51 protein-coding genes and 1 tRNA gene (1 of these 52 cut by a window edge) are annotated in these 57,355 nt (G+C 62.8%); 29 read left to right on the top strand and 23 right to left on the bottom strand.

Annotated features, from left to right (window positions below; translation table 11 throughout):
• Positions 1-361: 361 nt before the first annotated feature.
• From HU770_RS07725 to HU770_RS07715, 3 genes are all read left to right on the top strand, one after another.
• On the top strand, positions 362-3,499 hold the full coding sequence (locus HU770_RS07725) for a transglycosylase domain-containing protein (protein WP_186663433.1): 3,138 nt from the start codon (positions 362-364) through the stop codon (positions 3,497-3,499).
• Between the two features lie 87 nt (positions 3,500-3,586).
• Positions 3,587-4,129: a PadR family transcriptional regulator gene (locus tag HU770_RS07720; RefSeq protein WP_095064248.1), complete on the top strand. Its 543-nt coding sequence runs from the start codon at positions 3,587-3,589 to the stop codon at positions 4,127-4,129.
• The gene (locus tag HU770_RS07715) at positions 4,126-4,887 is read left to right on the top strand and encodes a siderophore-interacting protein (RefSeq protein ID WP_186656676.1); all 762 of its coding nucleotides are present in this window, start codon (positions 4,126-4,128) and stop codon (positions 4,885-4,887) included. Before HU770_RS07720 ends, HU770_RS07715 begins: the two co-directional genes overlap by 4 nt.
• A 46-nt stretch (positions 4,888-4,933) precedes the next feature.
• Here the strand turns inward: HU770_RS07715 and HU770_RS07710 are convergent, their stop codons facing one another.
• Complete coding sequence (locus HU770_RS07710; RefSeq protein ID WP_186656675.1) at positions 4,934-5,584, bottom strand: Pr6Pr family membrane protein; 651 nt, start codon at positions 5,582-5,584, stop codon at positions 4,934-4,936.
• Between the two features lies 1 nt (position 5,585).
• A complete protein-coding gene (locus tag HU770_RS07705) occupies positions 5,586-5,807 on the bottom strand; it encodes a VF530 family protein (protein ID WP_095064225.1) in 222 nt (73 codons plus the stop codon).
• A gap of 165 nt (positions 5,808-5,972) precedes the next feature.
• On the opposite strand from HU770_RS07705, the gene HU770_RS07700 reads away from it, so the two are divergent.
• From HU770_RS07700 to HU770_RS07680, 5 genes are all read left to right on the top strand, one after another.
• A complete protein-coding gene (locus HU770_RS07700) occupies positions 5,973-8,024 on the top strand; it encodes a TonB-dependent receptor (RefSeq protein ID WP_186663432.1) in 2,052 nt (683 codons plus the stop codon).
• 265 nt (positions 8,025-8,289) lie between these two features.
• Positions 8,290-9,624 carry a carbohydrate porin gene (locus HU770_RS07695; protein WP_047583634.1) on the top strand — a complete coding sequence of 445 codons (1,335 nt, stop codon included), beginning with the start codon at positions 8,290-8,292 and terminating at the stop codon, positions 9,622-9,624.
• 31 nt (positions 9,625-9,655) lie between these two features.
• The gene (locus HU770_RS07690; RefSeq protein WP_186656673.1) at positions 9,656-12,067 is read left to right on the top strand and encodes a glucose/quinate/shikimate family membrane-bound PQQ-dependent dehydrogenase; all 2,412 of its coding nucleotides are present in this window, start codon (positions 9,656-9,658) and stop codon (positions 12,065-12,067) included.
• 146 nt (positions 12,068-12,213) lie between these two features.
• Positions 12,214-14,634: an endopeptidase La gene (lon, locus tag HU770_RS07685; protein ID WP_186663431.1), complete on the top strand. Its 2,421-nt coding sequence runs from the start codon at positions 12,214-12,216 to the stop codon at positions 14,632-14,634.
• A 113-nt stretch (positions 14,635-14,747) separates the two neighbouring features.
• Entirely contained in the window at positions 14,748-15,140 is a 393-nt protein-coding gene (locus HU770_RS07680; RefSeq protein WP_186656670.1) for a protease inhibitor I42 family protein, read from the top strand.
• A 7-nt stretch (positions 15,141-15,147) separates the two neighbouring features.
• On the opposite strand, the gene HU770_RS07675 is transcribed toward HU770_RS07680, so the two are convergent.
• Both HU770_RS07675 and HU770_RS07670 read right to left on the bottom strand, forming a co-directional pair.
• Complete coding sequence (locus tag HU770_RS07675; RefSeq protein WP_186663430.1) at positions 15,148-16,059, bottom strand: alpha-xenorhabdolysin family binary toxin subunit B; 912 nt, start codon at positions 16,057-16,059, stop codon at positions 15,148-15,150.
• Positions 16,060-16,085: 26 nt separating this feature from the next.
• Entirely contained in the window at positions 16,086-17,273 is a 1,188-nt protein-coding gene (locus HU770_RS07670; RefSeq protein ID WP_186663429.1) for an alpha-xenorhabdolysin family binary toxin subunit A, read from the bottom strand.
• A gap of 252 nt (positions 17,274-17,525) precedes the next feature.
• Here HU770_RS07670 and cmoA point away from each other — a divergent pair, with 252 nt between their 5' ends.
• Both cmoA and cmoB read left to right on the top strand, forming a co-directional pair.
• Positions 17,526-18,269 carry a carboxy-S-adenosyl-L-methionine synthase CmoA gene (gene cmoA, locus HU770_RS07665; protein WP_047583628.1) on the top strand — a complete coding sequence of 248 codons (744 nt, stop codon included), beginning with the start codon at positions 17,526-17,528 and terminating at the stop codon, positions 18,267-18,269.
• Positions 18,266-19,222 carry a tRNA 5-methoxyuridine(34)/uridine 5-oxyacetic acid(34) synthase CmoB gene (cmoB, locus tag HU770_RS07660; protein ID WP_033702704.1) on the top strand — a complete coding sequence of 319 codons (957 nt, stop codon included), beginning with the start codon at positions 18,266-18,268 and terminating at the stop codon, positions 19,220-19,222. Before cmoA ends, cmoB begins: the two co-directional genes overlap by 4 nt.
• Before the next feature lie 67 nt (positions 19,223-19,289).
• On the opposite strand, the gene HU770_RS07655 is transcribed toward cmoB, so the two are convergent.
• A complete protein-coding gene (locus HU770_RS07655) occupies positions 19,290-19,493 on the bottom strand; it encodes a hypothetical protein (RefSeq protein ID WP_186663428.1) in 204 nt (67 codons plus the stop codon).
• Between the two features lie 249 nt (positions 19,494-19,742).
• Between HU770_RS07655 and HU770_RS07650 the strand changes: the two genes are divergently transcribed.
• Both HU770_RS07650 and HU770_RS07645 read left to right on the top strand, forming a co-directional pair.
• Positions 19,743-20,417, top strand: a complete 675-nt coding sequence (locus HU770_RS07650) for a heavy metal response regulator transcription factor (RefSeq protein WP_033702706.1) — start codon at positions 19,743-19,745, stop codon at positions 20,415-20,417.
• On the top strand, positions 20,414-21,793 hold the full coding sequence (locus HU770_RS07645) for a heavy metal sensor histidine kinase (protein WP_186663427.1): 1,380 nt from the start codon (positions 20,414-20,416) through the stop codon (positions 21,791-21,793). The genes HU770_RS07650 and HU770_RS07645 overlap by 4 nt, the downstream gene beginning before the upstream one ends.
• Positions 21,794-21,878: 85 nt before the next feature.
• On the opposite strand, the gene pdxJ is transcribed toward HU770_RS07645, so the two are convergent.
• The 10 genes from pdxJ to rpoE all read right to left on the bottom strand — a co-directional run bounded on the left by pdxJ (position 21,879) and on the right by rpoE (position 31,871).
• A complete protein-coding gene (gene pdxJ, locus HU770_RS07640) occupies positions 21,879-22,619 on the bottom strand; it encodes a pyridoxine 5'-phosphate synthase (protein WP_033702708.1) in 741 nt (246 codons plus the stop codon).
• A 43-nt stretch (positions 22,620-22,662) separates the two neighbouring features.
• Complete coding sequence (recO, locus tag HU770_RS07635; RefSeq protein ID WP_186663426.1) at positions 22,663-23,346, bottom strand: DNA repair protein RecO; 684 nt, start codon at positions 23,344-23,346, stop codon at positions 22,663-22,665.
• Positions 23,347-23,399: 53 nt separating this feature from the next.
• A complete protein-coding gene (gene era / locus HU770_RS07630; RefSeq protein WP_027594149.1) occupies positions 23,400-24,302 on the bottom strand; it encodes a GTPase Era in 903 nt (300 codons plus the stop codon).
• A complete protein-coding gene (rnc, locus tag HU770_RS07625) occupies positions 24,295-24,984 on the bottom strand; it encodes a ribonuclease III (RefSeq protein WP_033702710.1) in 690 nt (229 codons plus the stop codon). Before rnc ends, era begins: the two co-directional genes overlap by 8 nt.
• 161 nt (positions 24,985-25,145) lie before the next feature.
• Positions 25,146-26,000 carry a signal peptidase I gene (gene lepB, locus HU770_RS07620; protein ID WP_033702711.1) on the bottom strand — a complete coding sequence of 285 codons (855 nt, stop codon included), beginning with the start codon at positions 25,998-26,000 and terminating at the stop codon, positions 25,146-25,148.
• A 5-nt stretch (positions 26,001-26,005) separates the two neighbouring features.
• Positions 26,006-27,805, bottom strand: a complete 1,800-nt coding sequence (gene lepA, locus HU770_RS07615; protein ID WP_033702712.1) for a translation elongation factor 4 — start codon at positions 27,803-27,805, stop codon at positions 26,006-26,008.
• 273 nt (positions 27,806-28,078) lie between these two features.
• Positions 28,079-29,512: a DegQ family serine endoprotease gene (locus tag HU770_RS07610; protein WP_186656617.1), complete on the bottom strand. Its 1,434-nt coding sequence runs from the start codon at positions 29,510-29,512 to the stop codon at positions 28,079-28,081.
• Between the two features lie 175 nt (positions 29,513-29,687).
• Positions 29,688-30,653 (bottom strand): MucB/RseB C-terminal domain-containing protein, encoded by a 966-nt coding sequence (locus tag HU770_RS07605; protein ID WP_186663425.1) that lies wholly within the window; start codon positions 30,651-30,653, stop codon positions 29,688-29,690.
• Positions 30,654-30,661: 8 nt separating this feature from the next.
• A complete protein-coding gene (locus HU770_RS07600; RefSeq protein WP_033702715.1) occupies positions 30,662-31,258 on the bottom strand; it encodes an RseA family anti-sigma factor in 597 nt (198 codons plus the stop codon).
• 31 nt (positions 31,259-31,289) lie between these two features.
• Positions 31,290-31,871: an RNA polymerase sigma factor RpoE gene (rpoE, locus tag HU770_RS07595; RefSeq protein ID WP_003252049.1), complete on the bottom strand. Its 582-nt coding sequence runs from the start codon at positions 31,869-31,871 to the stop codon at positions 31,290-31,292.
• Between the two features lie 435 nt (positions 31,872-32,306).
• On the opposite strand from rpoE, the gene nadB reads away from it, so the two are divergent.
• The gene (nadB, locus tag HU770_RS07590) at positions 32,307-33,911 is read left to right on the top strand and encodes an L-aspartate oxidase (protein ID WP_033702716.1); all 1,605 of its coding nucleotides are present in this window, start codon (positions 32,307-32,309) and stop codon (positions 33,909-33,911) included.
• A gap of 56 nt (positions 33,912-33,967) precedes the next feature.
• Here the strand turns inward: nadB and HU770_RS07585 are convergent, their stop codons facing one another.
• Positions 33,968-34,426 (bottom strand): protein YgfX, encoded by a 459-nt coding sequence (locus HU770_RS07585; RefSeq protein WP_186663424.1) that lies wholly within the window; start codon positions 34,424-34,426, stop codon positions 33,968-33,970.
• Positions 34,410-34,664 (bottom strand): succinate dehydrogenase assembly factor 2, encoded by a 255-nt coding sequence (locus tag HU770_RS07580; protein WP_027594141.1) that lies wholly within the window; start codon positions 34,662-34,664, stop codon positions 34,410-34,412. Before HU770_RS07580 ends, HU770_RS07585 begins: the two co-directional genes overlap by 17 nt.
• Positions 34,665-34,798: 134 nt before the next feature.
• Here HU770_RS07580 and HU770_RS07575 point away from each other — a divergent pair, with 134 nt between their 5' ends.
• Both HU770_RS07575 and HU770_RS07570 read left to right on the top strand, forming a co-directional pair.
• Entirely contained in the window at positions 34,799-35,740 is a 942-nt protein-coding gene (locus HU770_RS07575; RefSeq protein ID WP_186663423.1) for a folate-binding protein YgfZ, read from the top strand.
• Between the two features lie 55 nt (positions 35,741-35,795).
• Complete coding sequence (locus tag HU770_RS07570) at positions 35,796-36,602, top strand: HDOD domain-containing protein (RefSeq protein WP_186656611.1); 807 nt, start codon at positions 35,796-35,798, stop codon at positions 36,600-36,602.
• A gap of 38 nt (positions 36,603-36,640) precedes the next feature.
• On the opposite strand, the gene HU770_RS07565 is transcribed toward HU770_RS07570, so the two are convergent.
• Together HU770_RS07565 and HU770_RS07560 are read right to left on the bottom strand one after the other, a co-directional pair.
• Complete coding sequence (locus HU770_RS07565) at positions 36,641-38,020, bottom strand: sensor histidine kinase (RefSeq protein ID WP_033702720.1); 1,380 nt, start codon at positions 38,018-38,020, stop codon at positions 36,641-36,643.
• On the bottom strand, positions 38,013-38,684 hold the full coding sequence (locus HU770_RS07560) for a response regulator (RefSeq protein ID WP_027594137.1): 672 nt from the start codon (positions 38,682-38,684) through the stop codon (positions 38,013-38,015). The genes HU770_RS07565 and HU770_RS07560 overlap by 8 nt, the downstream gene beginning before the upstream one ends.
• 199 nt (positions 38,685-38,883) lie before the next feature.
• Here HU770_RS07560 and HU770_RS07555 point away from each other — a divergent pair, with 199 nt between their 5' ends.
• From HU770_RS07555 to HU770_RS07535, 5 genes are all read left to right on the top strand, one after another.
• On the top strand, positions 38,884-40,173 hold the full coding sequence (locus HU770_RS07555; RefSeq protein ID WP_047583619.1) for an OprD family porin: 1,290 nt from the start codon (positions 38,884-38,886) through the stop codon (positions 40,171-40,173).
• Between the two features lie 32 nt (positions 40,174-40,205).
• Positions 40,206-41,186, top strand: coding sequence for a tripartite tricarboxylate transporter substrate binding protein (locus HU770_RS07550; RefSeq protein ID WP_033702722.1), 981 nt, complete (start codon positions 40,206-40,208; stop codon positions 41,184-41,186).
• Between the two features lie 149 nt (positions 41,187-41,335).
• A complete protein-coding gene (locus HU770_RS07545) occupies positions 41,336-41,794 on the top strand; it encodes a tripartite tricarboxylate transporter TctB family protein (protein ID WP_186656609.1) in 459 nt (152 codons plus the stop codon).
• Between the two features lie 3 nt (positions 41,795-41,797).
• On the top strand, positions 41,798-43,312 hold the full coding sequence (locus HU770_RS07540) for a tripartite tricarboxylate transporter permease (RefSeq protein WP_186663422.1): 1,515 nt from the start codon (positions 41,798-41,800) through the stop codon (positions 43,310-43,312).
• Complete coding sequence (locus tag HU770_RS07535) at positions 43,305-44,336, top strand: AbrB family transcriptional regulator (RefSeq protein ID WP_186656602.1); 1,032 nt, start codon at positions 43,305-43,307, stop codon at positions 44,334-44,336. Before HU770_RS07540 ends, HU770_RS07535 begins: the two co-directional genes overlap by 8 nt.
• A 37-nt stretch (positions 44,337-44,373) precedes the next feature.
• Here the strand turns inward: HU770_RS07535 and ung are convergent, their stop codons facing one another.
• On the bottom strand, positions 44,374-45,066 hold the full coding sequence (ung, locus tag HU770_RS07530) for a uracil-DNA glycosylase (RefSeq protein ID WP_186663421.1): 693 nt from the start codon (positions 45,064-45,066) through the stop codon (positions 44,374-44,376).
• A gap of 126 nt (positions 45,067-45,192) precedes the next feature.
• Here ung and HU770_RS07525 point away from each other — a divergent pair, with 126 nt between their 5' ends.
• Entirely contained in the window at positions 45,193-46,308 is a 1,116-nt protein-coding gene (locus HU770_RS07525; RefSeq protein WP_156310221.1) for an enoyl-CoA hydratase/isomerase family protein, read from the top strand.
• A 38-nt stretch (positions 46,309-46,346) separates the two neighbouring features.
• Here HU770_RS07525 and HU770_RS07520 read toward each other — a convergent pair whose 3' ends face one another.
• Complete coding sequence (locus HU770_RS07520) at positions 46,347-46,787, bottom strand: hypothetical protein (protein WP_186656595.1); 441 nt, start codon at positions 46,785-46,787, stop codon at positions 46,347-46,349.
• Between the two features lie 212 nt (positions 46,788-46,999).
• On the opposite strand from HU770_RS07520, the gene HU770_RS07515 reads away from it, so the two are divergent.
• From HU770_RS07515 to HU770_RS07485, 7 genes are all read left to right on the top strand, one after another.
• Positions 47,000-48,490 (top strand): sensor domain-containing diguanylate cyclase, encoded by a 1,491-nt coding sequence (locus tag HU770_RS07515; RefSeq protein WP_186663420.1) that lies wholly within the window; start codon positions 47,000-47,002, stop codon positions 48,488-48,490.
• Positions 48,483-48,704, top strand: coding sequence for a cysteine-rich CWC family protein (locus HU770_RS07510; RefSeq protein WP_033702730.1), 222 nt, complete (start codon positions 48,483-48,485; stop codon positions 48,702-48,704). The genes HU770_RS07515 and HU770_RS07510 overlap by 8 nt, the downstream gene beginning before the upstream one ends.
• A 32-nt stretch (positions 48,705-48,736) precedes the next feature.
• Positions 48,737-49,429, top strand: coding sequence for a 16S rRNA pseudouridine(516) synthase (locus HU770_RS07505; protein ID WP_186656583.1), 693 nt, complete (start codon positions 48,737-48,739; stop codon positions 49,427-49,429).
• A 335-nt stretch (positions 49,430-49,764) separates the two neighbouring features.
• On the top strand, positions 49,765-50,649 hold the full coding sequence (locus HU770_RS07500) for an alpha/beta hydrolase (RefSeq protein ID WP_186656580.1): 885 nt from the start codon (positions 49,765-49,767) through the stop codon (positions 50,647-50,649).
• 111 nt (positions 50,650-50,760) lie between these two features.
• Positions 50,761-50,834: transfer RNA gene (locus tag HU770_RS07495), tRNA-Gly, on the top strand.
• Between the two features lie 233 nt (positions 50,835-51,067).
• The gene (locus HU770_RS07490; protein WP_186656577.1) at positions 51,068-52,765 is read left to right on the top strand and encodes a SulP family inorganic anion transporter; all 1,698 of its coding nucleotides are present in this window, start codon (positions 51,068-51,070) and stop codon (positions 52,763-52,765) included.
• Between the two features lie 148 nt (positions 52,766-52,913).
• Positions 52,914-53,924, top strand: coding sequence for a DUF4917 family protein (locus HU770_RS07485; RefSeq protein WP_186663419.1), 1,011 nt, complete (start codon positions 52,914-52,916; stop codon positions 53,922-53,924).
• Between the two features lie 353 nt (positions 53,925-54,277).
• Here HU770_RS07485 and HU770_RS07480 read toward each other — a convergent pair whose 3' ends face one another.
• Positions 54,278-55,498: an SAM-dependent methyltransferase gene (locus tag HU770_RS07480; protein ID WP_186663418.1), complete on the bottom strand. Its 1,221-nt coding sequence runs from the start codon at positions 55,496-55,498 to the stop codon at positions 54,278-54,280.
• Positions 55,499-55,597: 99 nt separating this feature from the next.
• Positions 55,598-56,215, bottom strand: a complete 618-nt coding sequence (locus HU770_RS07475) for a TPM domain-containing protein (protein WP_186663417.1) — start codon at positions 56,213-56,215, stop codon at positions 55,598-55,600.
• Between the two features lie 186 nt (positions 56,216-56,401).
• On the opposite strand from HU770_RS07475, the gene bglX reads away from it, so the two are divergent.
• A protein-coding gene (gene bglX, locus HU770_RS07470) for a beta-glucosidase BglX (RefSeq protein WP_186663416.1) crosses the window boundary here: on the top strand, positions 56,402-57,355 show its start. Its footprint extends 1,338 nt past the window's final position; 954 of the gene's 2,292 nt are visible here — the first part of the coding sequence; the start codon lies at positions 56,402-56,404; the stop codon falls past the right edge of the window.

Here is a 57,355-nt window from a genome sequence, read left to right as displayed (position 1 = left end):
CGGGACGTAGACTTGCCGGGCTGGCCTCGTGGGCCGGCCCGTGTGCCGGCGTAGAGCGTCCGGCAGGGCGAAGGGGGCGAGCAGTATAGGAAGCTCCCTGTAGGGATTTTCACTGTATAAACGGGGAAATTCGGCGAGAAATCTCGCCCCTGCGGGCGCGGCCTTGAGTCGCGACAAGGGCTGCGAAGCCGCCGTAAAAATCCTGTAGCCACCTTAACAACATCGCCTCCCCCCGAAACCCACACCAAAGCCGCATATCCCTACGCCACTTTTCTCGCCCTCTTACAAATTTTTCACCTAACCCGGTCAACGTCTAAGCTTCAGACAAGCAAGACGAAAATACCTGGCCGGATTGAAGACTATGGGCGCACTGTGGCAATCGGAACCAACCAGAACGGAAGCACCCGCAACCCCTCCGGCCGAGACGCCACCTGTAAAGTCCCCACGTCAGCGTCGGCTCTGGTGGCGGCTGATCATCCTCATCCTGCTGGTGGCCATCATCGCCCTCGGCTTTGCCGCCTATGACGAATTCCGCACCTCCAACCTGCAATCGCGGGAATTCAGCAAACTGGCCACCACCCTGACCTATTCGCTGCAGCCAGGGCCCAGCGATGCCATCGTCTACCCCGGTGAAGGCCCCTTCGACAAACGCCTGGGCTACAGCGCGCTAGGCGAATTCCTGCCGCGGTTGCTCAAGCGCGACTACCTGATCAGCGAACAGGTGAAGTTCTCCCCCGCGTTGATGAACTACGTCGATCACGGCCTGTTCGCCCCCTATATCGAGAAGATCCAGGCCGGCCTGTCGATCACCGACTGCCGTGGCGACACGCTCTACCAATACAACTACCCGCAACACCTGTACCCGAACTTTGCGGCGATCCCGCCGGTGATCGTCAACAGCCTATTGTTCATAGAAAACCGCGACCTGCTCGACAGCAAGGACCCGCGCAACAACCCCGCGGTCGACTGGCCGCGCTTCGCCAAGGCGGCCTACAGCCAAGTGGCCAAGTACTTTGCCCTGCCCGGCCAGTCGGCTGGCGGCAGTACTTTGGCAACGCAGCTTGAGAAGTACCGCCACTCACCGGATGGCCTGACCGTTTCTGGCGCCGAGAAGATTCGCCAGATGATTTCTGCCAGCGTGCGCGCCTATCAAGGCGGCCCGGACACCACCGAGGCGCGCCAGCGCATCGTGCGCGACTACCTCAACAGCGTGCCGCTTTCGGCTGTGCCGGGCCACGGCGAAGTGCATGGCATGGCTGAGGGCCTGCGGGTGTGGTACGGCGCCGATTTCGACCAGGTCAACCAGGCCCTGACCTCGACCGCCCAAGACCCTGAAAGCCTGGCCGCGCGTGGCCTGGCCCTGCGCCAGGTGCTGTCGTTGATGATCGCCCAGCGCCGCCCCTCGCATTACCTGTCCAAAGGCCGGGTCGAACTGGCCGAACTCACCGACTCGCATGTTCGCGTACTCGTCGCCAACCAAGTCATCGACCAGCCGCTGGCCGACGCGGCGCTGGCCAGCAAGGCGGTGTATCGCGACTGGGTGGCGCAACCGACCATCGTTCCGATCATCACCAACAAAGGCATCAGCCTGGCCCGTAATCGCCTGGCGGCCATGCTCAACCGCCCGCTGTACGACCTCGACCGCCTCGACCTGTCGGCCACCAGCACCTTGCAGGCCGACCTGCAGATGCAAGTAAGCCAGTACCTGAAAAACCTCTCCGACCCCGAGTTTGCGGCACAGATCGGGCTGATCGGCGAGCGCCTGCTGACCGCCAAGACCACCGACCAGGTGCGCTACAGCTTCACGCTGTTCGAGCGCACCGAAGACGGCTCGCGGGTGCGGGTGCAGACGGACAGCACCGACCAGCCCTTCGACATCAACGAAGGCAGCAAGCTGGAGTTGGGTTCTACCGCCAAACTGCGGGTGCTCACCACCTACCTTGAGATCATTGCGGAGTTGCACGACAAGTACGCCGGCAAACCTGCTGCCGAGCTGAAAAAGGTCGAGGTGGCCGAACTGGACCGCCTCACCCAGTGGTCGCTGGAATGGCTGATGCAAAACAGCAAAAACCAGAACCTCGATGCGATGCTCGACGCCGCCCTGGAACGCAAGTATTCGGCCAATACCGGCGAAGCCTTCTTCACCGGGGGGGGCATGCACGTGTTCAACAACTTCCGCAAGGAAGACAACGGCCGCAACCCGACCCTGAAGATTGCCCTGCGCGAGTCGATCAACCTGCCGTTCATCCGGCTGATGCGCGACGTGGTGCGTTATGTGACCTACCAGCAGCCGTTCAACCGGGTACCGCTGCTCAAGGACGACGCCGACCCACGCCGCCAGGAATACCTGGCCCGCTTTGCCGACAAGGAAGGCACCAACTACCTGATGCGGTTCTGGAAGAAGTACCAGCGCAAGACCTCGCAGCAGCGCCTGGACACCTTCCTCGACAGCATGCGCGTGACCCCACAGCGCCTGGCGGCAGTGCACCGTTACCTGTTCCCCGAAGCCGGCCAGGAAACCTTCAATGGGTTTGTGCGCGCCCACAGCAAGGACGACAAGATCGCCCTGGGCAAGCTCACCGACGGTCGCCTGTCGGAAATGTACGACGCCTACGGCCCAGGCAAGTACGACTTGCCCGACCAGGGTTACATCGCCAAGGTCCACCCCCTCGACCTGTGGCTGCTCGGCTACCTGCTCAAACACCCAAGCTCGACGCTGACCGAAATGGTCAATGCCAGCCGCTTCGAACGCCAGGAGGTGTACGGCTGGTTGTTCAAGAGCCGTCACCAGGGCGCCCGCGACAGCCGCATCCGCACCATGGTCGAGATCGAAGCGTTCCTCGACATCCACCAACGCTGGAAGCGCGTGGGCTATCCGTTCGACCATCTGGTGCCGTCACTGGCCACCGCCATCGGCAGCTCGGGCGACCGCCCGGCCGCCCTCTCCGAGCTGGTCGGCATCATCCAGAACGACGGCGTGCGCCTGCCCACGTTGCGCATCGATACCCTGCACTTCGCCGATAACACGCCCTACGAGACCAAGCTGGTGAGTGACCCGGACCGCGGCCAACGGATCTTGCCGGTGGAGGTTGCTCGTGCGCTCAAAGGGGCCATGTCGCAAGTGGTAGACGCGGGTACCGCGCGGCGTATTTCCGGCAGTTTCAAGCTGCAAGACGGCACGCCACTGGTGATGGGCGGCAAGACCGGGACCGGCGACAACCGCATCGAAAGCTTCGGCGCTGGCGGCCGCTTGATCGGCTCGCGTTCGCTGAACCGTACCGCCACGTTCGTGTTCTTCCTGGGCGATAACCACTTCGGCACATTGACCGCATTCGTACCGGGGCGCACGGCGGAAGCCTTCAAATTCACCTCGGCATTGCCGGTGCAGGTGCTCAAGGGCATGGCACCGATCCTCATGCCATACCTGCAACCGGGCAACCCGAATGAGTGCAAAGCGCCCCAGGTAGCCATGCATGGGAATAACCCATCAACTATTTAGTTGATAATCATCTGCATCTAGGGCTTGTCTTTAGATATATCTTGAGTAATATCTTAAGATATATCGCACAAGACGGAGCCCATGATCATGCGCGAACATTCACCCCACGACCCTTTCGAGCGACGCCCCGGCCGCGGTGAACGCGGCCCACGCGTATTCGCCCCCGGCGACCTCAAGCTGCTGATGCTGGCCTTGCTGGCTGAGCAACCTGGCCACGGTTACGACCTGATCCGCCAGATCGAGAACCAGTTCGACGGCAGCTACAGCCCAAGCCCCGGCGTCATCTACCCGACCCTCAACTTCCTTGAGGAAGCCGAGCTGATCAGCGGCCAGCCCCAGGGCAGCAAACGCCTCTATGTCATCACCGATGCCGGCCGCAACGCCCTGGCCGAACAGGCTGTGGCCCTTGACGGCGTGCGCATGCGCATCGAAGTCAGCAAGCGCGCCCTGCGCGGCCACGACCGCCCACCCGAGATCCACGAGGCGGTCGGCAACCTGCGCCATGCCCTGCACATGCACAGCGGGCGCTGGACACCCGAAGAAATCGAGCGCGTCCGCGACCTGCTCAACACCACTGCCAAGGCCATCGCCTCCGGGCCGGCCAACCCTGTTTCGGAGAACACCCCATGAGTGACACCATTCACCGCGTCAACCATGAGATACGCCAACGCCGCCTCGAGGTGCTGCGCGTCACCGACCTGACCCCGCGCATGCGCCGTATCACCCTGGGGGGCGCGGAACTGGCGGGCTTTACCAGCGTCGGCACTGATGACCACGTGAAGCTGTTGTTTGCCGAAACGCCGGAGCAACAGCAAGCGATCGAAGCACGCAATCTGGGCCGCGACGGTGGCGCACGCCCCACCATGCGCGAATACACCCCACGGCGCATCGACCTGGTCGGCCATGAGCTGGACCTCGACTTCGTCCTGCACGGTGATGGCCCTGCCTCCACCTGGGCCGCCCAGGCTAAACCGGGCCAGTACCTGAACATCGCCGGCCCACGGGCCTCGATGGTGGTACCGGACATCTTCGACAGCTACTTGCTGATCGGTGACGAAACCGCGATTCCTGCAATCGGGCGGCGCCTGGAAGAACTGCCTGCGGGGCGCCAGGTGCTGGCGGTGATCCAGATCGAAGACGAACAGGAGCGCCAGCCGCTGCCGAGCAAGGCACAAGTGGACGTGATCTGGGTACGGCGCCAGGAAGAAGACCTGCTGGCGCTGTTGAAGAACCTGACCTTGCCGCAAGGCAGGCTGTACGGTTGGGTAGCCCTGGAAAAAGCCCTGACCCGCCAGGCCAAGGCCTTGTTGCTGGAGAAAGGCGTGCAGGAAGATGCGCTGAAAGCGGCTGCCTACTGGCGCGCCGACGGTACTGCGGACGACGCGTGATGGGCCCGGGTACAAACAACCTGACAGTCACCAGAACCCCGCTAAATCAATGATTTAGCGGTTGTTCCATGACAGAGCGGCCGCGCCACCGGTCCAGGCCAAGCAGCACCAGGCCAATCGCCCAGAACCCTGCCAACACCCCCAGCGCATTGAGCATCACCTGCCCATACCCGAGGCTCGCCACGTCGATGAACGGGTAGGCATAGACGCCAATCTCACTCCCCCGCCACAGTGCATAGGCAAAATACAGCGCCGGGTACAGCGCCCAGGCCGCCAGGTGCCACAGCCGCAACCTGCCCTTGGGCACGGCAAACCACCAGTACACCACGAACAGCGCGGGCATCACATCGTGCAGCAACTCGTCCGCCAGCCACTGCCAGCCCTCGGGCTGCCACAGGTGGCGCAACAGCACGCTGTAGGCCAGCGCCACCAGCACGATACTGGCCGCTACAGCAGAACTCACCGACGGCAGTAGAAAGAAGCGCCTGGCGCGACCCTCCCGGCCGAATGCCGCATAACTCAGCACCGTCGCCACCAGGGTGTTGGTCAACACGGTGAAGTAGCCGAACACGTTGACCAGGCCGCCAATCAGGCTGGCCTGCTCCTGCCAGCGCGCCAGCAATACCAGGTAGACCTGCACGGCCAGGCCGAACCAGCCGAGCACGGCGGCCAGGCACAGCCACGGGTGGCGCCGCATCTCAGGCGTTGCGCTGCAGCTTCACGTACAGCTGCTCGACCTTCTCCCGCGCCCAAGGGGTCTTGCGCAGAAAAGTCAGGCTCGACTTGATGGTCGGGTTGCTCTTGAAGCAGCGCACGTCGACGCGCTCGGCAAGGCCCTGCCATTGGTAGTGAGCCACCAGCTCGGTGAGGATCTGCTCCAGGGTCTTGCCGTGCAGCGCGTTGTGTTGGGCCGTGCTCATGCCAGTGCTCCAGCGTGGGAAAGGTGCGCACCTTACACGAGTGTAGTGGCCGGGGAACCTCAAGCCGCTTGAAAAACCGCTGGCCAGAGGCAAAACCCTTGTGATGAAATAGCAATGTTATACAGTTACATTACAACCGCCTCTGCTAAGGAACGCCCCATCCCCATGCTGTACATCCCGCTCCGCCTCTCCCCCCTCGCCGTCGCGCTCTGGCTGGCCTCATCCCCCAGCCAGGCCGTTGAACTCGAACCCCAGGTGATCACCGCCAACCCGCTGGGCAACCGTCAGCTGGCCGCCCCAAATACAGTGCTCGAAGGCGACGACCTGCTGCAGCAGCAACAAGGCAGCCTCGGTGAAACCCTGAACAAACAGCCCGGTGTCGCCTCTACCTGGTTCGGCCCAGGCGCCAGCCGCCCGGTGATCCGCGGCCTGGACGGCGACCGCATTCGCATTCTGCGCAACGGCGTCGGCGCCCTGGATGCGTCGTCGCTGTCCTACGACCACGCCGTGCCGCTCGACCCGGTGACCGTGGAGCGCGTCGAAATCGTCCGCGGCCCCGCCGCCCTGCTGTATGGCGGCAATGCGATAGGCGGGGTGGTCAATACGTTCGACAACCGCATCCCCGATGCCCCCATCGAAGGCATCCACGGCGCTGGCGAGCTGCGTTATGGCGGTGCCGACACCACCCGCAGCAGCGCCGGCAAACTGGAGGCCGGCAACGGCGCCTTCGCCCTGCACCTGGACGCCAACAGCCGCCAGTTCAACGACCTGCGCATCCCCGGCTACGCCCGCAGCTCTAAAGTACGTGATGCCGACGAGCCGGGCAGCAAGCACCGCCTGGAGAACAGCGACGGGCGCCAGGATGGCGGAGCGATCGGCGGCGCCTACCACTGGGATCACGGTTATGCCGGCTTGTCCTACAGCCGCTATGACAGCAACTACGGCTCGGTGGCCGAGCCTGGCGTACGCCTGGACATGCAACAGGATCACTACGGGTTCGCCTCCGAACTGCGTGACCTGGACGGCCCGTTCAGCTCGGTCAAGGTCGATGCCGGTTATACCGACTACGAACACCGCGAGATCGAACAAGGCGAGGTGCACACCACCTTCAAGAACAAGGGTTACGAGGCGCGCATCGAGGCACGCCATCAGCCACTCGGGCCCGTTGAAGGGGTGATCGGCGCCCAGGTCAGCCGCAACGAGTTCTCGGCACTCGGCGAGGAGGCTTTTGTGCCGCAGACCGATACCGACAGCCTGGCGCTGTTCATGCTCGAACAATGGCAGGCCACCGAGCGCCTGAACCTGAGCCTGGGCGCGCGTCTGGAACACACCCGGGTCGACCCAGATGCCAAGGGCAACGAAACCTTTTCCGCCGCTGACAGCGCCAGCAGTTTCAATGCTTTCAGCCTGTCATCGGGGGCGGTGTATCAACTCGACCCCATATGGTCGTTGGCCGCCAACCTGGCCTACACCGAGCGCGCCCCCACCTTCTATGAGTTGTATGCCAACGGTGCGCATGTGGCCACGGGGGCCTTTGAGGTGGGCGATGCCAGCCTGAACAAGGAAAAGGCCATTTCCGCCGACCTGGCCCTGCGCTTCGACAATGGCACCCACAAGGGCAGTGTCGGCGTGTTCTACAGCCACTTTCGCAACTACATTGGCCTGATCGGCACGGGCAACCTGCGTGAAGGCCATGACCACGACCATGGCGAAGATGACCATGACCACGATCATGACCACGACCACGGCGGCTTCCCGGAATACCAGTATCAGGGCGTGCGGGCGCGCTTCTATGGCATCGAAGCGCAAGACCGCTGGCAACTACTGCAGAACCGTTACGGCAGCTTCGCGCTGGAACTGTCCGGCGACTACACCCGGGCCAAGAACCTCGACAGTGGCGAGCCACTGCCGCGTATCGCACCGCTGCGGTTGAACAGCGGCCTGGTCTGGGAGCTGGATCGTTGGCAGGCGCGGGTCGATGTGCAGCACGCCTCGTCGCAACATCGCAAGCCGGGCAATGAGACCAGCACCGATGGCTACACCACGCTGGGCGCCAGCGTGGGCTACCGCTTCGACATCGGGCAAAGCCAGTGGTTGGCGTTTGTACGGGGTGAAAACCTGACGGACCAGACGGTACGTTATGCCAGTTCGATTCTGCGGGACATCGCGCCAGCGCCTGGGCGCAGTGTGCAAGTCGGGTTGCGTACGTCGTTTTGAAGTCCCCGGGGGGGCGCTTTGCGCCCCCTTCGCGGGTCAACCGGTCCCACAGGGTGGGCAAAAGTCAGTACCGCATGGAGCACTGTTACAGGTTCAACAACAATCAACTGCGACAATTTGTCTTTTTTTCTTACAACTTCCCCTATATCCTCCCCGCCGCAAGCTGAATCGCTTCATCGAATCTACCTTGTTGCCATTTCCATTGACGGGCTCGCCCTTCGATGCACTTGCCGTTTGTTCAATAATCAAAAGATAGCGCTATCTCATGTTTCTGTTGCCCAAAAACTGTTTCATCGGCCTCGCCTTGACCACACTTGCCGCCCCCACCAGCGCCAGCGAGATGTTCGCCAGCGATTCCCCCTGGATGCTGGGCGACTGGGGCGGTACCCGCAGTGAACTGCAGGCAAAAGGTTACGACTTCACCCTCGGCTACACCGGCGAGATGGGCAGCAACCTGCACGGTGGTTACGACCACGATCGCACCGCGCGCTACAGCGACCAGTTCACCTTCGGCAGCCACCTGGACCTGCAGAAGATTTTCGGCTGGAACGACACCGAGTTCCAACTGACCCTCACCGAGCGCCACGGCGACAACATCAGCAACGACCGTATCAACGACCCACGCGTCGGCGGCTTCACTTCCGCCCAGGAAGTCTGGGGCCGTGGTGAAACCTGGCGGCTCACGCAGCTGTGGGTCAAACAGAAGTATTTCGACGGCGCGCTGGACGTCAAATTCGGCCGCTTCGGTGAAGGTGAAGACTTCAACAGCTTCCCCTGCGACTTCCAGAACCTGGCCTTCTGCGGCTCGCAGGTGGGCAACTGGGTCGGCGGCATCTGGTACAACTGGCCGGTCAGCCAGTGGGCCCTGCGCGTGCGCTACAACCTGGCCGACACCCTGTATGCCCAGGTCGGCGTGTACGAGCAGAACCCCTCCAACCTGGAATCGGGCAACGGCTTCAAGCTCAGCGGCAGCGGCACCCAGGGCGCGATCATGCCGATCGAACTGGTGTGGAGCCCACGGGTCAATGGCCTGAAAGGGGAATATCGCGCCGGCTACTACTACAGTAATGCCAAGGCACAGGATGTGCTCGACGACAGCAACGGCCAGCCGGCCGCCCTCAGTGGCGCCGCCTACCGCAGCCGTTCGAGCAAGCACGGCATGTGGCTCGGCGCCCAGCAGCAGGTCACCTCGCTGGCGTCCGACCAGTCGCGCGGCCTGAGCCTGTTCGCCAACGCCACTTTGCACGACAAGAAGACCAATGCCATCGACAACTATGTTCAGGCAGGACTGGTATACAAAGGGCCTTTCGATGCCCGCGCCAAGGACGACATCGGCTTCGCCCTCGCCCGCGTGCACGTCAACCCGGCCTATCGCAAGAACGCCCGCCTGGCCAACCAGGCCGCCGGCCTCGACGACTACGACAACCCTGGTTTCCTGCCTGTGCAGGACACCGAGTACAGCGCCGAGCTGTACTACGGCATTCACCTGGCCGACTGGCTCACGGTGCGCCCCAACCTGCAGTACATCCGCCATCCGGGCGGGGTGTCGCAGGTGGACGGCGCCCTGATCGGCGGCCTGAAAATCCAGAGCAGTTTCTGAACCCACTTTTTGACCTAACGGAGAACCTACGATGAGCACTGACGGTGCCAAGAATGGAACCCGCTGGCTACCGCGCCTTCTGGGCGTGCTGCTGCTGCTGATGGGCCTGGCCCTGCTGGCTGGTGGTATCAAGCTGAGCCAGCTGGGCGGATCGCTGTACTACCTGATCGCAGGCATCGGCTTTGCCTTGTCCGGCATCCTGCTGCTGGCCCAGCGCCGCATCGCCCTTGGGCTGTATGGCCTGGTGCTGCTCGGCAGCACGGCCTGGGCATTGCTGGAAGTGGGCCTTGACTGGTGGCAACTGGTGCCGCGCCTGGCCATCTGGTTCGCCATCGGCGTGGTTCTGCTGCTGCCATGGGCGCGTCGCCCGCTGATTGGCCCGGCAGCCAAGGCCAACACCGCGCTGCTCGGCGTTGCAGTGCTCGCCTCTGGCGCCTGTGCCCTGGGCAGCCAGTTCACCCACCCCGGTGAAGTGTTCGGCGAAATCGGCCGCGAGAGCAGCGAGATGGCCAGTGCCGCGCCCGCCATGCCCGACGGCGAATGGCAGGCCTACGGCCGCACCGAGCATGGCGACCGCTACTCGCCACTGCGCCAGATCACCCCGCAGAACGCCTACCGCCTGGAAGAAGCCTGGCGCATCCGTACCGGCGACCTGCCGACCGACAACGACCCGGTGGAGCTGACCAACCAGAACACCCCGTTGAAGGTCAACGGCATGCTCTACGCCTGCACCGCGCACAGCAAGCTGCTGGCACTGGACCCGGACACCGGCGCGGAGATCTGGCGCTACGACCCTCAGGTAAAGAGCCCGGTCGGCACCTTCAAGGGCTTCGCCCACATGACCTGCCGTGGCGTTTCGTACTATGACGAGAACAACTACGTCAGCCGTGACGGCAGCCCGGCACCGAAAATCACCGACGCCGGCCAGGCCGTCGCCCAGGCCTGCCCGCGCCGCCTGTACCTGCCCACCGCCGACGCCCGCCTGATCGCCATCAACGCCGACAACGGCAAGGTCTGCGAAGGCTTCGCCAACCAAGGCGTGATCGACCTGACCACCGGTATCGGCCCGTTCACCGCTGGCGGCTACTACTCCACTTCGCCTGCGGCGATTACTCGTGATCTGGTGATCATCGGCGGCCATGTCACCGACAACGAGTCGACCAACGAGCCGTCCGGCGTCATCCGCGCCTATGATGTGCACGACGGCCACCTGGTGTGGAACTGGGACAGCAACAACCCGGACGACACCAAGCCACTGGCACCCGGCAAAACCTACAGCCGCAACTCGGCCAACATGTGGTCGATCGCCAGCGTCGATGAAAACCTGGGCATGATCTACCTGCCGCTGGGCAACCAGACCCCAGACCAGTGGGGCGCCGACCGCACCCCGGGCGCCGAAAAGTACAGCGCCGGCGTTGTCGCCCTCGATCTGGCCACCGGCAAGGCCCGCTGGAACTACCAGTTCACCCACCACGACTTGTGGGACATGGACGTCGGCAGCCAGCCGACCCTGGTCCACCTCAAGACCGCCGATGGCGTGAAACCGGCGATCATCGTGCCGACCAAACAGGGCAGCCTGTATGTGCTGGACCGCCGCGACGGCACACCGATCGTGCCGATCCGCGAAATCCCGACGCCACAAGGCGCGGTGAAAGGCGACCACACCTCGCCAACCCAGGCCCGCTCCGACCTCAACCTGCTCGGCCCTGAGCTGACCGAACAGGCCATGTGGGGTGCCACGCCGTTCGACCAGATGCTGTGCCGCATCCAGTTCCGCGAACTGCGTTACGAAGGCCAGTACACCCCGCCGTCCGAGCAGGGGTCGCTGATCTATCCGGGCAACGTCGGCGTGTTCAACTGGGGCAGCGTGTCGGTCGACCCGGTGCGCCAGTTGCTGTTCACCTCGCCCAACTACATGGCGTTCGTGTCGAAGATGGTGCCACGCGAGCAAGTGGCCGCCGGCAGCAAGCGCGAGAGCGAAACCAGCGGCGTGCAGCCGAACACCGGTGCACCGTATGCCGTGACCATGCACCCGTTCATGTCGCCGCTGGGCGTACCGTGCCAGGCACCGGCCTGGGGCTATGTGGCGGCCATCGACCTGTTCACCAACAAGGTCGTGTGGAAGCACAAGAACGGCACCACCCGTGACAGCACCCCGGTGCCAATCGGCCTGCCGGTGGGTGTACCGAGCATGGGTGGTTCGATCGTCACCGCTGGCGGCGTCGGCTTCCTCAGCGGCACCCTGGACCAGTACCTGCGTGCCTACGACACCAACAACGGCAAGGAACTGTGGAAAGCCCGCCTGCCGGCCGGTGGCCAGGCCACGCCGATGACTTACAGCGGCAAAGACGGCAAGCAGTATGTGCTGGTGACCGCTGGTGGCCACGGCTCGCTGGGCACCAAGATGGGGGATTACATCATCGCTTACAAACTCGCCGACTAAGCTTCTAGCGGCAAGCTACAAGCCACAAGAGAAAGCGGGGCCTGCATGGCCCCGTTTTTTTTGGAGCTTGCAGCTTCTAACGCGAAGCTTGAAACCCATCCCCCCGCGCCCCATCTAAGCACCATAGTCATTCACGCAGGTGCACCATGAACGACCAGCAGGATTTCCCGGAACACCCCGACGAACACAGCGAAGTCGAGCATACCGACACCCAGGCCGTACCCGGCCACGCCCTCGCACTGCCTGGCCAACAGCTGCCGGACAAGGTCTACGTGATCCCGATCCACAACCGCCCGTTCTTCCCCGCCCAAGTGTTGCCGGTGATCGTCAACGAAGAGCCCTGGGCCGAGACCCTCGACCTGGTGGCCAAGACGCCGGACCACTGCCTGGCGCTGTTCTTCATGGACACGCCGCCCGAAGACCACCGCCATTTCGACACCTCGGCGCTGCCGGAGTACGGCACCCTGGTCAAGGTGCATCATGCCAGCCGTGAAAACGGCAAGCTGCAGTTCGTCGCCCAGGGCCTGACCCGCGTACGCATCCGCACCTGGCTCAAGCACCATCGCCCGCCCTACCTGGTCGAGGTGGAATACCCGCGCCAACCCGCCGAGCCTACCGATGAGGTCAAGGCCTACGGCATGGCGCTGATCAATGCGATCAAAGAGCTGCTGCCGCTGAACCCGCTTTATAGCGAAGAGCTGAAGAACTACCTCAACCGCTTCAGCCCCAACGACCCTTCGCCGCTGACCGACTTTGCCGCGGCCCTCACCTCGGCCACCGGCACCCAGCTGCAGGAAGTGCTCGACTGCGTGCCCATGCTCAAGCGCATGGAAAAGGTACTGCCGATGCTGCGCAAAGAGGTCGAGGTGGCGCGCCTGCAGAACGAGATCTCGGCCGAGGTCAATCGCCAGATCGGCGAACACCAGCGCGAGTTCTTCCTCAAGGAGCAGCTCAAGGTCATCCAGCAAGAGCTGGGCCTGACCAAAGACGACCGCAGCGCCGACCTCGAACAGTTCGAGCAACGCCTGGAAGGCAAGACCTTGCCCGCGCAGGCCCAGAAGCGCATTGACGAAGAGATGGGCAAGCTGTCGATCCTCGAGACCGGCTCGCCGGAATACGCCGTGACCCGCAACTACCTCGACTGGGCCACCGCCCTGCCGTGGGGCGTTTACGGCAAGGACAAGCTCGACCTCAAGCACGCCCGCAAGGTGCTCGACCAACACCACGCAGGCCTTGACGACATCAAGGAACGCATTCTCGAATTCCTCGCCGTGGGTGCCTGGAAAGGCGAGATCAGCGGCTCGATCGTGCTGCTGGTGGGCCCACCCGGTGTGGGCAAGACCAGCATCGGCAAGTCCATCGCCGAATCGCTCGGCCGGCCGTTCTACCGCTTCAGTGTCGGTGGCATGCGCGACGAAGCGGAAATCAAGGGCCACCGCCGCACCTACATCGGCGCCCAACCGGGCAAGCTGGTGCAGGCACTGAAAGATGTCGAAGTGATGAACCCGGTCATCATGCTCGACGAGATCGACAAGATGGGCCAGAGCTACCAGGGCGACCCGGCTTCGGCGCTGCTCGAAACCCTCGACCCCGAGCAGAACGTCGACTTCCTCGACCACTACCTCGACCTGCGCCTGGACCTGTCCAAGGTGCTGTTCGTCTGCACCGCCAACACCCTCGACTCGATCCCCGGGCCCTTGCTCGACCGCATGGAAGTAATCCGCCTCTCCGGCTACATCACCGAAGAGAAACTGGCCATCGCCAAGCGCCACCTGTGGCCCAAGCAGCTGGACAAGGCCGGCGTGGCCAAGACCAGCCTGAGCATCAGCGACAGTGCCCTGCGCACCGTGATCGAGGGCTATGCCCGCGAGGCCGGCGTGCGGCAGCTGGAAAAACAACTGGGCAAACTGGTGCGCAAGGCCGTGGTCAAGTTGCTGGAAAACCCCGATGCCAAACTCAAGATTGGCAGCAAGGACCTGGAGGCTGCGCTCGGCATGCCGGTGTTCCGCAGCGAACAGGTACTGGCCGGCAAGGGCGTGATCACCGGCCTGGCCTGGACCAGCATGGGCGGCGCCACGCTGCCGATCGAAGCCACCCGCATTCACACCCTCAACCGCGGTTTCAAACTGACCGGCAAACTGGGTGATGTGATGAAGGAGTCCGCCGAAATCGCCTACAGCTACGTCAGCTCCAACCTCAAACAGTTTGGTGGCGACCCAAGCTATTTCAACGAAGCCTTCATCCACCTGCACGTGCCCGAGGGCGCCACGCCCAAGGATGGCCCGAGCGCCGGGGTAACCATGGCCAGCGCCTTGCTGTCGTTGGCACGCGACCAAGCGCCGAAAAAAGGCGTAGCGATGACCGGTGAACTGACCCTCACCGGCCAGGTGCTGCCGATTGGCGGTGTGCGTGAGAAGGTGATTGCCGCCAAGCGGCAGAAGATCTTCGAGTTGATCCTGCCTGAGGCCAACCGCGGCGACTTCGAAGAACTGCCCGACTACCTGCGCGAAGGCTTGACGGTGCATTTCGCCAAGCGCTTTGCCGACGTGGCGAAAGTGCTGTTTTGATTCTGTGCAGGCCTCTTCGCGGCGCGAACCGCGAAGCGGCCTATACCGGTAGGTAGCACAAATCTGCATGTGGTTCGGTTATCCTCAGGCCATCGCCAGCCTTCGGAGCCAACATGGCCGCCCCACGTCTGCTCGTTCCCCTGAGCCTCGCCCTGCTGACTGCCTGCGCCCAGCAGCCCAGGCAAACCGTCCAACTCGACGCTGAAAGCGAATGCCCCAAGCGGCTGCAGGTCGGTCAGGCGCTGACCCTGACCCTGCCCAGCAACCCCACTACCGGATACCGCTGGTTGGTGCAGAACCCCGCCTCGAATGTACTGCGTAGCCTCGGCCCCGAGGTTTACAGCGCCCCCGAGGATGCAGGTATCGTTGGCAGCGCGGGCATTTCCTCCTGGCGCTTCGAAGCCCGCGCTGTTGGGGAAGGGCATTTGGTGTTGGTCTATCAGCAGCCGTGGGCGCCGGAAGTGCGCCCCGTGCAGACGTTTGATTGTTCAATCAACGTGAATTGAACGCACTTCAGACCGTTTCGAAACGGCGGCGCAAGGCTAGCAGGTAATCACGTGCTTGCCCTAACGCAGCCCCAAGTGCTTCTGGTGTAGTGGAAGCACTCAATGCATCGCAATGAACCTGCCATGCATCGGTGAACTTGCCCGCTTGTTCCAACCAGGGTGTACGGTTCTCAAGCAACGCCTCCACACTGGCAAATTGACCGGCTTCATACTCTGCCTTTTTCAGTTGCTGTCGAAGATGATCCAACGTTCTTTTTTGTTCGACCTGAGCATCGCTAAGTTTCTTTCTGGCCGTAACGACATCGGCGAACCTTCGGCCTTGCTCCAGCAGATCCAGGTGCTTGTTGAGGTTGCTCAAGGCCGCCTTGACCAGTTCTGGGCTAACCGTGGGATCTTTAATCGTTGTCAGCACGCGATCTATATCACGTTCCTCTGGAACGGTGTTGCGCAACGCCTTGCGTACAGAAGGCCGATCGAGTGTCTCGAACAGAGCATCCACTTCTTCCAGCTTTGAAAGCTTGTCGGCGAGCATTTTTTCGACCTCTGCAATGCCCTCTCGCTGCTTCACGACAACAGCCTCATGCGCTTGCTTAAGTTCTATAACACTCGGTGAGCGATAGCCACCTACCCGCCCTATAGCCTCGACAATATCGCTGACTTCTGCACGCAGGTCTTGGCGGATACGCAGCAATTCTTGTTCATCCTGCTGGGGCAGCGTGTCATCAAGGGCGAGGTTCAATGCGATCAAGCTTACCACCGCTTTTTCCCGCAGAGCATCATTGCCGGCTCCAACCAAGGTGATCAGATCCAGCAAGCGCTCACGCACGGCGGGCAGCATTGCAGTGGACTCACTGTAGTAAAGACCTTTCATCCGAGTCTCGACCTGCAGCATAACTTTTACATCAGGAAGGTCATCCATTATTATTTCCATAGCAGCACAGCTCCTTAATCACCCCGCAGGGTCTCATTGAACAGCTCAGAGAGTTTCTTGGTAATACCTAGAATGTCACGCCACGGTGTGATTACCCGCTCAAAACCAGCGGCAAACTGCTTAAGCTCTAACTGGGTCGACACACGCTTCACTTTTTTTAGCGAGTTAGTTGCGTAGGCCTCCAACAACACCCAAACATCTTCGAGATTTTTGGTCGCCGTGCTCACATCCACCAACCTGAATTGCATATCATTCAAAATAGCCTTGATACCTTCGAACTCTTTGACTCCTCCCCCCAACAATACATCCTTATTAACGGACAGTTGCTCATGTTGTTTGATCAGCACGTTTTTCTGCGCCCTGACGGTTTCAGCTTGAGCGCCATAGATTCCGCCTGTTACTAACAGCCCGAGCGGCCCAAAAACCAAGCCGTAGAACGCGGCACCGACAAGGCCATTGTACTCGTCAAGTTTCCGCTTAATGTCGCCATCGAGTTGGACGAGTTGATCTTCGATCGATTTCAGCCTGTCAGCAGCATCGTGACTCTTAAAATTATCTAACAAACTTCTGGCCATAGGCACCAAGTGATTGGTAATCGTATCGCCAAAACGATCAATGAGCTTTTTGACCTGCCGAATACTTTCTAGCTTGTCGGCTATATCCTGAGTAATGCCCGCCAGATGAGCATCCACACCTTCATTAAATGTTTTAGATTCGAAAGCAGAAAGCGTGAGAGTCGCAAGAACAGCGGAATCTTCTGGCAAGGAATCCCACGCGTCGAGGTTCTTGATGATTGCTAAAAGGTTGACGCCATCCTGGATCAGGTTCTCAGCAAATATCTGCAGCTCAGCCCCCATTTTTTTGCACGAATCTTCAATGTCATCCCAGGTGTCTACGTGCGCGCGCAGGTTATTGAAAAACGCGTTGATGTCCTCTGCCTCAAGACCGAGATCGGACAGCACCTCGATTTCTGAAACTCGGGCAGGCGTCGGCAGCTGGCGAACCTTATCCCCATAACGCTTGATCGCTATCAGATTCTCCCGACTAAAAATAAAGGCAGGCTCTTTCGCCTTTAATTTAAATATCTGACTGGGTATCAGTATTGCCCGCTGCTCTTCAGTCAGCTCTTCAAATGGCTTCCGTTCATGCTGCGCACCACTACCTTTAAAAAAAGGCACATTGTCTACGCTACTGTTTCCCATACAAAAGCTCCACGGCGGATATGAAGTATTCCAAGCAAGATCTAACCACCCAAACAAAGTAGCGCTGGCAGCTGATTACTGAAGTCAGGGTATTGTCGATAACTTGCCGGAAAAGTCGCCATGCGCGGACGGATCAATGAATGGGGGAACACGCTCCCCCCCTCCCCTCTGCCACTTCGGTCCGATAAATAGGCAGCCGCAGACTCTTTTCGCTAGAATATTGCCCCCTCATTACCCACGCCTGAGTCTGCCGTGAGCCAATCCCCCGACCGCCTCTTCGCCCACCCCCTGGAGCAGGTACCCGATTTCGCCTTCAACGAAGACGTGGTGCGCGTATTCCCAGACATGATCAAGCGTTCGGTGCCGGGCTACCCGACCATCGTCGAGAACCTCGGCGTGCTGGCCGCACGCTTCGCTCAGCCGAACAGCACGCTGTATGACCTGGGTGCTTCGCTGGGCGCCGTCACTCAGTCACTGCGCCGTCATGTGCGCAATGATGGTTGCCGGGTCATCGCCGTCGACAACTCTGCGGCCATGGTCGAACGCTGCCGCCAGTACCTCACGGCCCAGGACTCGATGTTCCAGGAGTTGCTGCCAGTGAACGTGCTGGAAGCCGACATCCTCGCCCTGCCCTTCGAGCCGGCCTCGGTGGTGGCGATGAACTTCACCCTGCAGTTCATCGCCCCCGATCAGCGCCTCGAACTGCTTGGCCGTATTCGGCAGGCGCTGTTGCCGGGTGGCGCGTTGATCCTCTCGGAAAAGCTGCACTTCGCCGACGACGACGAACAGACCCTGCTCAATGAACTGCACCTGGACTTCAAACGGGCCAACGGCTACAGCGAACTGGAAATTGCCCAGAAGCGCAGCGCCATCGAAAACGTGATGAAGCCAGACACCCTGGAGACCCACAAGGCGCGCCTGCGCGCTGCCGGGTTCTCGAAAGTGGTGCCGTGGTTCCAATGCCTTAATTTCGCCTCGCTGATAGCCCTGCCATGATCGATCTATCCCCCCTTGTCCGCCGCCTGGCGGGTACGCCCCTGGCTTCCTGGTCGCAAGGCCTGCAAGCACAGCTGGAAGCCAAACTGGAAAAAGGCCACGGCGACCTCGACCGCTGGCGCGGCGCGCTCGACGCCCTGCCCGCCGTGCAACCGAGCGAAATCGACCTGGTCAACGGGCTGCGCCTGGACTGCGACTGCGACGATGCCACCCGCGCGCGGATGCGTGAGGCGCTGATGGGCCTGTCGCCCTGGCGCAAAGGGCCGTTCGATCTGTTCGGCGTGCATGTGGATACCGAATGGCGTTCGGACTGGAAATGGTCGCGGGTCAGCCCGCACCTGGACCTCAAGGGCAAGCGCGTACTCGATGTCGGTTGCGGCAATGGTTATTACCAGTGGCGCATGCTCGGCGCCGGTGCCGACATGGTGGTTGGGGTCGACCCCAACTGGCTGTTCTTCTGCCAGTTCCAGGCGGTGCAGCAGTATTTGCCCGATCTGCCAGCCTGGCATTTGCCGTTCGCCCTGGAAGAGCTACCCGCCAACCTGGAAGGTTTCGACACCGTGTTTTCCATGGGCGTTTTCTACCACCGCCGCTCCCCTATCGAGCACTTGCTGGCGCTCAAGGACTGCCTGGTCAAAGGGGGTGAACTGGTGCTGGAGACGCTGGTGGTCGAAGGCGATGAGCAACAGGTTCTGGTCCCAGAAGACCGCTACGCGCAGATGCGCAACGTCTGGTACCTGCCCTCGGTGCCGGCCCTGGAGCGCTGGTTGCGCCGTGCCGGGTTCAGTGATGTGCGCTGCGTCGACGTCAGCGTCACCAGCATCGACGAACAGCGCAGTACCGATTGGATGCGCTACCAGTCGTTGAGCGACTTCCTCGACCCGAACGACCACAGCCGCACCATCGAAGGCCTGCCAGCGCCGCGCCGGGCGACACTGGTAGCGCGCAAATAAAAAAGGCGCCCAACGGGCGCCCGAACAACCTTGCGACGAGGAGCGATGGCGCCGCAGGTGGGTAAAGTCAGTCCTTGGCCACCTCGCGGGCCTGCTGCTGCGCTGTGCGCTCCCGTTCCACCACGGCCTGTTGCTTTTCACCGTGCAGGCGCTGCTGGTCCTGACGGAAGGCTTCCCAGAACTGCCGGGACCGCTCGGCGCCACCTTCGGCATAGGCGCTGACGCTGCCAAAGGCCAGGGTTGCCAGCAGCAGGTATTTGATCAGGTTCATCGTGCTTGCCTCGTGATAACCGTTCAGATGGGGCCATCCTAGCGAGGCGTAGCTAACGCCAAGGTGAGGCGGGCATTACAGTCCTGCAATGTGGCCAGGTGCCCGCTACCAGGCAGCGGCATGACGCACGGATTACAAATCCGTTATCCAGGCAAATCTTCCCCTCTCATGCCGTAACATCCTGCCGCTTGACCCTGATGTCACTACAGGGTCGAGAATCGCCCCCTTTTCACCTCTGCGAGCCCCCTTATGCGCCTACTGATCATCGAGGACGAGCTGCGTACCGCCGATTACCTACTGCAAGGCCTGCGCGAGAACGGCTACGTGGTCGACTGCGCCCATACCGGCACCGACGGCCTGCACCTGGCCCGCCAGCAGGCCTATGACCTGGTCATCCTCGACGTCAATTTGCCCGAGCTCGATGGCTGGACAGTACTGCAGCGACTGCGCGCCGAATCCGCCACGCGCATCATGATGCTGACCGCCCACGGCCGACTGGCCGACCGGGTCAAAGGGCTGGACCTGGGCGCCGACGACTACTTGCTCAAGCCGTTCGAGTTTCCCGAGCTGCTGGCGCGAATCCGTAGCCTGCTGCGCCGCAACGACCAGCAACTGCAGCCCAGCACCCTGCGCGTGGCCGACCTGGAGCTGGACCCTGGCCGCCATCGTGCTTACCGCGCAGGGCAACGCATCGACCTGACCGCCAAGGAGTTCGCCTTGCTGCACCTGCTGATGCGCCAGACCGGCGAGGTGCTGTCACGCACGCAAATCATCTCGTTGGTGTGGGACATGAACTTCGACTGTGACACCAATGTGGTCGAGGTCTCGATCCGCCGCCTGCGAGCGAAGATCGACGACCCCTTCGATGACAAGCTGATCCACACCCTGCGCGGCGTCGGCTATGTACTCGAGGCACGGTTTTGAACAACGCCAGCCTGTCGCTACGCCTGGGCTTGGGCGTCACGCTGATGGGGGCGGTGCTGGTGCTGCTGTTGGCCTGCCTGGCCGTAGTTGCCCTGGACCACGAACTGGACAGCCGCGCGCGCAAGGACCTGGCGCGCAAGATGCTGCAGGTCGAGCACAACCTGCGGGTCGACCTGCGCAGCGAAGACCTGGGCAGCCGCGCCCACCCTCTGCTTGACCTGGTGATGGGGCACGACAACCTCAGCCTCAGCGTGCTGGCCCTCGAAGGCCGCCACCCGCATCTGCTCAGCCTGGGGCCGGCGCTGGAGTCGCGCGTGGGCGAATTGCAGACCGGTGCCCGGCTGGCGTTCCACGCATGGCGCGACAGCCGTGGCAAGCAGATGCTGACTGCGACACGTCAGATGCGCTTGCGCGACGACACCCCGGTACGGGTGATGATGTCGCTCGACCGGGCCGACGACAACGCACTGCTTCAGGCTTACCTGCGTTCTACCGTGCTGGTCTTGCCTTTACTGCTGATATTGATCGGCGCTGCGGCATGGTGGCTGGTGCAGCGCGGGTTGGCCCCCCTGCAGCACTTCCGGCGCATTGCCGGGCAGGTATCGGCCCAGGACCTGCAACACCGCTTGCCCGCTACCGGCCTGCCGCAGGAGTTGGCAGCGTTGGCCACAAGCATCAACGTGATGCTCGACCGCCTCGACCAGGGCGTGAGCCAGCTGTCGCAATTTTCCGACGACTTGGCCCATGAGCTGCGCACGCCCTTGAGCAACCTGATGGGCAAGGCTCAGGTTACCCTGAGCCGTGAGCGCGACAATGCCAATTACCGGGAAGTGCTGGAAGACAGTATCGAAGAGCTGACCCGGCTCAACCGCATCATCAACGATATGCTGTTTCTCGCCCAGGTCAGCCAGCCGCATGCCCAGGTGGCGCTAAAGCCCCTGGCACTGGCCGATGAGACGGCACAGGTGGTCGAGCTGTTCGCCATAAGCGCCGAGTTCAAGGATATCGAACTGCGCATTCGCGGTTGGGGCACGGCATCGGGTGATCGGTTGATGTTCCAGCGTGCCTTGTCGAACCTGTTGAGCAATGCCCTTCGGCATGCGCCGCCAGGCAAACCCATAGACCTGGGTATCGAGCGCCAGGGTGGCGATGTCAGGGTATGGGTTGAGAACCAGGGGGTGGGCATTGCCGCAGAGCATCAGCCGCAGTTGTTCGAGCGATTTTACCGCGTGGGCGCTGGGCGCTCACGGCAGGAGGGTGGCACTGGCCTGGGGCTGGCAATTGTGAAATCGATCATGCAATTGCATGGGGGGCGGATTGAGGTCATGAGCAGCCCGGCAGGGCCGACCCGGTTTAGTCTGATATTTCCGGGTTAGCGATGGCCCTGGCAATGTCGCCGCGTGCAGGAGCGGCCTTGCGTCACGAAAGGGACGCAAGACCGCGCGTACAAAGGCCCTATGATCAGCGCGACGCCGCCACGATCAACGCCTTCATCTCCGCCACCGCCGCCTTGAAGCCGACGAACAGCGCATGGGCCACCAGCGCATGGCCGATGTTCAGCTCATTGATGCCCTTGATCGCCGCAACCGCCTCGACGTTGTGATAATGCAGGCCGTGGCCGGCATTGACGATCAGCCCCTGGGCCACGCCAAAGGCCACACCGTCAGCGATGCGCTTGAGCTCTTCAGCCACTTCGGTGGGGGTCTGGGCATCGGCGTAACGGCCGGTGTGCAGTTCGATGGCCGGGGCGCCCACGCGGCGTGAAGCTTCGATCTGGCGCTCGTCGGCGTCGATGAACAGCGACACTTCGGCACCGGTGCGCGCCAGGCGCTCGACGGCAGCCTTGATCCGCGCCTCTTGCCCCGCCACGTCCAGGCCGCCTTCGGTGGTCAGCTCCTGACGGGTCTCGGGCACCAGGCAGATGTGTGCCGGGCGAATCTTCTCGGCAAACGCCATCATCTCTTCGGTAACGCCCATCTCGAAGTTCATGCGCGTCTGCAGCACATCCTTGAGCACCACCACGTCGCGTTCCTGAATATGCCGGCGGTCTTCGCGCAGGTGCACGGTGATGCCGTCGGCACCCGCCTCTTCGGCGTCCAGGGCAGCCTTGACCGGGTCAGGGTAACGCGTGCCCCGGGCCTGGCGCAGCGTCGCCACGTGGTCGATGTTTACGCCGAGAAGCATGCGGTTGCTGTGAGTCACGAAAGGCTCTCCTGAAGATTTAGCCACACAGCATACGACGGGATCAGCGCTTGCGAAACAGTTCCCGACTGACCAGGGGCTTAGGGCCCAGGTGAACAGCCAGTGCCTGGCGCATCAGCCGTTTGGCGGCAAGCAAGGCACCTGGGGCTTCCCAGTCTGCTTCAGCCAGGGCCAGCAGCTCGGCACCCTGGAACAGGCCTGGCTGCACTAACTCGACCCGCTCAAGCCCGGCATCCACGCGCAAACGATAACGGCCATCGGCATCGATCGGCGTCCCGTTGACGTCATGCTGCAACGAAAACGCATAGCCGAGTTCGTCCAGCAGGCGCCATTCGAAGGAACGCAGCAGCGGCTCCAGAGGGCGCCCGGCGGCCAAGGCCTGCAAGGTCAGGGTGTAGTGTTCGAACAGCGCCGGGTGTGGGGCTTCGGCCGGGAGCAAACGCATGAGTAGCTCGTTGAGGTACAGCCCGCTGAACAGTGCATCGCCATGCAGCCAGGCGGCGATACCGAGGGCATCCAGGCGGCCGACATTCTTCAGCTCACCGCGCCCGCGCAGCTCCATCTCCAGCGGCACGAACGGCCGTACCAGGCTGCCCCCTTTGCCCCGCGCCCGGCGCAGCACGGCCCGCACTCGACCTTGCGGCGTGAGGAAGTCCACCAGTGCGCTGGTTTCCTTGTAGGCACGACTGTGCAGCACATAGGCCGGCTGGCCGACTGGTTGTTCCATGGGGAGTGGCCCGAAAGCAGAGCGGCCCGGAGAGATCCGGGCCGCTGGAGGGGTTACAGGTCGCCGTAGCCCAGCGAGCGCAGGGCGCGCTCATCGTCGGACCAGCCGCCCTTGACCTTGACCCAGAGGTTGAGCATGACCTTGGCGTCGAACAGCACTTCCATGTCCTTGCGCGCATCGGAACCAATGCGCTTGATACGCTCGCCCTTGTCACCGATGATGATCTTCTTCTGGCCATCACGTTCGACCAGGATCAGCGCATGGATGTGCAACACATGCCCCTGCTGCTTGAACTCTTCGATCTCTACGGTGATCTGGTACGGCAGCTCCGCACCCAACTGACGCATGATTTTCTCGCGCACCAGCTCAGCCGCCAGGAAACGGCTGCTGCGGTCGGTGATCTGGTCTTCCGGGAAGAAATGCTCGTTCTCTGGCAGGTGCTTGGCGATCAGCCCTTCCAGTGCCTCGAGGTTATGCCCCTGCTGGGCGGAGATCGGCACCACTTCCGCGTTCGGCAGTTGCTCCTGGAGCCATTGCAGGTGCGGGATCAGATCGGCTTTTTCTTCCAGACGGTCGGTCTTGTTGACCGCCAGGATGACCGGGCCACTGACGTACTGCACGCGCTCGAGCACCAGCTGGTCCTCGTCGGTCCAGCGGGTGCGGTCGACCACGAAGATCACCACATCGACGTCTTTCAAGGCAGCCGAAGCGTTACGGTTCATGTAACGGTTCAGGGCCTTGTCGTTGGCCTTGTGCATACCCGGCGTATCGACGTAGATCGCCTGCACATCACCTTCGGTCTTGATGCCGAGCATGTTGTGGCGGGTGGTCTGTGGCTTGCGCGAGGTGATCGCCAGCTTCTGGCCGAGGATGTGGTTGAGCAAGGTCGACTTGCCCACGTTGGGGCGGCCGACAATGGCTACGTAGCCGCAGCGGGTCGGATTGTTATCAGTCATTGCCATTCTCCACGCCCAAGGCGATCAGTGCAGCCGCGGCGGCGACTTGCTCGGCGATACGCCGGCTTACACCCTGACCACGGCTCTTGTTGTTCAGCAGAACCACTTCGCATTCGACGAAGAAGGTGCGGCAGTGCGGTTCGCCTTGGATGTCCACCACCTCGTAACGCGGCAGCTCACAGCTGCGCGACTGCAGAAACTCTTGCAGGCGGGTCTTGGGGTCCTTGTTGGTGTCGACCAGGGTCAGGCTTTCGAACTCATCGGCCAGCCAGGCCAGCACACGCTCGCGAGCGGTCTGCATGTCCGCGTCCAGGTAGATGGCGCCAATCAGCGCCTCCAGGGCATCGGCCAGGATCGATTCACGGCGGAAACCGCCGCTTTTAAGCTCACCAGAACCCAGGCGCAGGTATTCACCCAAGTCAAAGCCCCGGGCCAGACGGGCCAGGGTTTCACCCTTGACCAGGCGGGCACGCAAGCGCGACAGCTGGCCTTCGCGGGCCTGCGGAAAGCGCTCGAACAGCGCCTCGCCCGCCACGAAGTTGAGAATGGCGTCGCCAAGAAACTCCAGGCGCTCGTTATTGCGCCCGGCGTAGCTGCGATGGGTCAGGGCCAGAAGCATCTGGTCCTGATCCTTGAAAGTGTATCCGAGCTTTCGCTCCAGAGTGGCAAGGGAAGCAGTCATGCGGCCACCCGTTGGTTGTTCAACGCGTTGTTCAAATCAACATCCTGAAAGACTGTTTGGCTGTGGTCCGCCGCTGCACACGACGAATCTCTCGATCCCTGAGAACACAGCCTATGTCAGAAATGCATTCGGCGCTGTCTGCTGGACAGCGCCGAAGGGTATCAATGGATCAGGCCGACCCGCGACAGGTTAGGCAGGTGGCTGAGCTTGGGCTCTGGCCAGCTCATCCAGACCGCGAAGGCCTTGCCGACAATGTTCCGGTCCGGAACCATGCCGTGCAGTTCCTTGGGAATGTTCGGATCATCCCAGTAGCGGCTATCGTTGGAGTTGTCGCGGTTGTCGCCCATCATGAAGTAGTGGCCGGCCGGTACGGTCCATTGCTGGTCCGGCGGCATGCGATAACGGCTCATCTCCTTTCGGATCAGGTGCTCGGCCTCGCCCAGCTTCTCCTTGTACAGCTCGGCGCTGCCCAAGGTGCCCGGCTCGGTGCCCACCAGTTGCTCGGCAATCGGCTGACCATTGACGTACAACCGCTTGTCATTGGTGTAGCGGATCTGGTCGCCCGGCAGGCCGACCACACGCTTGATGTAGTTGACGTTCGGGTCGCTCGGGTAGCGGAACACCATCACATCACCGCGTTGCGGGTCACCCACCTCGATGACCTTCTTGTCGATCACCGGCAGGCGAATGCCATAGGAGAACTTGTTCACCAGGATGAAGTCGCCCACTTCCAGGGTCGGTTTCATCGACCCCGAAGGGATCTGGAACGGCTCGACCAGAAACGAGCGCAGCACCAGCACGATGAACAGCACCGGGAAGAACGACTTGCCGTACTCGACCAGCAGCGGCTCCTTGTTCAGGCGCTCGACCACCGCCATCTCGGGCTGGCTGACGCTACCCTGATAGTTGGCGATTGCCGTTCGCCGGCGCGGGGCCAGGAACAGCAGGTCGATCAAGCCCAACAGGCCGCAGACGGCTACGGCGATGACTAGCAACAGCGGGAAATTTAGCGACATAGGACCTAGCTATCCAACCTGAGCACGGCGAGGAAGGCTTCTTGTGGAATTTCCACGTTACCGACCTGCTTCATGCGTTTCTTACCGGCCTTCTGCTTCTCCAGCAGTTTCTTCTTACGGCTGACGTCACCACCGTAGCACTTGGCCAGTACGTTCTTTCTGAGCGCCTTGACGGTTGTCCGCGCGATGATCTGGCCGCCAATGGCTGCCTGGATCGCCACATCGAACATCTGCCGAGGGATCAGCTCCTTCATCTTCTCGGTCAACGCACGGCCTTTGTAGGCCGCGTTGTCGCGGTGCACGATCAGGGCCAGGGCATCGACCTTGTCGCCGTTGATCAGTACATCCAGCTTGACCAGGTTGGCCGACTGGTAGCGATCGAAATGATAGTCCAGCGAAGCGTATCCGCGACTGGTCGACTTGAGGCGGTCGAAGAAGTCCAGCACCACCTCGTTCATCGGCATGTCGTAACGCACCTGCACCTGGCTGCCAAGGAACTGCATGTCGCGCTGTACGCCACGCTTCTCGATGCACAGGGTGATGACGTTGCCCAGGTGCTCCTGCGGCACCAGGATGGTCGCGGTAACGATCGGCTCGCGGAAGTCGGTGACAGCCGAGACGTCCGGCAGCTTCGACGGGTTGTCGACGATGATGGTTTCGCCGGTCTTGAGTTCGAGCTCGTAGATCACGCTAGGAGCGGTGGTGATCAGGTCCAGGTCGTACTCGCGCTCCAGGCGCTCCTGGATGATCTCCATGTGCAGCATGCCCAGGAAGCCGCAGCGGAAACCGAAGCCCAGGGCGTCGGAGCTTTCCGGCATGTACTGCAACGACGAATCGTTGAGGGTCAGCTTTTGCAGGGCGTCACGGAAATCTTCGAAATCCTCGGAGCTGACCGGGAACAGGCCGGCATAGACCTGTGGCTGGATCTTCTTGAAGCCTGCGAGCACTTCGACTTCCGGGGTCGAGGACAGGGTCAGGGTGTCACCGACCGGTGCACCGTGAATGTCTTTGATGCTGGCGATGATGAAGCCCACTTCACCGGCCTTGAGGTCGGCGGTCTGGGTGTGTTTCGGGGTAAAGACGCCGACGCTGTCGACCAGGTGCACCTTGCCGGTGGACTTGACCAGGATCTTGTCGCCCTTCTTGACCCGGCCCTGGCGCACGCGCACCAGCGAGACCACGCCCAGGTAGTTGTCGAACCAGGAGTCGATGATCAGCGCCTGCAGCGGCGCGTCGATCTCACCCACAGGCGCGGGGATGGTGTGCACCAGGCGCTCGAGCACCTCGTCGACGCCCATGCCGCTCTTGGCACTGCAGGCCACGGCGTCGGTGGCGTCGATGCCGATGATCTTCTCGATCTCGTCCTTGACGCGGTCCGGGTCAGCCTGGGGCAGGTCCATCTTGTTCAACACCGGCATGACCTCGAGGCCTTGCTCGATGGCGGTGTAGCAGTTGGCCACGGACTGGGCTTCGACGCCCTGGCCGGCGTCCACCACCAGCAGCGCGCCTTCACAGGCGGCCAGCGAGCGCGAGACTTCATAGGTGAAGTCGACGTGGCCGGGGGTGTCGATGAAGTTCAGCTGGTAGGTCTTGCCGTCTTGCGCCTTGTAGTGAAGCGTGACGCTGTGGGCCTTGATGGTGATCCCGCGTTCGCGCTCCAGGTCCATGGAGTCAAGGACTTGAGCTTCCATTTCGCGCGCAGACAGGCCACCGCACATCTGAATGAAACGGTCGGCCAGCGTCGACTTGCCATGGTCGATGTGGGCGATGATGGAGAAATTGCGGATATGACTCAAATCACTCACGGGTCAACACTCGAAAAGGCTGCGAGCCGGGACGCCCGCCGAAAAATAGCCGGGAATTGTACCTCAAGCAGCAGGGATATGGGAGATTCCTGATCGGCTGTCTGTATGGGCCCTGTCGCCGGCAAGCCGGCACCCATAGCGACAGCAACCCGCCTGAAACCGGCGTAGTACCGGTCAAGGCCGGCTTGCCGGCGGTAGGTAGCGCACATGACCCCTGTCTATTTTCATGAAAAAGGGCAGCCATGGCTGCCCTTTTCCTACCCGATGACCAGCTTATTCAGCCAGCTTGAAGGTAATGAAGCTTGCACGCCCCTGACGCAGCACGCGCATGGACACCGAACGGTTCTTCGGCAGGTCCTTGGCAATCTCGGTGAATTCCTTGGCCGAGCCGATTGCCTGGTTGTTCAGGTGGCTGATGACGTCACCCGGGCGCAGGCCGATCAACGCTGCCGGGCCATCCTGAACTTCCTTGATCACCACGCCGCCCTTGAGTTCCAGAGCTTTCTTCTGCTCGGCGCTCAGATCGGCAACGGAAACACCCAGACGGTTGCTGCTGCGCTCGGCACTGCCTTCAGCGCCTGTACCGATGTCGGCGTCATCGTCCGGCAGTGCGCCGACGCTGACGTCCAGGTTCTGACGCTTGCCGTTACGGATAATCTCGAGCTTGGCCTTGTCACCATCCTTGAGACTGCCGACCAGGTGCGGCAGGTCGGCCGACATGATGATCGGCTGGCCGTTCATGCTCAGAATCACATCACCCACCTGCAGGCCACCCTTGGCTGCCGGGCCGTCTTCCAGCACCTGGGCTACCAGGGCACCGGCCGGCTTGTCGAGGCCAAAGGATTCAGCCAGGTCCTTGTTGACCTCCTGAATGACCACGCCCAGCCAGCCACGGCTGACCTTGCCGTCTTTTTTCAGCTGGTTGGACACGTCGATGGCCACATCGATCGGGATAGCAAACGACAGGCCCATGAAACCGCCAGAGCGGGTGAAGATCTGCGAGTTGATACCCACGACCTCGCCATTCATGTTGAACAGCGGGCCACCGGAGTTACCCGGGTTGATGGCCACGTCAGTCTGGATGAACGGCACATAGGTATCGTTTGGCAACGTGCGCCCCTTGGCGCTGACGATGCCTTTGGTCACCGAGTGGTCGAAGCCAAACGGCGAACCGATGGCCAGTACCCACTCGCCTACCTTGAGCTTCTCGGAGTCACCCAGCTTGACGGTCGGCAGGTTCTTGCCTTCGACCTTGAGCAGCGCCACGTCGGTGCGCGGGTCGGTGCCGACCAGCTTGGCCTGCAGTTCGCTGCGGTCCGACAGGCGGACGATGATCTCGTCGGCATCGGCCACCACATGGTTGTTGGTCAGCACGTAGCCATCGCTGGAAATGATGAAGCCCGAGCCCAGCGACTGCGCTTCGCGCTGGCGATCACCACGCGGCGAGCGGGGTTGCTGCGGCATGTTGCGCTCGAAGAACTCACGGAACATCGGCGGCAAGCCTTCGAGGTCCGGCATCTGCCCTGCGGCGATGCGGCGGTCCGGCAGCTTCTGCTTGGTACTAATATTGACCACGGCCGGCGAGGCCTGCTCGACCAGCGTGGTGAAGTCCGGCAGGGCTTCTTCGGCCTGGGCGGTGAGCACCTGGCCGAGCATCAGCACGGCGGCGAACATCGATAGGTAGGGTTTCAAGCGTGGAATTGACATACGGCTCCCGTCACAACGAGCGTGGTTAGCGTAAGGCCCCTGCACAAGCAGGAAAGGCCAGGCTCCAAGAAGCCTGACCTATAGAAAATTTACCGAAAGAATGCAAATGACAATGCTTAAATTTCATTTCAGAGGCAGGTCTCTCACGCCGTAAACCGCCTGAAAAAGCACGTCATCATTGCCGCGCCTGGGCATCCTGAGCCCGCATCGACAGCGCAATGCGCTCTGCGGTACCCAAGGGTATTTCACCGACCACGGTGACCAGGACCTTGCCTTTGGGGGTATTGAGGCGGCGCGATACCGCTACGGTCGGGCCCAACTGAACGCGCGTATCGATGCCTGAGTTGTCGTTGACCGGTTCGACGAATACCGATACGCGAGCCAGGCCATCGTCATACATCAAGCTGGTGACCGAGTTGTTGCGAGCCGCGTCGCGGCGTACCGAGCTGTTGACCAACTCGAAACCCGGCGGCAGCCAGTCCGAACGCCAGCCAGAGACCGCTTCTTGCGTCGTAGTGGCGCGATGCTCCACCGGCTTGCAGGCGGCACTGGCGCGCAAGTCTTCATCGGTAGGCAGGTCATCGGTATCCAGGCGGGTCATCTGGAAGCGCTCGAGCAACTGCCCTTTGTCGTTGAGCATCAACGAGCGCAGCGGCAAACCGGTACGGCGGTCCAGATGCAATTCGAAAGCGTAACGGTGCTGGTCGCGCGGGGTGAGCGTAACGATCACCGCATCGCGCCCGGCGACACGAGACTTGCCCGCCAAGCTCAGGTCGTACCAGCCCATCAACTTGAGTGGATCGAGCACACGCGGCGCGGCATCGGGCGGCGTCTTCACGCCGCTGACCAAGGCACCACTGACGCACGCCACCTTGCCGTCCACGCGCACGATTTCCTGGGCGGCGCCGTCGAGCTGCAGAAGCCGCTCGCTGACCTTGCCGTCCTGAACCTTGTGCCAGATATCGTGGGAAGAAAAGCTGCCGTTGCGTTCGTAGATGAAAGAGCCTTGGTAGCTCTGCTTTTGCTCGGCCTGTGCCAGCTTGTTCAGCCACTCACTCGCCTCGGGCGAAGAGTTGGCCGCCAACGCTGGCACCGTCATGCAACTGCCTATCAGCAGCGACAAGAGAGGTAGCGCGCGCATGATCCTCCTTACTTAACGGGGTTATCCAGGCTGGCGGCGCGGGCATAAGGCAGAGCCGTTTCATTGCCCTTGAGCGCAGATTCCTGGGCATGCTGGCGCAGGTAGCCTGGCAGACGCTGATCCCAGCCGGCCTGGTTCTGCAGCACACCGTTGGCCATCGGCCCGGTCGGTTGCTCACTGCTTTCACTATAGCCTGCCAATACAGCCGGGCCCTGAGTTTGTGGCACGCTCAGCCCCTGCTGTGCAGGTTGCTGGGAAGCCAGCTCGGCACCGGTGATTTCATCCTGGTTGTACATGCGTACACCCGCCAGCACTGCGATCGTCACCGAGGCAGCAACTGCCAGCCGGCCGATGCTGCGCAATGGGCCTTTCTTGACCTTGGCCGGTACCGCTTCGTCGGCCAATGCTGCAGACACCGCCGAGGCGATATCGAGGTTTGGCAGCAGCAGTTCCTTGTGCATCGCTGCGCGGGCTACCTGGTAACGCGACCAGGTGGCACGGGTTTCGGCATCGTCGACGGCACTCAGTACCCGACGTAATTCCAGTTCGTCCGCTTCGTTATCCATTACCGCGGACAGCGATTCCTGCAACGCTTCACGACTCATGGCGGTTCCTCTCTTGGCTGTAGCCGCTGTCTCAGGTTTCCTGCAACAACGGCTGCAGGGCTTTATCTATGGCCTCCCGAGCGCGGAAGATTCGAGAGCGCACGGTACCCACCGGACATTGCATGACACTGGCAATGTCTTCGTAACTCAGTCCGTCGAACTCACGCAGGGTCAACGCCGTGCGCAGGTCTTCGGGCAGCTGCTGGATGGTGCGATGGACAGTGCCTTCGATTTCATCCCGCAACAACGAGCGTTCTGGGGACTCGAGATCCTTGAGACCATGATCGCCGTCGTAAAACTCCGCATCCTCGGAGCTGACATCGCTGTCTGGTGGCCGTCTTCCACGGGACACCAGGTAGTTCTTCGCCGTGTTGATGGCGATGCGGTACAGCCAGGTATAAAACGCACTGTCTCCGCGGAAATTGCCAAGCGCACGGTAGGCCTTGATAAAGGCTTCCTGCGCTACATCCTGGGCCTCGTGGGTATCGTGAACGAACCGCACGATCAACCCGAGAATCTTGTGCTGATACTTCAGCACCAACAGATCGAACGCTCGCCTGTCTCCACGCTGTACGCGCTCGACAAGCTGCTGATCCTCTTCCTGGGTTAGCATGAACACTCCTCAGTGAACTCGAAGGAGCGTTGCAACAGCCATCGTTCAGGCTTGCAAACATAGACTCGGGCTTTGCGCAAAAGTTCTCCCCTCCAAGCAAGTTTCCTGCAGCCCTTGGTCGGCTCGCACGGAAGACGCGGCGCGGACACGGCCGGCAACGTCGATAATCAGGTTTCGAATACGCAGGTGTCAGCCCGGATAGAGCTGCCGCCCTGCGTCGCCGCGGCAATATGTGGCGTGCGGGCAGCCTTCATAGGATTTCCGGCAATGTCGGAAAGTTCCCACAAAGGTTACCGCAAGCTGGCAAGTGGCATGGAAATTGGCCACCCGGGGCTGCTATAAAGGCAACCCGGCCTGGTTTAACGATAGTTTCACAATGCCATCGGCGCGTGACTATTGTGCCGCGCCCCTTCCGTAGATTACTAGTGTCCCGACATGAGCCAACAATTCCAACATGATGTCCTGGTGATCGGCAGCGGTGCCGCCGGTCTCAGCCTGGCACTGAACCTTCCCAGCCACCTGCGCGTCGCCGTGCTCAGCAAGGGCGACCTGTCAAATGGCTCGACGTTCTGGGCCCAAGGTGGCGTCGCCGCAGTGCTGGACGACACCGACACCGTCCAGTCGCATGTCGAGGATACCCTCAATGCCGGCGGCGGCCTGTGCCATGAAGACGCCGTGCGCTTCACCGTCGAGCACAGCCGCGAAGCCATCCAATGGCTGATCGAGCAAGGCGTGCCCTTTACCCGGGACGAGCAGCACGGCGTCGACGATGGGGGCTTCGAGTTCCACCTGACCCGCGAAGGCGGCCACAGTCATCGGCGCATCATCCACGCCGCCGATGCCACCGGCGCCGCGATCTTCACCACCCTACTGGCCCAGGCCCGAAAACGCCCGAATATCGAGTTGCTGGAGCAGCGCGTGGCGGTCGACCTGATTACCGAGCGCCGCCTGGGCCTGCCCGGCGAGCGCTGCCTGGGTGCGTATGTGCTTAACCGCAACAGCGGCGAAGTGGACACCTTTGGTGCGCGCTTCACCGTGCTGGCCACCGGTGGCGCGGCCAAGGTCTACCTGTATACCAGCAACCCGGACGGCGCCTGCGGCGACGGTATCGCCATGGCGTGGCGGGCCGGCTGCCGGGTGGCCAACCTTGAATTCAACCAGTTCCACCCGACCTGCCTGTACCACCCCCAGGCCAAGAGTTTTTTGGTCACCGAAGCCCTGCGCGGCGAAGGCGCCCTGCTGCGCCTGCCCAACGGCGAGCGGTTCATGCCGCGTTTCGACCCACGCGAAGAACTGGCCCCCCGCGACATCGTGGCCCGCGCCATCGACCACGAGATGAAGCGCCTGGGCGTGGACTGCGTGTACCTGGACATCACCCACAAGCCGGCCGAGTTCATCAAGGGCCACTTCCCCACCGTGTACGAGCGCTGCCTGACGTTCGGCATCGACATCACCCGCCAGCCGATCCCTGTGGTACCGGCGGCTCACTATACGTGCGGCGGGGTGGTGGTCGACGACCGCGGCCATACCGACGTGCCGGGGCTGTATGCCATCGGCGAGACCAGCTTCACCGGTTTGCATGGCGCCAACCGGATGGCCAGCAATTCGCTGCTCGAGTGCTTCGTCTATGGCCGCGCGGCTGCCGCAGACATCCAGGCGCACCTGGACCAGATCGAAATGCCCAAAGCCCTGCCCGGCTGGGATGCAAGCCAGGTCACCGACTCGGACGAGGACGTGATCATCGCGCACAACTGGGACGAGCTGCGCCGCTTCATGTGGGACTATGTCGGCATCGTGCGCACCAGCAAACGCCTGCAGCGTGCCGAACACCGCGTCCGCCTGCTGCTTGATGAAATCGACGAGTTCTACAGCAACTACAAGGTCAGCCGCGACCTGATCGAGTTGCGCAACCTGGCCCAGGTGGCGGAGCTGATGATTCGTTCGGCGATGCAGCGCAAGGAAAGCCGTGGTTTGCATTACACGCTGGATTATCCAGGGATGCTGGACGAGGCGAAGGACACCATCCTCAGCCCGTTCTGAAAACCATGCAGGCCTTTTCGCGGGTAACCCTGCGAAAAGGCCTGCGCCGTTTCGATCTATACCTGGCTTGCCTGCCCCCACCTGCGCCGGCTGAATTTCAGCCGTACCCGCAACCGCCGGTGCTCATCAGCCCCCAGCGCATCCGGCGGTATGCATTGGCTTTCCCCCAGCCAGCCCCCCGCCCGCACAAAGCGCAGCACCACCAGCCCCGGCACCGCCACGCTATCGCGGCACAAGCGCACCGGCTGCCAGCCTCGGGCACGGCTCAGTACCTGCCAGCCACGCGCATCACGGCGCACGCCCACAACGGCATGATCATGCGTCAACAGAATACGTCGGGGGATGGCCCAACTGGCGTGGGCAATGCAGGCGGCAGCAACAGCAAGGGACAGCCACCAGGGCAACGCACTCACCCACACGGTAAGCAGCGCCAGCGCCTGGCAACTCAGGTAGGCCGTCAGCAGCAGGCGCGAGCCCTGCCAACGGCTCTGGAAAAACTCACTTGGGCTGGACACGGTCCAGGATGATGCGGACCATGCGCTGCAACTCCGGGTCTTCAGACTCGGTGCGCTCCATGAACCAGCCGAACATGTCCTGATCCTCGCAGCTCAACAGGCGCACATAGAGCTCACGGTCGGCTTCGTTGAGGGTGGCGTAGACTTCCTGGGTGAAAGGCACCAGCAGTACGTCCAGTTCCAGCATGCCGCGACGGCTGTGCCAGAAAAGCCGGTTGAGTTCAGTTTGTTCGACCATGGGGCCCTCCTCGAATGGCCCGCCAGTATACAGCCAGGCGAGCGAAGCGGCACAGGGCGTTGGTCTAGTCACCTACCTATTTTGTTACTGGCGTTCTATGATGGCCGCCAGTCTTTAAGCCACCGCGATGACCCATGGCCGATTCCGCTTTCTTCAGCCCTCTGTCCCACGAGGGCATCCTCGCCGTCCGCGGCTCCGACGCAGGCAAGTTCCTGCAGGGCCAGCTGACCTGCAACATCAACTACCTCAGCCAGGAACATGCCAGCCTCGGCGCTCGCTGCATGGTCAAGGGGCGCATGCAGTCGAGTTTTCGCATCGTGCCGGAAGGCAACGGCTACCTGCTGGCCATGGCCAGCGAACTGCTCGACGCGCAGTTGGCCGACCTGAAGAAGTACGCCGTGTTCTCCAAAGCCACCCTCAGCGACGAAAGCGCCGCCTGGGCACGCTTTGGCCTGCAGGGCGGCGATGCAGCGCTGCTGGCACTGGGTGTGACGCCACCCACCGAGGCGGGCGCCACCGTGCGCCACGCGGGCCTGATCGCCATTGCCGTGTCGGCGGGCCGGGTTGAACTGTGGGCACCGGCCGAGCAATCCAGCGCAGTGTCCGCAACACTTGCCGCAAGCTTGCCCGAAGGCAGCCTCAATGACTGGCTGCTGGGCCAGGTTCGCGCCGGCATCGGCCAGGTCACGGGCCCTACCCGTGAACTGTTCATCCCGCAGATGATCAACCTGCAGGCCGTCGACGGTGTCAGCTTCAAGAAGGGCTGCTACACCGGCCAGGAAATCGTCGCCCGCATGCAGTACCTGGGCAAGCTCAAGCGCCGTCAGTACCGCCTGGCGCTCGACCAGCAGGCCATCCCCGCGCCCGGTGCCGAGATCTTCTCGCCAACCCATGGCTCGTCGGTCGGTGAAGTGGTGATTGCTGCCAGCACCGGTGTAGGTTGTGAGTTGCTCGCGGTGCTCAGCGCCGATGCGGTGAACGATGACAACCTGCACCTGGGCAGCCTGGAAGGGCCACGCCTGCACGTGCTGAGCCTGCCCTACGAACTGGACCGCGACCGGGAAATCCAGCGCTGACCAGCCTGCCCCGTCCGCGTGACGGGGCCGCACCACCACTGCGGTAGAGAAGTCCATGAACAAGCTGGCCGAGATGGTTCAAGCACAACTGCTTGAAGCCATCGAAAAGGATGACCTGGTCCTGCCCACCCTCCCCGAGGTTGCCTTGAGCATCCGCGAGGCGGCCGAGGACAGCGAGATCAGTGTGTCGGCCTTGAGCAAGGTGATCGGCCGCGACGCAGCCCTCTCGGCGCGGCTGATCAAAGTGGTCAACAGCCCGCTGCTGCGTGCCGCGGTAGAGGTCACCGACCTGCACACTGCAATCACCCGCCTGGGCATCAACTACAGCTGCAACCTGGCCATCGGCTTGGTGATCGAGCAGATCTTCCATGCCCGCTCGCCAGCCGTTGAGCAAAAACTGCGCGATATCTGGGTAAACAGCCTGGAAGTTGCAGGTATCAGCTATGAAATAAGCCGCCGCTACACCCACCTGAAACCAGACCAGGCCACCCTCGGCGGGCTGGTCAACCAGATCGGTGCGCTGCCCGTACTGATTTACGCCGAGGAACACAACGAGCTGCTCTCCGACCCGGTCTGCCTGCATTACGTGATCGAGCAGATCCAACCGGCGCTGGGCGACAAGATCCTCAAGGCATGGGAGTTTCCCGAGCAGTTGGTCAACCTGCCAAGCCAGGTTCAGGACCTTGACCGGCAGACCGACAAGGTCGATTACATCGACGTCGTGCAGATCGCCCGTTGCATCAGCCAGCGGGGGCGCAGCCGGCCGTTGGCGGCACTGCCGGCGTACCGCCACCTGGGGCTGCCGTTCGGCACCGAGCTTGAGGTGGAAGAGTTGCTTGAGGCGCGGAGCCTGTTGCGCTGATGGCGCCGGGGCCTCCTTGAGGCCCAGCGGTTGCAGACTCAATCGGCGATAAAGCTCACGCGCACCCGCAAGCCGCCCTTTTGCCCATCGTGCAGGCTGATCTGCGCCAAGTGCGCGCGGCAGATCTCGCCGACAATGGCCAGCCCAAGCCCACTGCCCTGGGCACTGCGGCGGTAGAAGCGCTCGAACACCCGTTCGCGCTCCTCCTCGGGAATCCCCGGGCCATCATCCTCGACTTCCAGCACCGCCGGCGCCACCACCCGCAAGATCACGTTGCCACCGGCCGGGGTATGCGCCAGGGCGTTATCCACCAGGTTGCTCAACAGCTCGTTGAGCAAGGTCGGCTCGCCCTTGAGCCAGACCGGCGCCTCGGCCTCCAGGGCCAGCGCCACCCCGCGTTTGTGGGCCAGCGGCGCCATGGCCATGCCCAGTTCGCGGGCCAGTTGGCTAAGGTCCAGGCGCTGCGCGCCACCTTCGGCGATCGCCCTGGCACCATTCTCGACCCGCGCCAGAGACAACAACTGGTTGGCCAGGTGCGTCAGGCGGTCGGTGCCCTGGGCTGCGGACTCCAGGGTCTGGCGCCATTGCTCGGGCTCGGACGCGCGCAAGCCCAACTCGACCCGTGCCTTGAGCGCCGCCAGGGGGGTACGCAATTCGTGGGCGGCGTCGGCGATGAACTGCGCCTGTCGTTCGAACTGACCGCGCAAGCGCTCGGTGAAATGGTTCAAGGCACGCACCAGCGGGCCCAGTTCGCGTTGCACCTGGACCACAGGCAAGGCCCGCAGGTCGTCGGGCTGACGCTCTTCCACGGCGGTGCGCAGGCGCTCCAGCGGGCGTAGCGCCGCACTGATGGCAAACCACACCATCACCAAGGCTCCCAGCGCCAGCATGCCCAGGCGCAGCAGGGTGTCGGCCATCAACCCCCGCGCCATGCGCACGCGCGCCTCCTCGGTCTCGGCCACGCGAATTTCCGCCATGCCGTTCATGTTCGGCTCGCTGACCGGCTTGAGCAGGCTGACCACACGCACGTCCTGGCCGAGGTAGGTCGCATTGTAGAAACGCGCCAGCGCCGGGTAGTCATCCGTGCGCGGCGTGCCCGGCGGCGGTGCTGGCAGGTTCTCGTAGCCGGAAATCAACCGCTGCTTGATGTCCAGTACCTGGTAGTAGATGCGCCCGGCACTGTCGTACGCGAACGTGTCCAGGGCCACGTAGGGCACATCCGCGCTCAACGAGCCATCGCGTTGCGACAAGCCTGCGGCGATGGTCCGCGCCGAGGCCAGCAAGGTCCGGTCGTACGCCGTGTCGGCGGCTTCGCGGCCGTTCCAGTAGGCGCTCAGGCCGCTGGCCAGCATCAGCACCACCAGCAGCAGTGCCAAGTTGCCCAGCAGCCGCCCACGCAGGCTGCCGTTGTCACGCATCGCGATGCTCGAGCAGGTAGCCCAGGCCACGGAAGGTGACGATGGCCACCGGGTGGCCGTCGAGTTTCTTGCGCAGGCGGTGGATATAGATTTCGATGGCATCGGGGCTGGCCTCCTCGTCCAGGCCAAACACCTGGGCGGCCAGTTGCTCCTTGCTCATGACCCGGCCTGGGCGTGCGATCAGCGCTTCAAGCACGCTCTGCTCTCGTGAGGTCAGGGTCAGGTTGTCTTCGCCGAGGCTGAAGCGCCGGGTGTCCAGGTCGTACACCAGCGGCCCGCAGCGCTGCTGGCGCTCGCCACCGAGCACGCTACGGCGCAGCAAGGCCTTGACCCGAGCTTCCAGCTCGGTCAGTTCGAAGGGCTTGGCGAGGTAATCGTCAGCGCCCAGGTTCAGCCCGTGAACCCGGTCCTTGACGTCACTGCGCGCGGTCAGCATCAGCACCGGCAGGGTCTTGCCGCGCCCGCGCAGGCGCGCCAGCACCTCGAAGCCATCCATGCGCGGCAAGCCGACATCGAGCACGGCAACCGCATATTCCTCACTGGCCAGGGCCAGGTCGGCAGCCACGCCGTCATGCAGTACATCCACGGTCAAGCCGTGGCTTTTCAAGGCCTGGGCCACGCTTTCGGCCAGTTGCAGGTGGTCTTCGACCAACAGCACACGCATCGGTTTCTCCCTGCTCGGGTGGGGCGGTGGCGCGGAGTGTACCGCTGTAGACCCGCCTGTGAAGCCCCTTGTAACAAACCTTTCTCGTTGAAAGGTTAGCGAAAGGTTGGCGACCTAGCATCGCACCACGGTCGCCCCACGCGCCGAAAAAAGCACCAGCAAGGTGCAACCAATAAGAACAATAAACGGAGCCATCTCGATGCTGTCATCGCAGCCGCAGGCGTTCGCGCCTACCCGTTCCTTTGCCGCACGCCCCTCCGCCATCGCCAGCGCCGTTGCGCTTGCCGGTGTCGCACCGCTGAGCCAGGCCGCCTTCTTCGAAGACAGCACGGCGACCTTCGAAACCCGCAACATGTACTTCAACCGCGACTTTCGCGACGGCACCAGCGCGCAGCAATCCAAGCGCGACGAATGGGCCCAGGGCTTCATCCTCAACTTCGAGTCCGGCTACACCGATGGCACCGTGGGCTTTGGCCTGGATGCGCTGGGCATGCTCGGCATCAAGCTCGACTCCAGCCCCGACCGCACCGACACCGGCCTGCTGCCGACCCATGACGACGGCAAGGCTGCCGACGAGTACTCCAAGCTCGGCCTGACCGGCAAGATCAAGGTGTCCAAGACCGAACTGAAAGTCGGCACGCTGATCCCGGAACTGCCAACCCTGCAGCCCAACGACGGGCGCATTCTGCCGCAAACCTTCGAAGGCGGCCTGCTGACCTCGAAAGAAATCAGCCACCTGACCTTTACCGGTGGGCGCCTGGAAAAGGCCAAGGACCGCAACGACACCAACTGGGAAGACCTGGCGCTCAACAACAAGAACGGCCGCTTCGGTGGCACCTTCTCGGCCGACAACCTGGACCTTGCAGGCCTGGATTACCAGTTCACCGATCGCATCACCGGTAGCTACCACTTCGCCCAGCTCGACGACATCTACCGCCAGCACTTCCTGGGCATGGTCGCCACCCAGCCGTGGGGCCCAGGCACCTTCGGCGCCGACCTGCGCCTGGCGGTGAGTGATGACCAAGGCCAGGCCAAGGCCGGCAATATCGACAACACCACCGTCAACGGCATGCTCAGCTACGCCCTGGGCGGGCACAAGGTCAGCGCCGCCTACCAGCACCTGTCCGGTGACAGCGCCTTCCCCTACATCGACGGCGCCGACCCGTACCTGGTCAACTTCGTGCAGATCAACGACTTCGCCGGGGCCGACGAGCATTCCTGGCAGATGCGCTACGACTACAACTTCGCCGCCCTGGGCATCCCCGGCCTGACCTTCATGACCCGTTACATCAGCGGCGACAACGTCAGCCGCGCCGATGGCAGCGAGGGCAAGGAGTGGGAGCGCAACACCGAGTTCAAGTACGTGGTACAAAGCGGCCCGTTGAAAAACGTCGCCGTGCGCTTGCGCAATGCCACCTTCCGCTCGAATTTTGCCCGCGACGCCGACGAAGTGCGGCTGCTGGTGAGCTACAGCGTGGCCCTGTGGTAACCCAATAACAACAACGCTCACGGAGATTGACGATGACCTTTTCACTGCGCCGACTCGTCCTCGCTACCGGCTGCCTGCTGCTGGCCGGCAATGCCCTCGCCGCCGAACCGAAACGCCCCGAATGCATCGCCCCCGCCTCGCCGGGTGGTGGCTTCGACCTGACCTGCAAGCTGGTGCAAAGCGCGCTGGTGCAGGAGAAAATCCTCAGCAAGCCCATGCGCGTCACCTACATGCCCGGCGGTGTCGGGGCTGTGGCCTACAACGCCGTGGTGGCCCAGCGCCCAGGTGATGCCGGCACCCTGGTGGCCTGGTCGAGCGGCTCGCTGTTGAACCTGGCCCAGGGCAAGTTCGGCCGCTTCGACGAGAGCGCGGTGAAATGGCTGGCAGCGGTCGGCACCAGCTACGGGGCCATCGCCGTGAAAAGCGATTCGCCCTACAAGACCCTCGACGACCTGGTCGCCGCGCTGAAAAAAGACCCGGGCAAGGTGGTGATCGGCTCTGGCGGCACCGTCGGCAGCCAGGACTGGATGCAGACCGCACTGATCGCCAAGGCCGCCGGTATCAACCCGCGTGACCTGCGCTACGTGGCCCTGGAAGGCGGCGGCGAAATTGCCACCGCGCTGCTGGGCGGGCATATCCAGGTGGGCTCCACCGACATCTCCGACTCCATGCCGCACATCCAGAGCGGCAACATGCGCATCCTCGCGGTGTTCTCCGAGAACCGCCTGGACGAGCCGGAGATGAAAGACATCCCCACCGCCAAGGAGCAGGGCTACGACATCGTCTGGCCGGTAGTACGCGGCTTCTACCTCGGGCCGAAGGTGAGCGACGAAGACTACGCCTGGTGGAAAGCCTCGTTCGACAAGATGCTGGCCTCCGAAGACTTCGCCACGTTGCGTGACCAGCGCGAGCTGTTCCCGTTCGCCATGACCGGTGAAGAGCTGGACGGCTATGTGAAGAAGCAGGTGGCTGACTACAAGGCACTGGCCAAGGAATTCGGCCTGATCCAGTAAGGCCTGACGACCTGTCACCGCCCGCGTGGGAGCGGGCGTGCCCCGCGAAGCCAACACCGCGATGCATGGCACCGGCTTTGCCGGTGTTCGCGGGGCAAACCCGCTCCCACAAGGGCCGCGCTGTTCAGAATAAAAACGAGGATTCCCCGATGATCCTGCAACGTCTCTTCGCCCTGGCCTTGCTGGCCGTCTGCGCCGCCCTGGCCGTGATGGCCTGGCCGTACCAGGCTGCGTTTTCCTACGAGCCGGTTGGCCCGCGCGCCTACCCGCTGTTGATGCTCGGCCTGATGGGCCTGGGCCTGCTGTACCTGGTGATCCGCCCCACGCCGATCGTGCGCAAGGACGACGAACCCGAACTGGACCGCGAAACCCTGATCAAGATCGCCGCCTGTGTCGGCCTGCTGGTCGTCTTCGCTGCCACCTTCGAAGCCCTGGGCTTCATCCTCAGCGCGATCCTGATCGGCCTGCCGATGGCCCGGCTGTACGGCGGGCGCTGGTTGCACAGCGCCATCGTAGTGGTCGGCATGAGCCTGTTCCTCTACTGGCTGTTCGACCGCGTCATGGACGTGCCCCTGCCCCTTGGCCTGCTGAGCGTACTGGAGAACTGACACATGGATACCTTGAGCTATCTGGGCCAGGGCTTTGGCGTCGCCCTGAGCCCGTACAACCTGGTCACCGCCCTCTGTGGCACCCTGATCGGCACCGTGGTCGGGCTGTTGCCGGGCCTGGGCCCGATCAACGGCGTGGCGCTGCTGATCCCCATCGCCTTTGCCTTGGGCCTGCCCCCTGAGTCGGCACTGATCCTGCTGGCCGCGGTTTACCTGGGCTGTGAATACGGCGGGCGCATCAGCTCGATCCTGCTGAACATCCCGGGCGAAGCTTCGACCGTGATGACCACCCTCGACGGCTACCCGATGGCCCGTCAGGGCCTGGCCGGCGTGGCGCTGTCGCTGTCTGCCTGGAGTTCGTTCATCGGCGCCTTCATCGCCACCTGCGGCATGGTGCTGTTCGCCCCGCTGTTGGCAAAATGGGCCATCGCTTTCGGCCCGGCGGAGTACTTCGTGCTGATGGTGTTCGCCATCGTCGCCCTGGGCGGCATGGCCGGCGACAAGCCATTGAAAACCTTCATCGCCGCACTGATCGGCCTGTTCCTGTCGGCAGTCGGCATCGATGCCAACAGCGGCGTGTACCGCTTCACCGGTGACAGCGTGCACCTGGCCGACGGCATCCAGTTCGTGGTGCTGGTGCTGGGGCTGTTCTCGGTCAGCGAAATCCTCCTGCTGCTGGAAAAGACCCACCATGGCCACCAGGCAGTCAAGGCCACCGGGCGCATGCTGTTCAACTTCAAGGAAGCCGCCTCGGTGTTCGTGGTCAACATCCGCTGCGGCCTGCTCGGCTTCATCATGGGCGTGCTGCCGGGCGCTGGCGCCACCCTGGCCAGTGCCGTGGCCTACATGACCGAGAAGCGTATCGCCGGCGAAAGCGGCACGTTCGGCAAGGGCGATACCCGCGGCCTGGCCGCCCCGGAAACCGCCATCGGTGCATCCTGCTGCGGCGCCCTGGTACCGATGCTGACCCTGGGTGTGCCAGGCTCAGGTACCACGGCAGTGATGATCGGTGCACTGACCCTGTACAACATCACCCCCGGCCCACTGCTGTTCGAGCAGCAGCCCGACATCGTCTGGGGCCTGATCGCCTCGTTGTTCATCGCCAACATCATGCTGGTGATCCTCAACATCCCGATGATCCGCATCTTCACCCGCATCCTTGCGGTACCGAACTGGGCGCTGGTGCCGGTCATCGCGATCATCACCGCGATCGGCGTGTACGCCGTGCATGCCACCACCTTCGACCTGTTCCTGATGGTCGGCATCGGCATCATGGGCTATATCCTGCGCAAGCTGGACTTCCCGCTGTCGCCGATCCTGCTCGGTTTCATCCTCGGCGGGCTGATGGAACAGAACCTGCGCCGTGCGCTGTCGATCTCCAACGGTGAGCTGGGCATCCTCTGGTCGAGCCCGATCAGCCTGGGTGGCTGGATATTGGTGGGCTGCATGCTCTGCCTGCCGCTGCTGCGTATCTGGCGCAAGCGCAGCCAGCAACGCCGGGCCATGGCTGATGCCTGATCGGTCGTTGCCGCTGTACTGGGCTACCGGGCTGGTCGGCCTTGCTGGCGGGTATCTCGCCAGCCGGGTCGGCTGGCCTTTGCCCTGGATGGTCGGCTCGTTGCTGGCGATCATCCTGGTGCGCTGCCTGACGCCCTGGCAACTTTCGGAAATCCCCCATGGCCGCAAATGCGGGCAATGGATCATCGGCATCGGCATCGGCCTGCACTTCACCCCGGCGGTTATCGAGCAGGTGGCCAGCCACTTTGCGCTGATCTTCTTTGGCGCGCTGTTCACCACCCTGTCCAGCGTCATCAGCGTGTGGTTGCTGCGCCGCACCGGCGAGGACCGCGCGACCGCCTTCTTCGCCAGCATGCCGGGTGGGTCGGGGGAGATGGTCAACCTGGGGGCGCGCAACGGTGCAGTGCTCAGCCAGGTCGCCGCAGCGCAGAGCTTGCGGGTACTGGCAGTGGTGCTGTGCGTGCCGGCGCTGTTCAAGTTGCTGCTGGGTGACGGGGTGGCGCTGAACCACGCAGGCAGCGTCAGCTGGGGCTGGCTGACCTTGATCGCACCGCTGGGCATTGCCGTGGCGCTGCTCTGGCAACGCCTGCGCCAGCCCAACCCCTGGCTGTTCGGCCCCTTGCTGGTGGCGGCCACGTTAAGCCTTGCCGGCAACCTGCAGATCGCCCTGCCCGAGGGTGCCAGCCAAGTCGGCCAGTGGTTGATCGGCAGCGGGCTGGCATGTCACTTCAACCGTGCGTTCTTCCGCCGGGCACCGTCGTTCCTGGGGCGTACCCTGGTGGCCACGGCCTTGTGCATGCTGATCGCCGCCAGTGCCGCCTGGGCATTGAGCGTGATGACCGCACTGGACCTGCGCTCGTTGACGCTGGGGATGATGCCGGGCGGGATTGCCGAGATGAGCCTGACAGCCGAGACCCTGCAGTTGTCGGTGCCGCTGGTGACGGCATTGCAGGTGATGCGCTTGCTGTTCGTGCTGTTTCTGGCAGAGCCGTTGTTCCGGCTCTGGAATGCTGGGCAACGCTGAAATACGCATAACCTCGCGAGGGAGGTGATGCGGTCTGTCACAGCGGCGGCAAGGCCCAGTTGATCGGTGCCAACCCGCGCTGTTCAAGGAAGCCGTTGGCCCGGCTGAAATGCCCGCAGCCGAGGAACCCACGGTACGCCGACAACGGCGACGGATGCACCGACTTGAGCACCAGGTGCTTGGTGCCGTCGATCAGTTTCTGCTTGCCCTGGGCATGCGCGCCCCACAGCAGGAACACCACGTTCGGGCACTGCTCGCTGACCACCTGTATGACGCGGTCGGTAAAGAACTCCCAGCCTTTCTTGGCATGCGAAGCCGCATTGGCACGCTCCACGGTCATGGTCGTGTTGAGCAGCAGCACGCCCTGCTCGGCCCAGCTCTGCAAATAGCCGTGGCTGGCGATCGGAATGTTCAGGTCGCGCTGCAGCTCCTTGTAGATATTGACCAGCGACGGCGGCGTGGCAATGCCGGGCTGCACCGAGAAGCACAGGCCATGGGCCTGCCCGGGGCCGTGATAAGGGTCCTGGCCGAGGATCACCACCTTGACCTGCGGCAGCGGCGTCGAATTGAGCGCATTGAAGATCAGCGGGCCCGGTGGGTAGATTTCCTTGCCGGCCGCGTGCTCCTGACGCAGGAAGTCACGCAGCTGATGCATGTAGGGCTGGTCGAATTCGTCGCGCAATGCGGCTTTCCAGCTGGGTTCGAGTTTGATGCGATCGTCGTCAGTCATGGGGCCATCCGTAAACAATGGCGCGACACTAGGTAAGCCACTCCCGCTTGTCAAACGATCCGACCGACGACCGGCATGATCGCCCAGGCAGGCCATACTTGAGCCATGACCTGCGAGAGGTAGTCCATGTCCATTCATTGCGAGGTACTCACCGGTGCCGACGGCGCCGGCATCGGCATCGCCACCCTGGATGCACCCAAAGCGCTGAATGCGCTGAACCTGCGGATGATCGAAGTGCTCGGCGAACAACTGCACGCCTGGGCCCGCGACCCCGAAATCGTCTGCGTGCTGTTGCGCGGCAACGGCACCAAGGCGTTCTGCGCGGGGGGCGATGTGCGTGCGCTGGCCCAGGCCTGCCGGGCACACCCGGGCAGCGTGCCGCCGTTGGCCGCCGCCTTCTTCGCCGCAGAATACCGCCTCGATTTCGCCCTGCACACGTACCCCAAACCCTTGCTGTGCTGGGGGCATGGGCATGTGCTGGGCGGGGGCATGGGCTTGTTGCAAGGCGCCAGCGTGCGCATCGTCACCCCCAGTAGCCGCCTGGCCATGCCAGAGATCAGCATTGGTTTGTACCCCGACGTCGGCGCCAGTTGGTTCCTGGCCCGCCTGCCAGGCAAGCTCGGGTTGTTCCTGGGGCTCACCGGCGCCCCGATCAACGCCCATGATGCCCTCGACCTGGGCCTGGCCGACCGGTTCCTGGGTGAGTACCAGCAAGAGGCGTTGATCGAAGAGTTGCTGCAACTGAACTGGCAGGAACAGACCGCCCTGCAATTGAACAGCCTGCTCAAGGCCGAACAGCACCGCGCCTGCGCCGAGCTGCCCGAAGCGCAGTGGCTGCCCCGCCGCGACGAGATCGATCGGTTGCTCGACGTTGCCGACCCTGCCGCCGCGTGGCGGGCACTGGAGGGCCTGAAATACCATGATGACCCGCTGCTGGCCGAAGCCGGCAAACGGCTGCACGAAGGCTGCCCGCTGACGGCGCACCTGGTCTGGGAACAGATACGCAGGGCGCGGCACCTGTCGCTGGCGCAGGTCTTCCAGATGGAATACAGCATGAGCCTGAACTGCTGCCGACACCCGGACTTCAGCGAAGGGGTGCGCGCACGCCTGCTGGACAAAGACAATCAGCCGCGCTGGCACTGGCCGGATGTAGCCCAGGTACCGGCGGCGGTGGTCGAGGCGCACTTTGCCAAGGTCTGGGAAGGGCGCCACCCGTTGGCGGATCTCGCTGATCAGGTATGACCGGGTCATGGAAAGGGGCGCAAAGCGCCCCCATTGCATCACCGTTGCCAGTTGCGGCCCTGCCCCCGGCCGCCCTCCGGCCTGCGGTCACGATCCCCACGCCCATTGGAGTGCCAGCGATCGTTCTGGTAACGCTGGCTGCCATCGCGATAGTCGTGACGATCGCGGTCGCGCCCATAGTCATAGCGCTGGCGATTGCCATAGTCATACCGCGGCTTACCGTGCCACTGGCTCATCCCTGGCTGGGGGTGTGGCCTGTATTGCGGCACCGGCGCCGGGCGGTAGTAGCGCGGTGCTGGCTGGTAGTAGTAGCGCGGTTGCGGCGCCACATAGTAGCGGTCGTGGCGGTAATACCCCGGCGACACGTAGCGGTCGCTGGTGTAGTAATCGGAACGGTAGTAGCCCCCGCCACCGTAGTAAGGGGCGCAGGCGGACGTCATCAGACCCAGCAGGGCGATCAACAGAATTCGATAGGACATGGCGGCCTCCTGGACCGCTGGAGTGCCCGCACAGCGGCGCTGACGAGCATCGATGCGTAAGGCGTTCATCGATACTGAATAAGACCGCCACACCCGGGTGCAGTGCCATTTTTGCAATAAATTGAAACAGCTCGGATAACCCTGAAAAACTTGCAGTCATTTGCCGGCCATCTCACTAGAATGAGCGCCTTGGCACACATCACGGGAAGATCATGCCTGTACGTTCCGCTCTGTTTTCGCAGCGCTCGCTGATCATTACCCTGCTGATGTTGCTGGCCAGCGGCTTCCTTGCCACCTCACTGCTCAGCTACTTCGCCTCGCGCAGCGCCATCCGCGATGGCATCGTCAATACCGAACTGCCACTGACCGCCGACACGGTCTATTCGGAAATCCAGAAAGACCTGATCCGCCCCGTGCTGATCGCCTCGATGATGGCCCAGGACACCTTCCTGCGGGACTGGGTGCTGTCCGGTGAGCAGGACACCCAGCGCATCACCCGCTACCTGGGCGAGATCATGGGCAAGCAGGACACCTTCACCTCGTTTTTCGTTTCTGAGCGCAGCCTCACCTACTACCAGGCCAAGGGTGTGCTCAAGCAGATCAAGCCAGGCAACTGGCGCGATGCCTGGTACTTCCGCCTGCGCGACCTCAAGGCACCCTACGAGATCAACGTCGACCTGGACATGGCCAACCAGGACAGCCTGACGGTATTCATCAACTACCAGGTGCTGGATTACCAACAGCGCTTTATCGGCGCCGCCGGCGTAGGCCTGAGCGTGTCGTCGGTGGTCAAGCTGATCGACCAGTACCAGCGGCGCTACCAGCGCTCGGTGCTGTTCACCGACGCCAAGGGCAAGGTCCTGCTGACCGGCTCCGACGGTGGCCCGCATGGCCTGCGGGTCGGCGAGCCGCTAAGCGACAACCCCGAACTGAGCGACCTGCTGGCCCAGCAACCGATACCCGGTGAAGGCAGCCACGAATACCGCGACAGCGACAACCACAGCCACTTCCTGAATGTGCGCCACCTTCCCGAGCTGGACTGGTACCTGCTGGTGGACAAGCGCGAGACCGGTGCTCTGGACCGCATCCGCCACTCGCTGTACCTGAACCTGGCGATCTGCGCGATGATCACCCTGGTGGTGCTGGCGCTGGTGCATGCCATGGTCAAGCGCCACCAGGCCAGCACCGAGGCGCTGGCCACCCTCGACAGCCTTACCGGCCTGCCCAACCGGCGCAGCTTCGACCTGCTGGCCGCCCAGGCCTTGCATGAAGCCCAGCGTGACAGCGGCCCACTGGTGGCACTGTTGATCGACCTTGACCACTTCAAGGCCCTCAACGACACCCACGGCCACCTGGCAGGCGACGAAGTGCTGCGCCAGTTCGCCAATGTGCTGCAGGGCAGCCTGCGCCAGTCGGATATACTGTGCCGGTGGGGCGGTGAGGAGTTCATCGTGCTGCTGCGTGAAGCACAAGGCCGGCAAGCCATCGAAGTGGCGGAGAAAATCCGTCGCCGCACCGAGCAACTGACCTTCAGCTATGACGACCAACCCTTGCGCCTGACCACCAGCATCGGCCTTAGCAGCCTGCAGCCGGGTGATACCTTGCATGCCCTGCTGACCCGCGCCGACCGTGCGCTCTATCGTGCCAAGCAGGCCGGCCGCAACCGCGTCTGCAGTGAAGCCCCCGGACCCAGCCATGAATGACAGCCAGCACTGCCCCGCCTGCGGCGCCCTCAACCAGTGCAGCCTCGCCGACCCCCGCAGCGCCACCCAGGCCTGTTGGTGCTACAGCGTGACCATCGACCCCGCCGTGCTCCAGGCCCTGCCCGCCGAATTACGGGACAAGGCCTGCCTGTGCCCACGCTGTGCAGCAGTCGAAACGCAACTGCAGGCAGCAGCGCCCGGCACAAAGCGCTAGACTGCGCGCCCGCTTCTTCTGCCCTGTTCGCCATGCGCCTTGACCGTTTCCTTGCCAACCTGCCCTGTTACAACCGCCAGCAAGTTCGCCTGCTGCTGGTGCAGCGCCGTGTGCGGGTCGATGGCATCGTCGCGGCCGACCCGTTGACCCCGGTGCGTGAGTTCAGCCGCGTCGAAGTGGATGAGCAACTGCTGCAGGCCGGGCGGCCGGCGCGCTACCTGATGCTCAACAAGCCAGCCGGGTACGTCAGTGCCACGCTCGACCCGCAGCACCGCACGGTGCTTGAGCTACTGCCCGCCGAGATGCGCGACGACCTGCACATTGCCGGGCGCCTGGACTTCAACACCACCGGCCTGCTGATCCTGACCAACGACGGCCAATGGTCACGGCGCCTGACCCAGCCAACCACCAAGCTGCCCAAGCATTACCTGGTCGAGACCGAGGACGACATTGGCCCGCACTATGCCGCCACGTTCCAGCAAGGCCTGTACTTTGCATTCGAAGACCTCACCACCCTGCCCGCCCAGCTCGACATCCTCGGCCCGCGCCGGGCCCGGCTGGCGATCGTCGAGGGGCGGTACCATCAGGTCAAACGCATGTTCGGCCATTTCGACAACAAGGTGGTGGGGTTGCACCGTGAGAGCATGGGCGCGATTCGCCTGGACCCAGGGTTGGCGCCAGGCGCCTACAGGGCGTTGACCGACGAGGAAGTTGCCGGCGTCTAGGCCTCTGCCTGGTCCAATACGACCGCCCAGCGGTTCAGGTCACATTTTTACCCGAACGGCACTTGCAGGATTCCCAGGCCACTGCTTGAATCCAAATCGTCAGTCTGCATGTGACTCGTGAGTCACGCCCGCAGCCGAAGACACTTTTTGCCGGCCACCCAAGGCCTAGATGCCTTGGGGCACGGCAAATTGCCCGCCAAAAACAATACCGTCGACACGTGTGCCAAGGATCGACACTGGGCCCCCCGTTACTCTTCAAGGCAAATGCCTACCTGTCATAAAGAACGTGCACCCTAGGTGACGCGAATACCCTTTTTGCGCCAGGAGTCGATGACATGAGGCCAGAAATCGCTGTACTTGATATCCAAGGTCAGTATCGGGTTTACACGGAGTTCCATCGCGCGGATGCAGCCGAGAAGACGATCATTTTGATCAACGGCTCGCTGGCCACTACGGCCTCGTTCGCCCAGACGGTGCGTAACCTGCACCCGCAATTCAACGTCGTGCTGTTCGACCAGCCGTACGCCGGCAAGTCCAAGCCGCACAACCGCCAGGAGCGGCTGATTACCAAGGAGGCCGAGGCGCATATCCTTCTTGAGCTGATCGAGCACTTCCAGGCCGACCACGTGATGTCGTTCTCGTGGGGCGGTGCAAGCACGCTGCTGGCGCTGGCGCACCAGCCGCGGCGGGTGAAGAAGGCCGTGGTGAGTTCGTTCTCGCCGGTGATCAATGAACCGATGCGCGACTACCTGGACCGTGGCTGCCAGTACTTGGCCGCCTGTGATCGCTACCAGGTCGGCAACCTGGTCAACGACACCATCGGCAAGCACCTGCCGTCACTGTTCAAGCGCTTCAACTACCGCCACGTCAGCAGCCTGGACAGCCACGAGTACGCGCAGATGCACTTTCACATCAACGAGGTGCTGCAACACGACCTGGAACGGGCATTGAGTGGGGCGCGCAACATCGACATCCCGGTGCTGTTCATCAACGGCGAACGTGACGAATACACCACGGCCGAAGATGCCCGCGAGTTTGGCCGCCATGTAGGCAAGAGCCACTTCAGTGTCATCCGCGATGCCGGGCACTTCCTCGACATGGAGACCAAGGCAGCCTGCGAAGACACCCGCAGCGTACTGCTCGGTTTCCTCAAGCCGACCGAGCGTGAGCCACGTCAACGCTACCAGCACGTACAGGGGCAGCATGCACTGGCCATCTGAGCGCATCGGCGTCCTGTAGTGATTACCCGCAGGCTATGGGCCGCCGACAAGCTTTTTTATAACTTGGGCTTCTAATTCGTGAAGGGTTCTGGTAAAAAGTCGAACGCAGACGCGGGTATAGTTTAGTGGCAAAACGAAAGCTTCCCAAGCTTTAGTTGAGGGTTCGATTCCCTCTACCCGCTCCACCACGCATTCCCGCATGACGTTCCAGCAACGTCATCGCTGTTTAAAGGAGCCTTGGCTCCTTTTTTCGTTTCTGGTCCCCGCCTTTCCATCTCCAAGCCCTTTCCTTGACCTGGCCCATGGCCACTTTGTTGCCGATCCGCTTGAATGCGCGACCGACGAATCCGCTTGCAAGCGAAACGGCTTGAAGCGCATATGCTTCAGGGATTCGTGAAACATTCAGAAAGGACCCCGCATGTTTCTGTCCCGCTGGCTACCTGGCCTCGCCAACCTGCTGCACTACCGCCGCGCGTGGTTCCACGCTGACCTGCAGGCCGGGTTGTCGGTTGCCGCCATCCAGATCCCCATCGCCATCGCCTACGCCCAGATCGTCGGCCTGCCACCGCAATATGGCCTGTATGCGTGCGTACTGCCCATGATGGTGTACGCCCTGATCGGTAGTTCGCGCCAGCTGATGGTCGGCCCGGACGCCGCCACTTGCGCAATGATCGCCGGCGCCGTGGCGCCCCTGGCACTGGGCGACCCACAGCGCATCGCCGAACTGTCGGTGATCGTCACCGTGCTGGTTGGCGTGATGCTGATCGCGGCGGGGCTGGCCCGAGCGGGCTTCATCGCCAGTTTCTTCTCGCGGCCGATCCTGATCGGCTACCTCAACGGCATCGGCCTGAGCCTGATCGCCGGGCAGTTGTCCAAGGTGGTGGGGTTCAAGATCGAGGGCGATGGGTTCATCCTCAGCCTGGTCAACTTCCTGCAGCGCCTGGGCGAGATTCACCTGCCTACCCTGGCCATCGGCCTGTGCGCGCTGGCCCTGCTGATCTGGTTGCCAACGCGCTACCCACGGCTGCCTGCGGCGCTGGTGGCCGTGGCACTGTTCACCGTACTGGTCGGCCTGTTCGGCCTGGACCGCTTGGGTGTCGCCATCCTCGGCCCGGTACCGGCCGGCATGCCGCAACTGGCCTGGCCGCAAAGCAACCTGGCAGAAATGAAGAGCCTGTTGCGCGATGCCTTGGGTATCGCCACCGTCAGTTTCTGCAGCGCGATGCTCACCGCCCGCAGCTTTGCTGCACGCCATGGCTATGCCATCAATGCCAACCATGAGTTCGTGGCGCTGGGCGTAAGCAACCTGGCTGCGGGGATGTCCCAAGGGTTTGCCATCAGTGGCGCCGATTCACGCACCGCAGTCAACGACATGGTCGGCGGCAAGAGCCAACTGGTGGGGATCATCGCCGCGCTGGTGATCGCCCTGATTTTGCTGTTTTTCACCGCCCCCATGGCCTGGATCCCCCAGGCGGCGCTGGGCGCCGTGCTGCTGATGGCAGGCTGGGGGCTGATCGACATCAAGTCGCTGAAGACCATAAGGCGCCTGAGCCGCTTCGAGTTCTGGCTGTGCCTGCTGACCACGGTTGGCGTACTGGGCCTGGGCGTGCTGCCGGGTATCGTATTTGCCGTGACCCTGGCGATCCTGCGCTTGCTGTACAGCATCTACCAACCCACCGACGCGGTGCTGGGCTGGCTGCCAGGCACCGAGGGCCAGGTCGACATCCGCAAGTTCAAGGACGCCCGCACCGTGCCGGGCCTGGTGGTGTACCGCTTCGACGACGCGATCCTGTTCTTCAACGCCGACTACTTCAAGATGCGCCTGCTGGAAGCCGTGCAGAGCCAGGCCCAGCCCAAGGCCGTGCTGTTCGATGCCGAAGCGGTGACCAGCATCGACGTCAGCGGCATCGCCGCACTGCGCGAGGTGCGCGACACCCTGGCCGCCCAAGGCATCTTCTTCGCCATCGCCCGCGCCCGTGGCACCTTCCTGCGCATGCTGGTGCGCTCAGGGATGGCCCGGGAGATGGAGGACAAACTGCTGTTCGGCTCGGTACGGGCCGGGATCCGCGCTTACCGGATATGGCGCAACAGGAGCCGTGCGCCAGCGGCTGAATAAAGGAAGGAGGTCATTGAACGCCGCGGCGTTAATATTAATCAATATCATTCTCATGCAAACCTTCTGGCCATCGCCAGCCTCAATCACCAGGGGCTTGCCTGACATGTTAAAGTCGCCACCGTTTCCCGCGCCGCCCAACGGACCCCGCATGCCCGCACCTGACAATCTCCTCGCCACCTGGCCAGCACTCGACCAACGCCACCCTTGCGACGCCCTGCTGCTGGGCAACGGCGCCAGCCGCGCACTGTGGAAGCCGTTTGGCTATTTCTCGCTGTTCGAGGAAGCGCAACGTGCGGGCCGTAAGAAGGGTTTGGCGATCAGTGACCAGGCCCTGTTCAAGTCGCTTGCCACGGAACTGTTCGAGCCGGTGCTCAGCGCGCTGAACACCACCGTACGGGCCAATGCCGCCCTGGCCATCAACTCCACCGCGCCGCTGAACCGCTATTACTCGATCAAGGAAGCGCTGATCCATGCTGTGCGCACGCTGCACCTGCCCTGGCCGCTGATGCCGGCCACCACGCTGGCCACGCTGAACCAGGCCCTGCGCGGCTATCGCAACATCTACACCAGCAACTACGACCTGATCCTGCCATGGGCCGTGCAGCACGCCCCGCAAGGTTTTGCCGAGCTGTTCGATGAGCAGGGTTTTTTCGACGTACGCCGCACCCGCAGCGAAGGCACCCGCGTACTGCACCTGCATGGCGGCCTGCACCTGCTGAAGCTGCCGGATGGCACTACCCGCCAGCGCAGCGCCGAAAGCGCCGAACTGCTCGATGGCTTTGCCGTGAACATTCCGGGTGAAGTGCCGTTGTTCGTCAACGAAGACCGCAGCGACGAGAAGCTTCGCGCTATTCGTCACTCGGACTACCTGAACTGGTGCCTGGGGCAACTCGCGCAGGAAAGCCAGGGGCTGTGCCTGTTCGGGCAGCATCTGGACAGCAGTGACCAGCACTTGGTCGAGGCTGTTCGCCAAGCTCGCCCCCGCCATTTGTCGATTGCCATCCGGCCGTTGGGGGAGGCTTCGGTGATCAATCAGCAGCAGCACTACATTGATCGGTTCGGGGATCTGCCGGCGACTGCGCTGCACTTTTTCGATGCGAGCACGCATCCGTTGGGGTTGGCGGAACTGGCGATCGAGGTGCCGACTGCTCGCCGTTGAGGCGGGTGTTTGTTCGCCATCACATTTTTAGCGCCTTTGAGACCGAGCGCCGCCCGCGCGGCGCATCGCGACGCAAGGCCGCTCCTACATTTGTTTCGGGCCAGTGAGGCCAGTGGCATTTGCGCGCGACCGCCTTGTTTGTACGACGCGATATTGAGGCGGGCACCAAGGGGCCGCGCGCCAATCCCTCAGGAATAATTGGCCCGAAACAGATGTAGGAGCGGCCTTGCGTCGCGATGCGCCGCGCGGGCGGCGCTCGATCTCATAGGCGCTAAACCTCCCAAGGCATGCCCGGCGGCGCTCGATCTCACAGGCACTGCATCAATCAAGGCATGCGCACAAAACCCCACCCCTCAACCCGCAATCAACCCATCCCCGCGCAACAGTGTCTCCAGGCAATGCTCCTGCACCCCATAAAACGCCTTGAGCTGCACAATCTTCTCCAGCAGCGCCCCGTTATCCGCCGCCTGCCTGCGCTTGACCGCCAGAATCATCTTGTTCTTGTTGGTGTGCTCCAGCGAGATGAACTCGAACACCTTGGTCTCATAACCACAGGCTTCCAGGTACAGCGCGCGCAGGCTGTCGGTGAGCATCTCGGCCTGCTGCCCCAGGTGCAGGCCGTACTGCAGCATCGGCTGCAGCAACCCCGGGCTGTGCAACTGCGGGCGGATCTGTTTGTGACAGCACGGCGAACACATGATGATCGCGGCGTTGCAACGGATGCCGGTGTGGATGGCGTAGTCGGTGGCGATGTCGCAGGCGTGCAAGGCGATCATCACCTCGATCGCTTCGGGCACCACACTGCGCACATCACCGCACTGGAACTCAAGGCCAGGGTGCTCAAGCCGCGCAGCGGCGGCGTTGCACAGGTCGACCATTTCCTGGCGCAGCTCGACACCCGTTACCTGGGCTTCGCGGCCCAGGGTATTGCGCAGGTAGTCGTGCATGGCAAAGGTCAGGTAGCCCTTGCCCGAGCCGAAGTCGGCCACCCGCAGGGCCTGTTCGGCTGGCACCGGCGCGCTGGCCAAGGCGTGCTCGAACACCTCGATGAACTTGTTGATCTGCTTCCACTTGCGCGACATCGACGGGATCAACGCCCCTTGTGCATCGGTCACACCCAGGTCACGCAGGAAGGGCCGCGACAATTCCAGGTAGCGCTTCTTCTCGCGGTCATGGGCACTGCTCGCAGCCGCTTCACGCGGGGCCTGGGCGCCGTGGCGCTGGAGCATGGGCTTGCCCTTCTTGCTGAACGTCAACTGCACTTCGCCGTCGGCATCGAACAGGTGGGCGTTGCGAAAACTCTCAGGCAGCAATTCAGCCACCAGCACTTCGGCCTGCTCCAGCGGCAGGTTGCGGGTGATGTCCCGGGTCTGGTGGCGATACACCAGCGACAGGCAGGGCTGGCCCTTGACCTGCAACGGTTTGGCGATGATCCGCTGCAAGGTCGAGTCGGCACCGACGTGGCGCGCCAGCACCAGTTTGACCAAGGTATTACCGTGCAGGGCGGTGCTCAACAGCGCGAGGAACTGGGCACGCGCATCGGGCGCGGTTGAAGCAGAAGAACTGGCGGACATGAAAAACGGTGCCTCGGGTAGCAGGGGGCGCGTTGCGCAATGCCCCGTATTCTACAGGTGTGGCGGCGAGCTTGCCGCCCCCTCACTCGCCAGCCGCGTTCAGTCCAGAATGACCAGGCGATTAGGCAGCTCGTTGCGCGTATGGGTGGGGGGTACATGCTGGCTGAGTGCCTCGCCACAGGCCTCGATGCATTCGACAAAACCCTGCACAGTTTGGCCCTGGCGGACCTGTTCGGTAAAACGGCCGACGATGGCCGCGCGGGCGCTGGCATCGAGGTAACGCTCGACCCCTTGGTCGACCAGGATCTCCACATGCCGCTCCGCCTCGCTGACGAAAATCAGCACCCCCGTGGCAGCCGTGGTGCGCTGCAGGTTCTGCTCGCGAAACTGCTGACGGGCCAGGCTCGACGCACGCCAGCGGCGCAAGGCACGGGGGATCAACCAGCCCGCCAGGCGCGGGTTGCGCAACAGCAGGCACAAACCGATGAACACCAGCACATTGGCCACTAGCAGGCCACGCATACCGGGCCAGCCAAGCACTAACTGCAGCAGGCCAGGCACGGCCAGGGCCAGCACGGCAGCCCAGAACAGCGGCAGGTAGGCGTAATCGTCGGCACGCCTGGCCAGCACCGTGACCAGTTCGGCATCGGTGCGCCGTTCGGCGCGGGCAATGGCTTCGGCGATCTGGCGTTGATCGTATTCATTGAAAGGGGTCATGCCAGCGGTCTCTCGATCGTTCTTATTGTTGTTGTCCAGGCACGCAGGGCGCCATCGGCAGCCGATATATTCAGGCATAATCCGCCGCTGGCAGCATTGCCCCCGAACTGTACAACAATAGTCGCCTGATAACTTCGGCCGCGCGCGTATCACTGTGGATACGGTAGAGGCCCCACAACGGAATCCATGATGAAACTGTCTTTGCTGGGCCTGGCCATGGGCCTTGCCAGTCAGGCGGCCCTCGCCGCCCAAACCGCCCCGCCCCTGCAAGACAAGCAGGCGTTCATCAATCACCTGATCAGCCAGATGACCGAGGCCGAGAAGATCGGCCAGTTGCGCCTGATCAGCATCGGCCCGGAGATGCCGCACGAGAAGATCCGCGAAGAAATCGCCGCAGGGCGTATCGGCGGTACCTTCAACTCGCGCACCGCGCCCGAGAACCGGCCGATGCAGGACGCGGCCATGCGCAGCCGTCTGAAGATTCCGATGTTCTTCGCCTACGACACCGTGCACGGCGAACGCACCATTTTCCCGATCGGCCTGGGCATGGCCGCCACCTGGGACATGGACGCCATTGCCAAGGTCGGCCGCACCGCAGCCATCGAAGCCGCAGCCGACGCCCTGGACATGACCTTCGCCCCGATGGTCGATATCGCCCGCGACCCGCGCTGGGGCCGCACCAGTGAAGGTTTCGGTGAAGACACCTACCTGACCTCCAGAATCGGCCAGGTGATGGTCCGCTCGTTCCAGGGCAGCAGCCCGGCCAACCCCGACAGCATCATGGCCATCGTCAAGCACTTCGCCCTGTACGGCGCGGTGGAAGGCGGCCGCGACTACAACACGGTGGATATGAGCCTGCCGAAGATGTACAACGACTACCTGCCGCCCTACCGCGCCGCGCTCGACGCAGGTGCTGGCGGAGTGATGGTGGCGCTCAACTCGATCAATGGCGTGCCAGCCACCTCCAATACCTGGTTGATGAACGACCTGCTGCGCAAGGAGTGGGGCTTCAAGGGCGTGACCATCAGCGACCACGGCGCCATCCAGGAGCTGATTCGCCACGGCGTCGCCCGCGACGGCCGAGAAGCCGCCAAGCTTGCGATCAAGGCCGGCATCGACATGAGCATGAACGACACCCTG

Source organism: Pseudomonas sp. SWRI68 (assembly GCF_014269165.1).
GTDB classification, from domain to species: Bacteria; Pseudomonadota; Gammaproteobacteria; order Pseudomonadales; family Pseudomonadaceae; genus Aquipseudomonas; species Aquipseudomonas capeferrum.
This window is presented reverse-complemented; position numbering and strand designations above follow the sequence as displayed.

Bases quoted from the DNA above. Each gene is read 5' to 3' on its own strand.
- recO (WP_186663426.1), bottom strand. From the start codon at position 23,346: ATGGAACAACCAGTCGGCCAGCCGGCCTATGTGCTGCACAGTCGTGCC.
- HU770_RS07580 (WP_027594141.1), bottom strand. From the start codon at position 34,664: ATGGTCGAACAAACTGAACTCAACCGGCTTTTCTGGCACAGCCGTCGC.
- HU770_RS07535 (WP_186656602.1), top strand. From the start codon at position 43,305: ATGCCTGATCGGTCGTTGCCGCTGTACTGGGCTACCGGGCTGGTCGGC.
- era (WP_027594149.1), bottom strand. From the start codon at position 24,302: ATGACTGATAACAATCCGACCCGCTGCGGCTACGTAGCCATTGTCGGC.
- HU770_RS07570 (WP_186656611.1), top strand. From the start codon at position 35,796: ATGAACAAGCTGGCCGAGATGGTTCAAGCACAACTGCTTGAAGCCATC.
- HU770_RS07710 (WP_186656675.1), bottom strand. From the start codon at position 5,584: ATGCGGCGCCACCCGTGGCTGTGCCTGGCCGCCGTGCTCGGCTGGTTC.
- HU770_RS07475 (WP_186663417.1), bottom strand. From the start codon at position 56,215: ATGACCCCTTTCAATGAATACGATCAACGCCAGATCGCCGAAGCCATT.
- HU770_RS07670 (WP_186663429.1), bottom strand. From the start codon at position 17,273: ATGGGAAACAGTAGCGTAGACAATGTGCCTTTTTTTAAAGGTAGTGGT.
- HU770_RS07725 (WP_186663433.1), top strand. From the start codon at position 362: ATGGGCGCACTGTGGCAATCGGAACCAACCAGAACGGAAGCACCCGCA.
- rnc (WP_033702710.1), bottom strand. From the start codon at position 24,984: ATGACTGCTTCCCTTGCCACTCTGGAGCGAAAGCTCGGATACACTTTC.
- HU770_RS07560 (WP_027594137.1), bottom strand. From the start codon at position 38,684: ATGCGTGTGCTGTTGGTCGAAGACCACCTGCAACTGGCCGAAAGCGTG.
- HU770_RS07575 (WP_186663423.1), top strand. From the start codon at position 34,799: ATGGCCGATTCCGCTTTCTTCAGCCCTCTGTCCCACGAGGGCATCCTC.
- HU770_RS07680 (WP_186656670.1), top strand. From the start codon at position 14,748: ATGGCCGCCCCACGTCTGCTCGTTCCCCTGAGCCTCGCCCTGCTGACT.
- HU770_RS07550 (WP_033702722.1), top strand. From the start codon at position 40,206: ATGACCTTTTCACTGCGCCGACTCGTCCTCGCTACCGGCTGCCTGCTG.
- ung (WP_186663421.1), bottom strand. From the start codon at position 45,066: ATGACTGACGACGATCGCATCAAACTCGAACCCAGCTGGAAAGCCGCA.
- cmoB (WP_033702704.1), top strand. From the start codon at position 18,266: ATGATCGATCTATCCCCCCTTGTCCGCCGCCTGGCGGGTACGCCCCTG.
- HU770_RS07695 (WP_047583634.1), top strand. From the start codon at position 8,290: ATGTTTCTGTTGCCCAAAAACTGTTTCATCGGCCTCGCCTTGACCACA.
- HU770_RS07655 (WP_186663428.1), bottom strand. From the start codon at position 19,493: ATGAACCTGATCAAATACCTGCTGCTGGCAACCCTGGCCTTTGGCAGC.
- HU770_RS07525 (WP_156310221.1), top strand. From the start codon at position 45,193: ATGTCCATTCATTGCGAGGTACTCACCGGTGCCGACGGCGCCGGCATC.
- HU770_RS07485 (WP_186663419.1), top strand. From the start codon at position 52,914: ATGCCCGCACCTGACAATCTCCTCGCCACCTGGCCAGCACTCGACCAA.
- HU770_RS07605 (WP_186663425.1), bottom strand. From the start codon at position 30,653: ATGCGCGCGCTACCTCTCTTGTCGCTGCTGATAGGCAGTTGCATGACG.
- HU770_RS07520 (WP_186656595.1), bottom strand. From the start codon at position 46,787: ATGTCCTATCGAATTCTGTTGATCGCCCTGCTGGGTCTGATGACGTCC.
- HU770_RS07555 (WP_047583619.1), top strand. From the start codon at position 38,884: ATGCTGTCATCGCAGCCGCAGGCGTTCGCGCCTACCCGTTCCTTTGCC.
- HU770_RS07610 (WP_186656617.1), bottom strand. From the start codon at position 29,512: ATGTCAATTCCACGCTTGAAACCCTACCTATCGATGTTCGCCGCCGTG.
- lepB (WP_033702711.1), bottom strand. From the start codon at position 26,000: ATGTCGCTAAATTTCCCGCTGTTGCTAGTCATCGCCGTAGCCGTCTGC.
- HU770_RS07505 (WP_186656583.1), top strand. From the start codon at position 48,737: ATGCGCCTTGACCGTTTCCTTGCCAACCTGCCCTGTTACAACCGCCAG.
- HU770_RS07515 (WP_186663420.1), top strand. From the start codon at position 47,000: ATGCCTGTACGTTCCGCTCTGTTTTCGCAGCGCTCGCTGATCATTACC.
- HU770_RS07700 (WP_186663432.1), top strand. From the start codon at position 5,973: ATGCTGTACATCCCGCTCCGCCTCTCCCCCCTCGCCGTCGCGCTCTGG.
- HU770_RS07715 (WP_186656676.1), top strand. From the start codon at position 4,126: ATGAGTGACACCATTCACCGCGTCAACCATGAGATACGCCAACGCCGC.
- HU770_RS07510 (WP_033702730.1), top strand. From the start codon at position 48,483: ATGAATGACAGCCAGCACTGCCCCGCCTGCGGCGCCCTCAACCAGTGC.
- nadB (WP_033702716.1), top strand. From the start codon at position 32,307: ATGAGCCAACAATTCCAACATGATGTCCTGGTGATCGGCAGCGGTGCC.
- HU770_RS07565 (WP_033702720.1), bottom strand. From the start codon at position 38,020: ATGCGTGACAACGGCAGCCTGCGTGGGCGGCTGCTGGGCAACTTGGCA.
- HU770_RS07545 (WP_186656609.1), top strand. From the start codon at position 41,336: ATGATCCTGCAACGTCTCTTCGCCCTGGCCTTGCTGGCCGTCTGCGCC.
- lon (WP_186663431.1), top strand. From the start codon at position 12,214: ATGAACGACCAGCAGGATTTCCCGGAACACCCCGACGAACACAGCGAA.
- HU770_RS07500 (WP_186656580.1), top strand. From the start codon at position 49,765: ATGAGGCCAGAAATCGCTGTACTTGATATCCAAGGTCAGTATCGGGTT.
- HU770_RS07600 (WP_033702715.1), bottom strand. From the start codon at position 31,258: ATGAGTCGTGAAGCGTTGCAGGAATCGCTGTCCGCGGTAATGGATAAC.
- HU770_RS07490 (WP_186656577.1), top strand. From the start codon at position 51,068: ATGTTTCTGTCCCGCTGGCTACCTGGCCTCGCCAACCTGCTGCACTAC.
- HU770_RS07690 (WP_186656673.1), top strand. From the start codon at position 9,656: ATGAGCACTGACGGTGCCAAGAATGGAACCCGCTGGCTACCGCGCCTT.
- HU770_RS07540 (WP_186663422.1), top strand. From the start codon at position 41,798: ATGGATACCTTGAGCTATCTGGGCCAGGGCTTTGGCGTCGCCCTGAGC.
- HU770_RS07650 (WP_033702706.1), top strand. From the start codon at position 19,743: ATGCGCCTACTGATCATCGAGGACGAGCTGCGTACCGCCGATTACCTA.
- rpoE (WP_003252049.1), bottom strand. From the start codon at position 31,871: ATGCTAACCCAGGAAGAGGATCAGCAGCTTGTCGAGCGCGTACAGCGT.
- HU770_RS07480 (WP_186663418.1), bottom strand. From the start codon at position 55,498: ATGTCCGCCAGTTCTTCTGCTTCAACCGCGCCCGATGCGCGTGCCCAG.
- HU770_RS07675 (WP_186663430.1), bottom strand. From the start codon at position 16,059: ATGGATGACCTTCCTGATGTAAAAGTTATGCTGCAGGTCGAGACTCGG.
- HU770_RS07705 (WP_095064225.1), bottom strand. From the start codon at position 5,807: ATGAGCACGGCCCAACACAACGCGCTGCACGGCAAGACCCTGGAGCAG.
- HU770_RS07720 (WP_095064248.1), top strand. From the start codon at position 3,587: ATGCGCGAACATTCACCCCACGACCCTTTCGAGCGACGCCCCGGCCGC.